Annotated in this window: 48 protein-coding genes and 5 tRNA genes (2 of these 53 running past the window's edge); 12 read left to right on the top strand and 41 right to left on the bottom strand. The window is 43.8% G+C overall.

Annotated elements, in window-relative coordinates:
- The 7 genes from JKP82_RS04640 to murJ form a co-directional block, all read right to left on the bottom strand.
- Nucleotides 1–65: the 5' portion of a prepilin-type N-terminal cleavage/methylation domain-containing protein gene (locus JKP82_RS04640; protein WP_159532125.1), read on the bottom strand. Its footprint begins 568 nt before the window's first position; only the first 65 of its 633 coding nucleotides appear in the window; the start codon lies at nucleotides 63–65; the stop codon falls past the left edge of the window.
- 205 nt (nucleotides 66–270) lie between these two features.
- Nucleotides 271–1,215, bottom strand: a complete 945-nt coding sequence (ispH, locus tag JKP82_RS04635) for a 4-hydroxy-3-methylbut-2-enyl diphosphate reductase (RefSeq protein WP_159532127.1) — start codon at nucleotides 1,213–1,215, stop codon at nucleotides 271–273.
- Nucleotides 1,216–1,217: 2 nt separating this feature from the next.
- Nucleotides 1,218–1,685 (bottom strand): FKBP-type peptidyl-prolyl cis-trans isomerase, encoded by a 468-nt coding sequence (fkpB, locus tag JKP82_RS04630; protein ID WP_218396040.1) that lies wholly within the window; start codon nucleotides 1,683–1,685, stop codon nucleotides 1,218–1,220.
- 11 nt (nucleotides 1,686–1,696) lie between these two features.
- A complete protein-coding gene (gene lspA / locus JKP82_RS04625; protein ID WP_159532131.1) occupies nucleotides 1,697–2,242 on the bottom strand; it encodes a signal peptidase II in 546 nt (181 codons plus the stop codon).
- Nucleotides 2,235–5,054, bottom strand: coding sequence for an isoleucine--tRNA ligase (gene ileS, locus JKP82_RS04620; protein ID WP_218396038.1), 2,820 nt, complete (start codon nucleotides 5,052–5,054; stop codon nucleotides 2,235–2,237). The genes lspA and ileS overlap by 8 nt, the downstream gene beginning before the upstream one ends.
- A 109-nt stretch (nucleotides 5,055–5,163) precedes the next feature.
- Complete coding sequence (gene ribF / locus JKP82_RS04615; protein WP_013783318.1) at nucleotides 5,164–6,084, bottom strand: bifunctional riboflavin kinase/FAD synthetase; 921 nt, start codon at nucleotides 6,082–6,084, stop codon at nucleotides 5,164–5,166.
- A 76-nt stretch (nucleotides 6,085–6,160) separates the two neighbouring features.
- On the bottom strand, nucleotides 6,161–7,717 hold the full coding sequence (murJ, locus tag JKP82_RS04610) for a murein biosynthesis integral membrane protein MurJ (RefSeq protein WP_218396036.1): 1,557 nt from the start codon (nucleotides 7,715–7,717) through the stop codon (nucleotides 6,161–6,163).
- Between the two features lie 409 nt (nucleotides 7,718–8,126).
- Here murJ and rpsT point away from each other — a divergent pair, with 409 nt between their 5' ends.
- Nucleotides 8,127–8,390, top strand: a complete 264-nt coding sequence (gene rpsT, locus JKP82_RS04605; RefSeq protein ID WP_013783316.1) for a 30S ribosomal protein S20 — start codon at nucleotides 8,127–8,129, stop codon at nucleotides 8,388–8,390.
- Between the two features lie 91 nt (nucleotides 8,391–8,481).
- Here rpsT and JKP82_RS04600 read toward each other — a convergent pair whose 3' ends face one another.
- The 5 genes from JKP82_RS04600 to JKP82_RS04580 form a co-directional block, all read right to left on the bottom strand.
- The gene (locus JKP82_RS04600; protein WP_159532137.1) at nucleotides 8,482–9,234 is read right to left on the bottom strand and encodes an SDR family oxidoreductase; all 753 of its coding nucleotides are present in this window, start codon (nucleotides 9,232–9,234) and stop codon (nucleotides 8,482–8,484) included.
- Nucleotides 9,231–10,307: a phosphotransferase family protein gene (locus tag JKP82_RS04595; RefSeq protein ID WP_218396034.1), complete on the bottom strand. Its 1,077-nt coding sequence runs from the start codon at nucleotides 10,305–10,307 to the stop codon at nucleotides 9,231–9,233. Before JKP82_RS04595 ends, JKP82_RS04600 begins: the two co-directional genes overlap by 4 nt.
- Before the next feature lie 3 nt (nucleotides 10,308–10,310).
- The gene (locus JKP82_RS04590) at nucleotides 10,311–11,195 is read right to left on the bottom strand and encodes an SDR family oxidoreductase (protein WP_218396032.1); all 885 of its coding nucleotides are present in this window, start codon (nucleotides 11,193–11,195) and stop codon (nucleotides 10,311–10,313) included.
- Between the two features lie 42 nt (nucleotides 11,196–11,237).
- Nucleotides 11,238–12,143, bottom strand: coding sequence for a bile acid:sodium symporter family protein (locus JKP82_RS04585; protein ID WP_218396030.1), 906 nt, complete (start codon nucleotides 12,141–12,143; stop codon nucleotides 11,238–11,240).
- Between the two features lie 159 nt (nucleotides 12,144–12,302).
- On the bottom strand, nucleotides 12,303–13,100 hold the full coding sequence (locus JKP82_RS04580; RefSeq protein WP_218396073.1) for a class II aldolase/adducin family protein: 798 nt from the start codon (nucleotides 13,098–13,100) through the stop codon (nucleotides 12,303–12,305).
- A 119-nt stretch (nucleotides 13,101–13,219) separates the two neighbouring features.
- Between JKP82_RS04580 and JKP82_RS04575 the strand changes: the two genes are divergently transcribed.
- From JKP82_RS04575 to olsF, 3 genes are all read left to right on the top strand, one after another.
- The gene (locus JKP82_RS04575; RefSeq protein ID WP_218396028.1) at nucleotides 13,220–14,125 is read left to right on the top strand and encodes a LysR family transcriptional regulator; all 906 of its coding nucleotides are present in this window, start codon (nucleotides 13,220–13,222) and stop codon (nucleotides 14,123–14,125) included.
- Between the two features lie 113 nt (nucleotides 14,126–14,238).
- Nucleotides 14,239–15,039 carry a UDP-2,3-diacylglucosamine diphosphatase gene (locus JKP82_RS04570; RefSeq protein WP_218396026.1) on the top strand — a complete coding sequence of 267 codons (801 nt, stop codon included), beginning with the start codon at nucleotides 14,239–14,241 and terminating at the stop codon, nucleotides 15,037–15,039.
- A 129-nt stretch (nucleotides 15,040–15,168) separates the two neighbouring features.
- Nucleotides 15,169–16,905 (top strand): bifunctional ornithine lipid synthase OlsF, encoded by a 1,737-nt coding sequence (gene olsF / locus JKP82_RS04565; RefSeq protein ID WP_218396024.1) that lies wholly within the window; start codon nucleotides 15,169–15,171, stop codon nucleotides 16,903–16,905.
- Between the two features lie 139 nt (nucleotides 16,906–17,044).
- Here the strand turns inward: olsF and dapE are convergent, their stop codons facing one another.
- The 12 genes from dapE to JKP82_RS04505 form a co-directional block, all read right to left on the bottom strand.
- Entirely contained in the window at nucleotides 17,045–18,208 is a 1,164-nt protein-coding gene (gene dapE, locus JKP82_RS04560; RefSeq protein ID WP_218396022.1) for a succinyl-diaminopimelate desuccinylase, read from the bottom strand.
- Between the two features lie 609 nt (nucleotides 18,209–18,817).
- Nucleotides 18,818–20,710: a SurA N-terminal domain-containing protein gene (locus JKP82_RS04555; RefSeq protein WP_218396020.1), complete on the bottom strand. Its 1,893-nt coding sequence runs from the start codon at nucleotides 20,708–20,710 to the stop codon at nucleotides 18,818–18,820.
- Between the two features lie 285 nt (nucleotides 20,711–20,995).
- Nucleotides 20,996–21,268, bottom strand: coding sequence for a nucleoid-associated protein HU-beta (gene hupB / locus JKP82_RS04550; RefSeq protein ID WP_012518978.1), 273 nt, complete (start codon nucleotides 21,266–21,268; stop codon nucleotides 20,996–20,998).
- Nucleotides 21,269–21,571: 303 nt separating this feature from the next.
- The gene (lon, locus tag JKP82_RS04545; protein ID WP_159532157.1) at nucleotides 21,572–23,926 is read right to left on the bottom strand and encodes an endopeptidase La; all 2,355 of its coding nucleotides are present in this window, start codon (nucleotides 23,924–23,926) and stop codon (nucleotides 21,572–21,574) included.
- A 430-nt stretch (nucleotides 23,927–24,356) separates the two neighbouring features.
- Nucleotides 24,357–25,634, bottom strand: a complete 1,278-nt coding sequence (clpX, locus tag JKP82_RS04540) for an ATP-dependent protease ATP-binding subunit ClpX (protein WP_057790625.1) — start codon at nucleotides 25,632–25,634, stop codon at nucleotides 24,357–24,359.
- A 78-nt stretch (nucleotides 25,635–25,712) separates the two neighbouring features.
- Complete coding sequence (clpP, locus tag JKP82_RS04535; protein ID WP_159532159.1) at nucleotides 25,713–26,342, bottom strand: ATP-dependent Clp endopeptidase proteolytic subunit ClpP; 630 nt, start codon at nucleotides 26,340–26,342, stop codon at nucleotides 25,713–25,715.
- A gap of 98 nt (nucleotides 26,343–26,440) precedes the next feature.
- Complete coding sequence (gene tig, locus JKP82_RS04530; RefSeq protein ID WP_013783303.1) at nucleotides 26,441–27,745, bottom strand: trigger factor; 1,305 nt, start codon at nucleotides 27,743–27,745, stop codon at nucleotides 26,441–26,443.
- Between the two features lie 310 nt (nucleotides 27,746–28,055).
- Nucleotides 28,056–28,132: transfer RNA gene (locus JKP82_RS04525), tRNA-Pro, on the bottom strand.
- A gap of 78 nt (nucleotides 28,133–28,210) precedes the next feature.
- A tRNA-Leu gene (locus JKP82_RS04520) sits at nucleotides 28,211–28,295 on the bottom strand.
- A 7-nt stretch (nucleotides 28,296–28,302) separates the two neighbouring features.
- Nucleotides 28,303–28,378: transfer RNA gene (locus JKP82_RS04515), tRNA-His, on the bottom strand.
- Nucleotides 28,379–28,475: 97 nt separating this feature from the next.
- A tRNA-Arg gene (locus tag JKP82_RS04510) sits at nucleotides 28,476–28,552 on the bottom strand.
- Between the two features lie 25 nt (nucleotides 28,553–28,577).
- Nucleotides 28,578–28,654: transfer RNA gene (locus tag JKP82_RS04505), tRNA-Pro, on the bottom strand.
- A gap of 387 nt (nucleotides 28,655–29,041) precedes the next feature.
- Here JKP82_RS04505 and folD point away from each other — a divergent pair.
- The 6 genes from folD (at nucleotide 29,042) to JKP82_RS04475 (ending at nucleotide 35,082) form a co-directional block, all read left to right on the top strand.
- Nucleotides 29,042–29,896, top strand: a complete 855-nt coding sequence (folD, locus tag JKP82_RS04500; RefSeq protein WP_159532161.1) for a bifunctional methylenetetrahydrofolate dehydrogenase/methenyltetrahydrofolate cyclohydrolase FolD — start codon at nucleotides 29,042–29,044, stop codon at nucleotides 29,894–29,896.
- Nucleotides 29,897–29,905: 9 nt separating this feature from the next.
- The gene (locus JKP82_RS04495; protein WP_201299270.1) at nucleotides 29,906–30,493 is read left to right on the top strand and encodes a DUF1415 domain-containing protein; all 588 of its coding nucleotides are present in this window, start codon (nucleotides 29,906–29,908) and stop codon (nucleotides 30,491–30,493) included.
- Between the two features lie 166 nt (nucleotides 30,494–30,659).
- Complete coding sequence (gene tsaA / locus JKP82_RS04490; RefSeq protein ID WP_218396018.1) at nucleotides 30,660–31,382, top strand: tRNA (N6-threonylcarbamoyladenosine(37)-N6)-methyltransferase TrmO; 723 nt, start codon at nucleotides 30,660–30,662, stop codon at nucleotides 31,380–31,382.
- A gap of 85 nt (nucleotides 31,383–31,467) precedes the next feature.
- Nucleotides 31,468–33,132, top strand: a complete 1,665-nt coding sequence (locus JKP82_RS04485) for a proline--tRNA ligase (RefSeq protein WP_159532165.1) — start codon at nucleotides 31,468–31,470, stop codon at nucleotides 33,130–33,132.
- Nucleotides 33,133–33,241: 109 nt separating this feature from the next.
- Nucleotides 33,242–34,087 (top strand): MBL fold metallo-hydrolase, encoded by an 846-nt coding sequence (locus JKP82_RS04480; protein ID WP_218396017.1) that lies wholly within the window; start codon nucleotides 33,242–33,244, stop codon nucleotides 34,085–34,087.
- Nucleotides 34,088–34,137: 50 nt separating this feature from the next.
- The gene (locus JKP82_RS04475; protein WP_159532168.1) at nucleotides 34,138–35,082 is read left to right on the top strand and encodes a phospholipase A; all 945 of its coding nucleotides are present in this window, start codon (nucleotides 34,138–34,140) and stop codon (nucleotides 35,080–35,082) included.
- Between the two features lie 160 nt (nucleotides 35,083–35,242).
- On the opposite strand, the gene JKP82_RS04470 is transcribed toward JKP82_RS04475, so the two are convergent.
- The 5 genes from JKP82_RS04470 to guaB form a co-directional block, all read right to left on the bottom strand.
- The gene (locus JKP82_RS04470; RefSeq protein WP_218396015.1) at nucleotides 35,243–36,139 is read right to left on the bottom strand and encodes a histone deacetylase family protein; all 897 of its coding nucleotides are present in this window, start codon (nucleotides 36,137–36,139) and stop codon (nucleotides 35,243–35,245) included.
- A 102-nt stretch (nucleotides 36,140–36,241) separates the two neighbouring features.
- Nucleotides 36,242–37,864, bottom strand: coding sequence for a methyl-accepting chemotaxis protein (locus tag JKP82_RS04465; protein WP_218396014.1), 1,623 nt, complete (start codon nucleotides 37,862–37,864; stop codon nucleotides 36,242–36,244).
- A gap of 194 nt (nucleotides 37,865–38,058) precedes the next feature.
- The gene (locus JKP82_RS04460; protein WP_218396012.1) at nucleotides 38,059–39,981 is read right to left on the bottom strand and encodes an acyltransferase family protein; all 1,923 of its coding nucleotides are present in this window, start codon (nucleotides 39,979–39,981) and stop codon (nucleotides 38,059–38,061) included.
- Nucleotides 39,982–40,248: 267 nt separating this feature from the next.
- Nucleotides 40,249–41,826: a glutamine-hydrolyzing GMP synthase gene (gene guaA, locus JKP82_RS04455; protein WP_218396010.1), complete on the bottom strand. Its 1,578-nt coding sequence runs from the start codon at nucleotides 41,824–41,826 to the stop codon at nucleotides 40,249–40,251.
- Nucleotides 41,827–41,921: 95 nt separating this feature from the next.
- Entirely contained in the window at nucleotides 41,922–43,391 is a 1,470-nt protein-coding gene (guaB, locus tag JKP82_RS04450) for an IMP dehydrogenase (protein ID WP_013783293.1), read from the bottom strand.
- A gap of 100 nt (nucleotides 43,392–43,491) precedes the next feature.
- On the opposite strand from guaB, the gene xseA reads away from it, so the two are divergent.
- Both xseA and JKP82_RS04440 read left to right on the top strand, forming a co-directional pair.
- Nucleotides 43,492–44,847, top strand: a complete 1,356-nt coding sequence (xseA, locus tag JKP82_RS04445; RefSeq protein WP_159532178.1) for an exodeoxyribonuclease VII large subunit — start codon at nucleotides 43,492–43,494, stop codon at nucleotides 44,845–44,847.
- Nucleotides 44,848–44,857: 10 nt separating this feature from the next.
- The gene (locus tag JKP82_RS04440) at nucleotides 44,858–46,036 is read left to right on the top strand and encodes a hypothetical protein (RefSeq protein ID WP_218396008.1); all 1,179 of its coding nucleotides are present in this window, start codon (nucleotides 44,858–44,860) and stop codon (nucleotides 46,034–46,036) included.
- Nucleotides 46,037–46,286: 250 nt separating this feature from the next.
- On the opposite strand, the gene der is transcribed toward JKP82_RS04440, so the two are convergent.
- From der to JKP82_RS04380, 12 genes are all read right to left on the bottom strand, one after another.
- Nucleotides 46,287–47,732, bottom strand: a complete 1,446-nt coding sequence (der, locus tag JKP82_RS04435; protein WP_159532182.1) for a ribosome biogenesis GTPase Der — start codon at nucleotides 47,730–47,732, stop codon at nucleotides 46,287–46,289.
- Nucleotides 47,733–47,895: 163 nt separating this feature from the next.
- The gene (bamB, locus tag JKP82_RS04430; RefSeq protein WP_159532184.1) at nucleotides 47,896–49,152 is read right to left on the bottom strand and encodes an outer membrane protein assembly factor BamB; all 1,257 of its coding nucleotides are present in this window, start codon (nucleotides 49,150–49,152) and stop codon (nucleotides 47,896–47,898) included.
- 31 nt (nucleotides 49,153–49,183) lie between these two features.
- Nucleotides 49,184–49,804, bottom strand: coding sequence for a YfgM family protein (locus JKP82_RS04425; protein WP_159532186.1), 621 nt, complete (start codon nucleotides 49,802–49,804; stop codon nucleotides 49,184–49,186).
- Between the two features lie 12 nt (nucleotides 49,805–49,816).
- The gene (gene hisS / locus JKP82_RS04420) at nucleotides 49,817–51,097 is read right to left on the bottom strand and encodes a histidine--tRNA ligase (protein WP_159532188.1); all 1,281 of its coding nucleotides are present in this window, start codon (nucleotides 51,095–51,097) and stop codon (nucleotides 49,817–49,819) included.
- 77 nt (nucleotides 51,098–51,174) lie between these two features.
- On the bottom strand, nucleotides 51,175–52,293 hold the full coding sequence (gene ispG / locus JKP82_RS04415; protein WP_013783286.1) for a flavodoxin-dependent (E)-4-hydroxy-3-methylbut-2-enyl-diphosphate synthase: 1,119 nt from the start codon (nucleotides 52,291–52,293) through the stop codon (nucleotides 51,175–51,177).
- Between the two features lie 8 nt (nucleotides 52,294–52,301).
- Complete coding sequence (locus tag JKP82_RS04410; protein ID WP_218396007.1) at nucleotides 52,302–53,357, bottom strand: RodZ domain-containing protein; 1,056 nt, start codon at nucleotides 53,355–53,357, stop codon at nucleotides 52,302–52,304.
- Nucleotides 53,358–53,365: 8 nt separating this feature from the next.
- Entirely contained in the window at nucleotides 53,366–54,394 is a 1,029-nt protein-coding gene (gene pilW / locus JKP82_RS04405; RefSeq protein ID WP_218396005.1) for a type IV pilus biogenesis/stability protein PilW, read from the bottom strand.
- 24 nt (nucleotides 54,395–54,418) lie between these two features.
- Entirely contained in the window at nucleotides 54,419–55,537 is a 1,119-nt protein-coding gene (rlmN, locus tag JKP82_RS04400) for a dual-specificity RNA methyltransferase RlmN (RefSeq protein WP_159532194.1), read from the bottom strand.
- A 481-nt stretch (nucleotides 55,538–56,018) separates the two neighbouring features.
- Nucleotides 56,019–56,450 (bottom strand): nucleoside-diphosphate kinase, encoded by a 432-nt coding sequence (ndk, locus tag JKP82_RS04395; RefSeq protein ID WP_013783282.1) that lies wholly within the window; start codon nucleotides 56,448–56,450, stop codon nucleotides 56,019–56,021.
- A 212-nt stretch (nucleotides 56,451–56,662) separates the two neighbouring features.
- Entirely contained in the window at nucleotides 56,663–57,073 is a 411-nt protein-coding gene (locus JKP82_RS04390) for a SufE family protein (RefSeq protein WP_126873141.1), read from the bottom strand.
- Between the two features lie 16 nt (nucleotides 57,074–57,089).
- Complete coding sequence (sufT, locus tag JKP82_RS04385) at nucleotides 57,090–57,623, bottom strand: putative Fe-S cluster assembly protein SufT (RefSeq protein ID WP_159532196.1); 534 nt, start codon at nucleotides 57,621–57,623, stop codon at nucleotides 57,090–57,092.
- A gap of 23 nt (nucleotides 57,624–57,646) precedes the next feature.
- A protein-coding gene (locus JKP82_RS04380) for a HesB/IscA family protein (protein ID WP_126873140.1) crosses the window boundary here: on the bottom strand, nucleotides 57,647–57,671 show its 3' portion. It continues 332 nt past the right edge of the window; only the last 25 of its 357 coding nucleotides appear in the window; the start codon falls outside the window, past its right edge; its stop codon occupies nucleotides 57,647–57,649.

Genomic DNA, 57,671 nt, shown 5'->3' with positions numbered 1-57,671 from the left:
AGCACTTCAATAAGGCCGACGCCCTGCTGTTTGTTCAATCCACTAGTGATTATCGTTCGATTCATAGTCCCTGCATTGCACGGTGGCATTCACGCTAAAATTTAGACACAACCTTATATTTAGCATTCTATGCTAAATATTTCTTGCTCAAGGTATAAGCAATCATAAAACGTATAAGTTTGTATTACCATCATGCGACAGCGTAAAAAAAAGCACTGCAAATCAATGCAGTGCCTTCAAATCAGAACCAATTTTCATACCTAAAAGGTGTTAGCTTACTTGTTTAACTCTAAGCTCTTTTGGAACCGCGAATTCCACATTTTCTTCTCGGCCTGCACGCTCAGAGGCGGAAACTGCGCCCCATGTTTTAAGCTTATCAACCACACCTTGAACCAACACCTCTGGCGCCGAAGCGCCAGCTGTCACACCAATATGCTCGATACCGTCAAGCCACTCCTTCTGAATGCAGTTAGCATCGGCAATTAAGTGCGCTTTCGCACCAATTTTTTCTGCTAGTTCACGCAAACGATTTGAGTTTGAGCTATTTTGAGCCCCCACCACTAGCAAGACTTGGCAATCTTGAGATAAATCGCGTACTGCATCTTGTCGATTTTGTGTGGCATAACAAATATCGTCTTTACGAGGACCTTGAATGTCAGGGAAACGTTCACGCAATGCATCAATAACATCTGCGGTATCATCAACAGATAAAGTCGTTTGACTACAGTAATAAAGATTCTTGGCGTCTTTTACTTCAAGGGTCGCTACATCAGCCTCAGATTCGACAAGGTAAATCCCACCCTTATCATTGCTATACTGCCCCATAGTACCTTCTACTTCTGGGTGCCCTGCGTGACCAATCAAAATACATTCTGTGCCTGTTTTACTTGCACGGGTCACTTCCATATGCACTTTAGTGACTAGCGGACATGTGGCATCAAACACTTTTAAGCCACGATTTTCAGCTTCTTTTCTTACCGCTTGAGAAACGCCGTGGGCAGAAAAAATAACAATGCAGTTATCTGGCACTTCATGCAATTCATCGACAAAAATAGCGCCACGCTCACGTAGCCCATCGACCACAAACTTATTGTGAACGACTTCATGGCGAACATAGATAGGCGGCTCAAATATCTCAAGTGCTCTTTCTACAATTGTGATGGCTCTGTCTACACCGGCACAAAAACCACGGGGGTTAGCGAGATGAATTTGCATAATTACTTTTCACCTTCTGGTGCAGGTGCGGCTTTTACATCAACAATTTCAACATCAAAAATAACCGTCTGCCCTGCAAGAGGGTGATTAAAATCAACAGTGATAGAGTCGCCAGCCACACTTCTGATGATACCGGGTATTTCTGAGCCATCTGGCTGAGAAAACGCAAGAATGGCACCTTCTTGTATTTCTAAGTCTGCGCCAAAACGGCTTCGATCCATGTAATGGATATTGTTTGGGTTAGGCTCACCAAAGGCATCGTTCGCGGCCAGCGTAAACGATTTCTTCTCACCTTTTTGAAGTCCTAATAAGCAGGCTTCAAAGTTAGGGGTAAGACTACCGTCACCCATTACCATTTTCGCGGGCTTATTATTTACGCGGGTGCTGTCAGCGGCTGAGCCATCTTCAAGTTTCAAATCAAAGTGAAGAATAACTTCGCTGTCAGAACCAATAATTAGGTTGTCGGTCATTGTGGCTCCGGTTACTGCTTTGACGTGTTGGTTGGATCGGCGCTTTTGTGCTTCTCGCCGTTCTTGAACATATCAATAATTAATAGGGCTGCACCAATAAATATAGCGCTATCGGCAATATTGAAGGCTGGCCAGTGCATGTTGTTTACATGAAAATCAAGAAAATCGATTACATATCCATGCACTAAACGATCGTAAACGTTACCTAGCGCGCCACCCAAAATAAAAGAAAAGGCGACAGGCAACAGGGTTTGGTTTTTAGGCGATTGTTTCAACCACCATAAAATAACCACACTGACGACAGTAGCGATGGCAGTAAAAAACCATCGCTGCCAACCACCGGCACTATCAAGAAAGCTAAATGCCGCGCCATAATTGTGTACGTAAGTTAAATTGAAAAATGGTAATACCTCTATCGATTGATAAAGTGACATACCACCTAACACCGCGTATTTGGTCACCTGATCTAGCACGAATGCAATCAAGGTTATCCAAAGAAACCGTAAACCAGTTTCACTGAATAGCTTAGGCTTAGTATCCGCCGTAGTATTAAGCATACTGACGCGTTTCCCCTTCGCCATCAATGTTGGTTACACAACGGCCACATAATTCTTCGTGCCCCTTATGGGTGCCAACATCTTCACGATGGTGCCAACAACGAACACATTTGTCGCCGCTTGCTTTGTTTACGCTTAACCATAAACCTTCAACATCGGTAGCCGCAGCATTGTCTGGTGCACTTTCTACTTTAGTCAAATTCACTGCCGATGTAATTAATACAAAGCGTAATTCATCTTCAAGTGAAGCCAAGGTGTTAAACAAAGACTCTGTAGCATACAAGTCAATTTTCGCTTCTAACGAACCGCCTAACTGACCGTCTTTACGGGCTTGTTCCATAGCTTGGTTTGCTGCGTCTTTTACGCTTAACACTTGGTGCCATAGTTCGTCGTTAAATACGTCACTTTGCGTGAAGCTGTTAAAGCCTTCGTACCAGGTTTCGGTAAATACAAATTCACTACGCTCGCCCGGTAAAGCTTCCCAAATCTCCTGCGCCGTAAAGCTTGTGATGGGTGCCATCCAACGAACTAACGCCTCCATAATATGGTACAGCGCAGTTTGACAAGAACGACGAGCATTGCCGTCAGATTTCGCTGTGTACTGTCTGTCTTTAATGACATCTAGGTAGAATGAACCTAACTCGATGGAACAGAAGTGCATAAGCTTTTGCGTAACGACTAATAAATCGTACTTTTCAAACGCTTCAACAAGTTCTTCTTGTAATGCTTTAGCACGCGCTACAATCCAGCGATCTAGTGCAACCATCTCGTCTTCTGGCAAAGCATCTTCTGGCTGAAAGCCATTAAGGTTTGCTAGTAAGAAACGTGAAGTGTTACGTAAACGACGATATGCATCAGCAGCACGTTTTAAAATTTCATCAGACACCGCAATTTCACCGCGGTAGTCAGTAGAAGCCACCCACAAACGAAGAATGTCTGCGCCAAGTTTGTTTGTTACTTCTTGCGGTGCAACTACATTACCTACCGACTTCGACATTTTTCTGCCGTGGGCATCTACGGTAAAGCCGTGAGTTAACACTTCTTTATAGGGTGCGTGGCCATGCATGGCGGTAGACGTCATTAGCGATGACATAAACCAACCACGATGTTGGTCTGACCCTTCAAGGTACAAATCGGCGCTAGCTGGAATGTCTTCACGTTGGTCAACAACGAAGTAGTGCGTAACGCCTGAGTCGAACCATACGTCTAGGGTATCGGTGACTTTGTCGTAGTTATCGGCTTCGCTACCTAGTAGTGCAGCATCGTCAATATCCCACCACGCTTGAATACCTTTAGTTTCCACCTCAGCGGCCACTTTTTCCACAAGTGCAACTGACTCAGGGTGAAGTTCACCGGTAAGTTTGTGCACGTATAAAGGAATAGGGACGCCCCATGTACGCTGGCGAGAAATACACCAGTCTGGACGACCTTCTACCATTTTCTGGATGCGGTTTTCGCCCCACTCTGGGATCCATTTAGTTTGTTTAATTTGTTCGATTGACTCAGCACGTAAGCCTTTTTTATCCATGCTGATAAACCACTGCGGCGTAGCACGGAAAATGATAGGCGTTTTATGGCGCCAGCAATGCGGGTAGCTGTGCTCATATTTCACGTTAAGCACTAGGTTACCGTTCTCTTTTACCGTTTCAACAATGGTATCATTGGCTTTAAATACGAACTGGCCGGCAAATAAAGGCGTGTTTTCTAAATACACACCGTTATTACCGACTGGGTTGTACACTTCAATGTCGTATTGTTTACCTACATTGAAATCGTCAACACCGTGAGCAGGCGCGGTGTGAACACAACCTGTACCAGATTCAGTGGTAACGTGCTCGCCCAAAATTAGCGGTACTTTTAAATCTAAGAACGGATGATTAACTAGCAGTTTATCTAAGCTTGAACCTACACAGGTCGCTACTTCACGATACTCTTCAATACCATAGCGCGTCATGCAGCTTTCCAGCAAATCTTGCGCAACCACTAACCATTCGTTGGTCGACGTGATTTCTACAATCGCGTAGGTTAATTCTGGGTGCAAGCTGATGGCGCGGTTGGCAGGCAGCGTCCACGGGGTCGTTGTCCAGATAACCACGCCCGCTTTGTGCGCGGTTAAGTCTTCACTCGTTACTCCAAACGCAGCCGCAATAGCGTCTGCATCAGCAACAGGGAATTTCACATCTATAGCAGGTGAGATTTTGTCTTGGTATTCTACTTCTGCTTCTGCCAATGCAGAACCACAATCTGTACACCAATGAACTGGCTTAAAGCCTTTTTCTAAATGGCCCGATTCAACCACTTTACCCAGTGCGCGAATAATGTCGGCTTCTGAGCGAAAATCCATAGTTTTATAGGGATTGTCCCACGTACCAAACACACCAAGGCGCTTAAAGTCAACCATTTGGCCGTCAATTTGACGTTGTGCGTATTCGCGGCACTTTTGGCGAAACTCAGCAGCCGTCACTTTTTTGCCCGGCTTACCCACTTTCTTCTCTACCATCAATTCAATAGGCAAACCGTGACAGTCCCAACCAGGCACATACGGCGAGTCGAAATCAGACAAGGTTTTAGACTTAACTATAATGTCTTTAAGAATTTTATTTACTGCGTGACCAATATGAATATCGCCGTTTGCGTACGGAGGGCCATCATGAAGAATGAAAGGCTTCTTACCTTTCTTCGCTTCTCTAATCTTTGTGTATACCCCTTTTTCCTGCCAGTCTTTAAGCATTTTAGGCTCACGCTGAGCAAGGTTACCGCGCATTGGAAAGGCGGTTTCGGGTAGGTTTAATGTGGCTTTATAATCACTCATATAATTGTATTATCCGGTTACCTTTAATAATACCCAACGCCTCGTTAGGCGCTGTATAGGCTTGCATTGGTCGACGCTATGTTAAGCGTGGTGACTTTATCACGTTTCACTATTCTAATAACAGGCGCGCCTTAGCGGCATCGGCCTGAATTTGTGCTTTTAGTATCTCAAACGAGTCAAATTTCTGTTCATCTCGTATTTTTGCAACAGGAAACACGGTCATTGGTTTCCCGTAAAGGTCGGCTGACATATCGAAGATGTGCACCTCTAACTGGTTTCGCACCCCGTTTAACGTGGGGCGAGTACCAATGTTTGCCACGCCATTGAATTTTTTTCCATCTACGGCAACATGTACCGCAAATACCCCGTGAATTGGTGCTCTGCAACGCTTCAGCATGACATTGGCGGTAGGAAACCCTATCGTGCGCCCTTTCTTTTCACCATGTACAACTCGACCATACACAGCAAACGGCCTACCTAACATTTCTTCACCAAGCGCAAAATCCGAATCAGCCAGTGCTTCTCGCACTGCAGTAGAGCTAATACGATGAGCATGCATCATAAAGCTTTGCGTGCTAACCACCTCAAAGCCGTACTTTTGCCCAGCGGCTTGCAGCATGGCAAAGTCGCCTTTACGACCTTGGCCAAAGCGAAAGTCATCGCCGACCACAAGAAATTTAACCCCTAGCTTATCCACCAGCAAATCATGCACGAAGGTATCGGCACTTTGACTGGCAAAAGCTCTGTTAAAACGTACAGCCAATAAACGGTCGACGCCTTGCTGTTTCAGCAATTCGTACTTTTCACGCAATGGACTGATGCGTGCAGGCGCTCTATCGGGTGTAAAGACTTCCTCGGGTTGAGGCTCGAATACCATCACCGTGGCCGGCAACCCCAGCGCTTTGGCTTTTTGAAGCACATTACTCAGTACTGCCTGATGGCCCAAGTGCACGCCATCAAACTTCCCGATAGTAAGTACACACCCGCTGTGTTGCGGTTTTACGTTGTTAAGCCCGCGGATAAATTCCACTATTAGCCACTGCCTTTAGTTACTACTGAAAATTCAAAGCTCGCGATTATAAACGACCCAGCACGGAATACCAATATTAGCCGCCCCCACTTTTGAAATGACGACGTCTTGCACCCAATACAATCATACATGAGAAGAAGGCGGCGGCAGATAATGTGATAGTAATGGCGACATCCACCACTTGCACTGTCCATTCAAGGTCGAAAAATGCCACGCCCTTATCGCGACAATAAATCACCGCCCCCATCACAGCGCTGGCAATCAGTACTCTAATTATAAACATCACTGAGGTACGACTTAATACAAAAACCCCTTGTTTGTGCAGCGTAATATAAAGCAATGTGGCATTAAGTGTGGCCGACATGCTTGTAGCAATCGCTAAGCCCACGTAGCCAAACCAAATTGCTAATAGGTTAAACACCATATTGGCGACCATGCACCAAATACCAAATTTAACCGGGGTTTTAGTGTCTTGGCGCGAGTAAAAACCAGGAGCGAGTACTTTTACTAACATAAAGCTCAATAAACCAAATGCGTAAGCGGTTAATGAATAAGAGGCCATGGTGGCCGTTTCAGCCGTAAAGGCCCCCCGCTGGAATATCACGGTTAAAATTGGTCGCGCCATGGTGGCTAAGCCTACGGCGGCTGGAATACCAAGCAAACACACCATACGAAATGCCCAATCTATATTGGCTGAAAAAGCTTTGGGATCTTTACTTACATGATTGCGCGACAGCGCCGGCAATATTACCGTGGCGATAGCGATACCAAACAGCCCTAACGGGAACTCCAGCAAACGGTCGGAGTAATATAGCCAGCTAATAGAGCCTGTCATCAGGAAACTGGCGATAAAGGTATCGAACAGCAAGTTAATTTGCCCTACCGACACCCCAAACAATGCAGGGATCATCAAGGTGCGCACCTTAACAACGTTTTCATCTCGCCAGCCCCATTTAGGTTTTACTAATAATCCCGCCCGATACAAAAATGGCAGTTGGAAGGCAAGTTGTACTATACCGCCTATAAACACCCCCCACGCTAATGCGAAAGCCGGCTGCTCCATATCGGGAGCTAAAAAGACCGCACAGGCTATAATGCATACGTTAAGTAGCACTGGCGTAAACGCTGCTACTGCAAATTTGTTTAGTGTATTTAAGATAGCCCCTGCCAAGCCTGTTAACGATACAAAGGCAAGATAGGGGAAGGTGATTTTCAGCATGGTTGATGCGAGTAAGAATTTATCTCCTGCCTCATCGCCCTGTACCCACGCAATGAACCACCCTGTGCCGAACAGCGCGGCTAAAACTGGCGACGCGATAACGCCTATAAGGGAAACCACGAACACAATGGCTCCAAGCGTGCCGGAAATTTTAGCAACAAATGCTTTAAGCTCTGCTTTCTCGTGATTTTGGTGTACTTCGGTTAATACCGGAATGAACGCTTGCGCAAATGCCCCCTCGGCAAATAATCGGCGCAGGAAGTTAGGAATTTTATTTGCAAAGAAAAACACGTCGGCGGCAGCGCCATCGCCCATTAGCCTTGCCACTACCACATCTCGCACTAACCCTAACACGCGGGATATCAACGTCATTACGCTGACAATAAGGCCTGATTTTAATAACTTCCGTGACACTAAGACTATTCCAATAGATACATTTCATTCACTTAAGCGCTCAATCATAACGAAACCCTGTTACCGGCGAAACGTATTATTCAAAATATAAGTGCATCTCATGAATTTTTTTTGCTATAATCCGCGCCCGTTGTGGGTATGGTTTCGTACTGTTTCATTTGTATCTGTGTGCTGTATCTGTGCACATGAGTACATATGTACAATAGCCATTTCGTTCTGTACTTTTTATTTGTCGCTTTATTAGCGCCTTTGTTAAGAACAGGCCGAAAAACCAAAGCATTCGATAAACATCTTATTTAATGTAGAAATTAACTTTCTACTTATTGGGTTAAATCGTTTGACTTTTGGCTGGATGATAGGCAAAATCCGCACCCTCGTTTTTGACATGAATTTATTTGGGAGTTACACCTTGGCTAACATCAAGTCTGCTAAGAAACGTGCAATCCAAGCCGAAAAGCGTCGCCAGCATAACGCTAGCCGTCGCTCCATGACTCGTACAAGCTTGAAGAAAGTAGTAGCTGCTATCGCTAGTGGTGATAAAGAAGGTGCACAAACTGCATTTGCTGCTGCAACTCCGATTCTTGACAGAATGGCTACTAAAGGTTTGATTCACAAGAATAAAGCTGCTCGTCACAAGAGCCGCCTAGCTGCACAAATTAAAGCTTTAGCTTAAGTTTTACAGTTAGTAAAAAAGCGCCTATTGGCGCTTTTTTTGTGTCCTTTGTTCGAGGCTTTTATCAGAAGCTTTTATTAGAGTTTTGGCACTAACTCATTTTGCGAATGGCGCTTGAAGGCGCAACACGTAGTACCCAATGTAATAATGCCCACGGCCAACTTGGCACATATGACACCGCTTTTTCCTTATTAATGGCTTTTACCAACGCCTTACAACCGGTTTCGGTATCGACAATAAACGGCACTTTTTCTACCGCTTCATTAATTTCGGTGCGAATAAACCCTGGATGTACACAGCTCACTTTAATTGGAGTATTCATCACATCTAAACGGATACCCTCTGTCATAGACGTAAGACCTGCTTTAGTGGCGGCATACACCGTCATAGCGCGTCTGAAGCCTCTTACCGCACTAATTGATGAAATCGTTACTAGGTGACCTTCATTTTGCGCTCTGAAAATAGTCATGGCCGCTTCGGCTTGCGCCAGTGCAGCCACAAAATTGGTTTCTGCGGTTTGCTTATTCGCATTAAAAAAGCCAGTACCAATAGAGGCGCCCTTGCCCATGCCCGCGTTAACAATAACTCTATCGAGTTGCCCCATCTCTTGTTTAAACGCATCAAACACTTCAAAGACCGCGTTATGGTCGTTCACGTCAAGCGACTTAATCAACACCTTGATGTTAGGATTTACCGCTAGCAGTTCGCTTCTAAGTTCTTCTAAGCGGTCTAAACGTCTTGCGCACAATGCTAAGTTGCTACCTTGCTTTGCGAACTCCGCCGCCATTCCTTTACCAAGGCCTGAGCTTGCGCCCGTGATCAGAATATTTTGTCTTGTTGTCATTTTCTTTTTCCTGATTTTCGAATGGCCTTTTTACAACGCCACATTAAGTAGTGAATGAATATCCAAAAGTGTTTAAACGCGGGGTTATTGGTTTGACCGTGGTGATAGCGATAGTAAATTTGTTGCGCGATACCCGCTAATCGAAACAAGCCGTACACTTCATAAAAAGTGAAATCATCAACGTCAACGCCCATTTGCTTGCAGTAATAAGCAACCACTTCATCTCGTGTCATCATGCCAGCGAGGTGGGTAGGCTGCCTGCGGCTAGATTGGGCCAGAAAATCATCGTCTGCATTCACCCAATAGGCTAGCGTATTACCTAAATCCATTAACGGATCGCCAAGGGTGGCCAATTCCCAATCAAGCACACCTAAAATATGGGTGTAGTCGTTAGGATCTAACACCACATTGTCGAATCTAAAATCGTTATGGGTAATGCAAATACGCTCTTTGCTTGGCATATTAGCCTCAAGCCACCGCATTACGCCTTTGCCCGAAGGGGCATTCCAGGTTTTTGCTTTCGTATAGCGCTCACTCCAGCCTGTAATTTGGCGCTCTATGTAACCACTACCTTTTCCAATCGAGTCTAAACCAGCCGCCTTATAGTCAACCTTATGAAGCTCTATTAAGCTATCGAGTACATTTTTACACAGCTGATGGGTCTGTTCTGGGGAGGTCTTTAAATCACGAGGGAGATTCTTACGTGGAATAACACCTGTCAGCTTTTCCATGACATAGAATTCTGTGCCAATTACGGCTTCATCATCGCAATATGCCAGCATATCGGGCACATAACTATACACTGGCTTCAGCGCTGCTTGAAGGCGATACTCTCGCCCCATATCATGGGCACCTTTTGCTTTAGTGCCCGCGGGCGCACGGCGTAATATTAACGACGTATTTTCGTATTCAAGACAATAAGTCCAGTTAGACGCACCGCCTGAATATTGGGTCACCGTAGGTGTGCCGATGAGGTCTTGAATATGATTTTTTAGCCACCCATCGACAACATTAACGTCTAGCTCTTCGCCTTCTCTTACTGATACTGCTTTATCTAATACTGTATTCGTCATGGGTTACCGTTTATCCATTGCACGTTTCATCGCTTTGGTTTGTTTTAGCATGTTGTTAATATACATCTGGGTAGGAAGTAGTTTCTTCATCAAAAATGCGCGCTTGCCCAATTTATGGGTAAGGATTAAAAATCGCTTTTGGGCAATCTGATCGCAGATACTTTGCGCAACCTCTTCTTTGGTCATATCTGCTTTTTTAAAAAACCGCGCCATCATTTTGTGCATGGCAGGGTTATCGCTACGCATCGACTCATCAAGATTAGTTTTAAAGAAGCTAGGGCAAACCACACTCACATCGATATTATCAGGCGCAAGCTCTAGCTTCATGGTCTCAGACAGTGATACCACCGCCGCTTTCACCGCGTTATAGCTGTTCATGTAAGGAATAGGCGTTAGCCCCGCTTGGGAGGCAATATTGACAAAATAGCCCGCTCCCTGCGCTTTAAACAAGGGCAGCATGGCCTTGCTGACGCGAACCATGCCTAATAGGTTGATATCGAAAATCCACTTCCACTGCGCAATACTTTCATCGCTTAAACTACCGCCTGACGCAACGCCTGCGTTATTAAACACAACATCAACACCGCCCCATCGTGCTTCTATCGCGGTAACCAAATTAGCGACATCATCATCTTGGGTAATGTCGCATGCTTGATAGAAAGCCTCTGTGCCTTTTTCCGTTAGTAGCGCTAGGGTTTCTTGCCCTCGCTGCTCATGGATATCAGCGATACAAACTTTCAATTTTTCGCCGTTTTTACCGTATTGTTCGCTTAACGCAAGGGCAATAGCTTGCCCTAATCCCGTGGCACCACCGGTGATAAGGATGCGCTTTTCTTTATTATCTGTTTTTAGGTTATTTATTTTTAGGTTATTGGTTTCTGTACCCATGTTTTGTACTCGTATGTTTTGCTCTTATTGTTAACGCGCAGCCTAGGCTTTTTGAGTAGCGAGTGGTTTGTCCTTACCGTCACTTTTAGTTTTATTTTTCAAACGCTTCGACCACACAGCTAAAAGCCCCGGGCCTGCATACATAGTTAATCCGTAAACCCCAGCCGCCACAGCAAATTCAGGCGAGTTCAAAAAGGTAATACAAATCAACATAGCTAGCGCAGCGTTTTGTACGCCCACTTCTATCGACAGTGTAATACCGTCAATTTTTGACAACTTAAAGGCAAAAGCCAAAATAAGCCCCAGCACTACTGCAAAAATATTCAGTGCTAAGCACACTAGCAAGGCTTCTTCCAATGACGCCATTAAATTCGCCCGTTCACTGATTAATATGCCAATGATCATGGCAATCATGAACCATAATGAAAAGGTTCTAAAAAACCCTTCTACCTTAATAGAAAAGCTAGGTTTGAAGTGTCGTATTGCCATACCAATGATGACTGGCACTATCGACACGCACACCAAGCCGACTACGGTAGTGACGATGGAAAATGAAGGCGCATTCTCTTTGGCGAAATAATCCATTGAATAATGAATAATAAAGGGAGTAGAAAATACGCAAATAAAAGTCGATAGCGCGGTTAAACTTACAGATAACGCTAGATTTGCCCGCCCTATATGACTGATTAAGTTACTCATGGTGCCACCAGGACACGCTGATAAAATCATAATGCCAATCGCCATAGCTGGATGAAGGGAAAATGCCATACACAAGCCAAACGCCAATAAGGGGAGCAATACGGTTTGCCCCACCAGCCCCACCACAATGGCTTTAGGCGCCTTAAGTAATCTAGTAAAATCGGCTACCGTTAACGTAAGACCCATACCAAACATCACGAAAGCCAAAGCCAGTGGAAGCAGTATTTCGGTAAAAATCGAGGCCTGCATATATGCCCTTTTTTATTGTTAATAATGGACGATGATTCACACTTATCGTCTGCGGCTTGTTGTTCAGAGTAACTCTGAATTAATAGAACCTAGATGAACTGGCTTCACGCTTTAGCCCGTTCTACCTAGTATATCTACCTTGCTTTATCAAGGACTAGGCTAATTCTTAAAGCTCAGATCCTGTGATTCAATCACTTGGTATAGAGGCTGATAATTGCCCCACGTGACTAACTCGTTTCCATTTGCTTTGCGTGTCTTTACTGCCGTCTCGTGGTCAATTAGCTTGGGGCCGCCAGCCGCTTGTGCAAGTAACTGGCTATGGCAACAACTATCCATCATAATAAAATTAGCAGTAGCGGCATCTACGGAAGACCCAACGGTTAGTAAACCATGGTTCTTTAATATTACGCCAATGCCTCCACCTAATGCTTCGGCAATTAAATCGCCCTCTTCCCCCTCGGCCACTACACCGTTGAAGGTATCAAACAAACCATGGTTTTCATAAAATACACAAGCATCTTGTGAAATAGGCAACAATTTCTCCCCTAAAGACGCAAACGCTCTGCCGTAAGTGGTATGTGCATGGGCAACAGCATTGATATCTTCTCGCGCTGCATGAATGCGAGAATGAATGGCAAACGCGGCTAAGTTGATTACGGCTTTACCTTCTACGATGTTGCCATGGTGATCTACCCTGACTAAATCCGACGCTTTAATTTTAGAAAAATGCACGGCCAATGGGTTAACCCAAAACGTTTCAGGGTCGATACAATCCCGTAAAGTAATATGCCCAGCAAGCCCTTCATCAAATCCATGCATAGCGAATGCGCGAAATGCCGACGCCAAACGCTGTTTTTCATACGCCTGTTGTTCGCTTTTATCAACGAACGAAGGCGGCATAGGAATAGCAAATTTATCACCTCCCAATGTCATTTTTTGGGCTTGTTCTCTTAACATATCGCTCGAGGCCGATTTTAACGTTTCACTCACAACTGCATCCTTCCATTAACATTTAAACCAGTGTAACCTCAATAAAAATAAATAAAAATGATACTTCTTTATGGAATTTCATAAATATGATGCATGGAAAGATCGACCTAAATTTGTTTTTTGTGCTCAAAGCCGTATACGAAGAAGAGAGTATTACTGCGGCCGCTAAAGCATTGCATTTAACTCAGCCTGCCGTTAGTCATGCAATGTCACGATTAAGAGAAAAGTTTGATGATGAGTTATTTGTGCGCCACAGCAGGCGGATGGTACCAACCCCATTATGCCAATCTATTATTCAGCCTGTAAAAGAAGCCCTCTCGCATTTAGAATCTACGCTGTCGGATCCCATCGAATTCGATATCAGCCGCTATAAAAGGGAATTAAGATTAGGACTAAGAGACATTCTTGAGTCAACGTTCTTACCGGCACTTGTTCCCGAGCTGTTGCAAAATGCAGCGAATATTACGGTGACTAGCAGGCGAGTTACCCGCCCTGAACTTGAAAATGCACTTGCCAATAAAGAACTCGATATCGTCATCGACGCTTTAGTGCCTACAGGTCCAGATATTCGTTCAACACTGGTGTGCGACGAGCATTTCGTACTTATCTGTGCGAAAGAACACCCCATTTTAAAAGATAAAACGCTAGCGAATTATGTAGCAGCGTCCCATGTACTGGTGACCTTGAAAGACTCTCGATTAGATACGGTAGATTTAGCGCTTGCGAAAGAAAACGCCACGCGACAGTTTGCGCTACAGTGCGAACATTACTTCGCTGCCGCTAGTGTTGTCAGTAAATCAGATTTATTACTTACTGTACCAAGTCGTTATGCACAACAGATTACCAGCAGCCTACCGGTTGCGGTTACCACACTGCCCTTCGACGTGCCACTTATGCCCATTCACATGTATTGGCACAAGCAAGCTGATGAGGATTTAGTAAATAAGTGGATGCGAGAGGAGTTATTAGCCCTAGCTAACGAGCTTCTGTAAAACAGATTTTGTTGAAATAGACACCTGTAACACTATCGTCAAACAAGCGTCACCATTTTGTCAATTAACCTCCATATAGTGGCGTTCCAAGGCAATCGCTTTGGGACCTTGCTATGAAAAAAACACATTACCGCACACTTTGGCTTTCTGATATTCACCTTGGCAATCGTGATTGCAAAGCTGAATACCTACTTTCGTTTTTAAACAGCGTCACCGTCGACACCCTTTATTTGGTTGGCGACATTGTCGATATGTGGCAAATGACAAAACAATTTCGTTGGCCACAAGCGCACAATCAAGTTATGCATAAACTAATGGCGATGAGCCAAGATGGCACCCGCGTTGTTTATCTCCCAGGTAACCACGACGAACCCATTCAGTCTTATTCCGGCATGGCATTTGGCGATATCGAGATTGAGCGCCAACTTGTTCATACCACGGCCCAAGGCAAACGTTACCTTGTGTTACATGGCGATCAATTTGATGGCGATGTCACCATGGGTAAATTCCATGCGTGGATTGGCGATAAAGGTTACGACTTACTGCTGTTTTTAAACCGCGAGTTCAATCGTTTTCGTAGCTGGCGTAAACGTGAGTACTGGTCGCTTGCCGGTTACATTAAAAAGCATATCAAAGGGGCAAACGAAGCGATAGCTCGCTACCGCCAGGCATGCTGTTCACGCGCAGAAGAAATGGGGCTTGATGGGGTTATTTGCGGTCATATTCATCACCCTGAAAGCACAATGGAAAACGGTATTCATTACATCAACGATGGCGATTGGATGGAAAACTGCAGTGCTTTGGGTGAAGACGAAAATGGAAACCTAACGCTAATCTATTCCCTTGAGACCATGAACAACGCAGATAATGTTACACCACTGAAAGTGAAAAGTTCACCATCGAAAGCAGCATAAGCATACCACTTAAACCCCGCGTTTCTAGATATACGAAACGCGGGCGTCTGCATTGTCAGATAACTGACATCAAACTGTGTGAAAACCGTCATATTCCCCTGCTATTGTTCGCAAAAACCGAGAAAGACTATGTTTACTGTTGATGAAGTACTAAATAAACACTATCCCCAAGTGGCTAACAACCCCTTGTTGTTTAGGTCTTTATCGTTTGTGCTGCGCCACCTTTTGCATGAACGAGAAATAATAGAGTTCGGCGAAACCTATCCCCACTACGAAGATATCGACTTTGTAGAGCAAGTGCTCGAATACTTTAACATTAGCTACTCTACCCGAGACGTAGAGAAAGAGCGTATTCCCTCACAAGGTCGTGTGGTGATTATTGCCAACCACCCTATCGGCTCACTAGACGCCCTTGCGCTAATTAAACTGGTTAGTGAAGTGCGTCACGACTTAAAAGTAGTGGCGAACCAAATGCTCATGGCCATTGAGCCTCTGCATGACATGTTGCTGCCAGTCAATAATATGCAAGGCGGTACGCCGAAACAGCATTTAGGGGCTATTCAAAAGCACCTACAATCAGATGGGGCCATTTTAATATTTCCCGCCGGAGAAGTGTCCCGATTACGGCCTCAAGGTGTCCGTGACACCCTATGGCATTCTGGTTTTTTACGTATCGCCCGACAAGCCAAATCCCCTATTCTTCCGGTTTATATTGATGCCAAAAATAGCCCGCTATTTTATGGGGTATCCATGGTGTACAAACCTTTAGCCACCGCGCTGCTGGTAAAAGAAATGTTTAAGCAACGCAAAAAACACCTTCCTATGCGTATAGGCGAGCTTATTCCCTTTGAGTCTTATCAACAAAACAGCATAGCGCTAAAAGATCAGGTAAAACTATTTAAGCGCCACTTATATCGAATTGGCAGTAACAAGAAAGGTATTTTTGATACCCAAGCGCCTGTTGCCATGCCGGAAGATAGAAAAGAGCTTTCCCGCGCAATGAAGCAATGCGAACACTTAGGCCACACTAGCGATGGTCAGTCGATATATTTGTACCAACATAAAAATTGCTCACCGATTATGCGTGAAATTGGCCGCTTAAGGGAAGTGGCCTTTCGTGCGGTAGGTGAAGGTACTAACAAACGCCGCGATATAGACCAATACGATACTTACTACTATCACTTAATTCTTTGGGATGAGAGTAATTTAGAGATTGTGGGGGCATATCGTTTTGGCGATGCTGAGTTACTGAGTCATAAAGACCACCCTACCGGTCTATATTCGGCAACGTTGTTCGACTATGGAAGTGAGGAAAGTAACAGCACCTTGTTCAAAGAGGGGCTCGAACTTGGTCGTAGCTTTGTTCAACCCTGTTACTGGGGTAAACGTAGTTTAGATTATTTATGGGTGGGCATAGGTGCATTTTTAAATCGCTACCCGAAATATCGATACATGTTTGGCGCGGTGTCTTTAAGCAATGCTTACCCTCAACCAGCTAAAGACTTAATTGTACAGTTCTACTCTACTTACTTTCCGGCTAAGTTTGGGCAAGCCACTTCTAAGCGGCCTTATCAAATGTCGCAAGATCCCTTGTATACTTTTACCGGTAACGACTATAAATCTGAGTTTACTCAATTAAAGCATTTACTCGCCAATATGGGCGTGAACGTACCTACCTTATACAAGCAATACAGCGAACTATCGAAAACCGGTGGCGTGGCGTTCTTAGATTTTAATGTAGACCCTGACTTTAACGACTGCATAGACGGCCTAGTGGTGGTCGATTTAGAAGCGTTAACCCAAAAGAAAAAGGAACGCTATTTAGGCGCAACACAATTAAAACCTGAGCTTAAACAGTCAGCGTAGAGGTTTACATATGGCTAATTTAGACGGTTTGATTACCTGATTTACGTCAACCACCCTATAGAAGACACTACACTAAAATAAGAAAAGCGCCCGTTGGCGCTTTTCTTATTTTAGTTGGCATATGAATCTAATACGGGCTTTACAGACTCAATAAAACATCTGTGAAAATGTCTTCCAGGGTCACAATATCTGATAGGTGAACGTGTTCATTAACTTGGTGGATGGTGGCATTTGGCACACCCACTTCTACCACTTGGGTTGTGTCTGATGCAAAAAACCGCCCGTCTGAGGTACCGCCAGACGTGCTGACCACAGGGTAACGTCCAGTGGCTTGTCGAATGGCTTTTTCTGTAATATTAATTAAGCAGCGCTTTTCAGTATTGCTTCTACTCAAATAGGATTCACAGGGTCGAGACCAGCTGATCGACGCGCTGGCATCTACCTCACCGATAATACGTGTTAATAACTTAACTAAGCTGTCACGGTTAAATTGCCATGCGTAACGCACATTAAATTCAATACGGGTACTACCCGACACTAAATTATCTGTAAACGCGCCCGTATCTACGTGAGTGACTTGCAAAGACGTACCTGGAAAGTCGAGGCTACCTTGTTCAAACTCGTAGGAGGATAACGCCTGTATGATACGGCTTGCTTTGTGAATTGCGTTATCGCACGTATGCGGGTAAGCAACATGCCCTTGTTTTCCTGATACCAAAATTGTGCCCGACAATGAACCTCTGCGGCCTACTTTAATGGTGTCGCCGGTAGTATGCGTAGCAGTAGGCTCGCCTACTAAGCACATATCAAGTGTAATTTGTTTGGCATCTAAATAGGCCTTTATCCATTTAGAGCCATATTCAGCCTCGCCTTCTTCATCACTGGTAATCAACCACCAATACGTATATTGGTTTGAATCCAGTGATGGTAGCGCTCTTTCTGTTGCTGCTAGCATGGCAGCAACACCCGTTTTCATATCGGCAGCGCCGCGACCATAAAGTTTATTTTGACTTATCACTGGGCAAAAGGGATTAGATTTCCATTTTTCTAATGGGCCTGGTGGCACTACATCGGTGTGGCCAGAAAAAGCAAAATGGATAGGCCCATCCCCCCATTTAGCGATTAAATTAGTCACCCCTTCCACTTTGTGCTTTTCACATGCAAAGCCTAGCTTTTCTAATCGGTGCATTAGATAGCTTTGGCACCCAGCGTCAACGGGGGTAATGGATTCCCGTGCCATAAGTACTTCTGCAAAATGAATGCTTCTAGCGTGGTGGACCAACGAAAGCGCAGTATTGTTCATAAGAATAAATGAAGTCTAAGTTTGCTTACCTGTTATTACACAAAGTAAAGATGACACACAGATAACAAAATTAAGACAAGGAAATGACAAGGCTAAACTGATTTCCCCTTATATACTGTAGTCATATATAGTTAGGGTTATAGATGATTCTATCGATAAACTTGTATTTAGGCAGCGAGCTAAAGTTATTACTAGAAGCGGTTACCCTACATAAAATTTAATCCCCCTTTACCGATACAACGCGAGGTCGAGTTTTGCTAAAGATTATTGTACTAATACCACTTATCTTGTCGTTATTGTGGTTTGGCTACTTGAGGGTGAATAGCTATTCCCTAGCACAAGGCAAACAAGGTTTTACTTACATACTGGTGCTGTCGAGTGTTATTGCGGCATTTTACGCTGTTATGCTATTTCTCACTCATTAGCTCTTTTGCTTACCGATAAGACGCCCACAAAAAAGCCAGTGTTGAACAAGCGATTGTTATTATCGCTGCTCCAACTCTGGCTTTTTTACGTATTCTACGCTTACCGCTAAGACTAAAATATCACGACTTTACGTATTAACTACGTTATATGCTCGCGAAAACCTATGTAGTAAGCTAAACAATACTAAAGGCTTTCAGACACCGTAACATCGGCATCAGCACGTAACGCTTCGATGAACTGTTGGTAAACACGCTGGCCTTGCATCTGTGCTAAACGAGGTTTCAGACTTTCTGACATCTCAGCACTTAGCGCAGGCGCACTGTTCACTTTAACAAGCTCAACAATGGCCACGTCACCGTTCACGGTTGCTACCACATCTACACGCTTTTCAGCTTCAGTAGATAAGGTAAATAGTTTATCAACGATACTGCGGTTTAAAGTACTACCACTTCTCGCCACTGCTTCAGCACTTTCCCAGTTAAGAGACTTTTCTGCTAATGTTGCATCTACACTTTCGCCTTGCTGAAGCGATTCAACAACACTTGTAGCCCAGCTTTCAGCAGCTTCTTGTGCTTTCTGTGCTTTCACTGTTGATACAATTCCATCACGAACTTCGTCTAGGGCTTGAGTACGCTGTGGCAAGTGCTCTACAACACGCACAACAACTACCGTTTCATCATCTAGTTCGATAATATCACTGTTCACGCCTTCATCGATAAGTTCAGAAGAAAACGCGACTTCAGTCAGTGCTGGTGAGCTCATATTTACTGGCACAGTGTTACGGCTAAACAAACCTGTTTCTTGTACCGGTAAGTCAACGGCGTTAGCAACATCTTCTAGTGTATCAGGCACTTCAAATGCAATTTCAGCCATGGTGTTTTGCAGCTCGAAGAATTCTTCTAATGCTTTATCGGTAAGCAATGTCTCGCGGATTTCTGCTTCTACGTCTTCAAATGCTTGAACTTGCGCTTCTTTAAGTTCAGTCAATTTAATGATGTGAAAACCGAATTCAGTTTCAACAACGTCGGTATAGTCACCCACATTCGCTAAACTAAATACCGCTTCATCAAACGCATCGTCCATCATTCCAGGAGTAATAAAATCTAGATCACCACCATTTTCAGCTGAAAAGGTGTCATCTGAATTACTTTCAGCTAACTCAGCAAAATCAGCACCGTCGTTCAGTTGGTCTAATAGTGCTTGAGTTTTCGCTTTTGCTGCATCAGCGTCATCACCTGACTCGATAAGAATATGTGAAACTCGACGCTCTTCTTCTTTGCCATAACCGCTAAGGTTATTGTCATAGTAAGTGCGAACGGCTTCGTCATCGACGCTTACGCGGCTTTTAACGTCTTCTACTGTCAGTGATACATAGGCAAGCTTAATTTGCTCTTCGGTATCAAATGCAGTGATGTTAGCGTTGTAATATTCGCCAATATCATCTTCTGTTACTTCCACCGAGTCGGCGAATGAAGCAGAATCAATCATCACGTATTTAGCGTCACGAGTTTGAAGCTGTAATGCATTCGCACGTTCAGCTTCTCCAGGCAATGCAAACTCAGAATTGGTTAACGCTGCAGCCAATTGATTTTGTGTCATTTGAATGCGTAAATAATCACGGAAGTCAGCAACCTGAAAGCCGTTTTGACGCAAAATAGTTTGGAAACGGTCGTTGTCGAATTGACCACCGAACTGAAACTCTGGCATTTGTACGATAGTTTCACGAATTTGAGCATCGCTAACGCGTAAGCCCATTTCCTGTGCTTGTTGCTGAATAAGTTTTTCAGCAATAAGTCTATCTAGTACGTTACGACGAAAGTCACTTAAATACTGTTCGCTTGAAAACAACTGGGCAATGCTCTCGCCAAATTGTGATTCCATTTGTGCCCGTTGGTTCTGATAACCGCGTTCTAATTCCTGAGCAGAAATTTCTTCGCCATTAACTGTTGCTACTGCCGTAGTACCTGAAGACGTCAGGTAGCTTCCTACACCAGCAAACACGAAACTCAATACGATTAGGGCAATAATTGCCATTGCCCATGGGCCTTGAGAACCTTCTCTGATTCTTTCTAGCATGATTGTTCTTCAACTCCGTTGCTTACTACACTTGCCCTTTAGCGTTGGATAATGCCTACGCTAACATCATGGCAAAAAATAAGCGGTGATTATAACCTAATACCTGTGAAGATAAACGGCTTAACAAAAACTAATCCTTCTATTGTCCAATAAAACCGCAGCGTGATGCGCAATGCACTGTCGCGCTATAGGTGAGATAAAGAAAATAGTGGGAAATGATAAATTCGGCGTTACAAATAAAAAAGGCGATGGCATAAGCCATCGCCTTTTTCTTGCAAGTTTTGCTTAGTTACAAGCGTCTTTCAGAGCTTTACCAGCTTTGAAAGATGGAACTTTCGCCGCTGAAATCTGAATAGTCTCACCAGTTTGTGGATTACGACCACTACGAGCAGAGCGCTCACGTACTGAGAAAGTACCGAAACCGACTAGTGCCACTTGGTCACCGTCTTTAAGTGCTGCAGTTACTGAGTCAGTGAATGCATCTAGAGCGCGGCCGGCAGCTGCTTTTGAAATATCTGCGCCAGCAGCAATTTGGTCGATAAGTTGAGACTTGTTCACTATTATGATCCCCTTCGATTGTTATTATACTGTTTGTCCAAAACGATTTGATTGAACGTTATAGCAAGCTTGATTCTGAACATCAAGCATCTGTCACAATTAATTAACTTTTATTGAATCGCTGCAATCCCTTTTGTGGCAAGGCTTCAAGCGAATACAAATTAAAGGTAACACAACTCTTGCGACAAGAAAGCCCTATTTTGAAAAAAATAGGCGAATTGGCGAAGGTATGCACACTTTTTAATCAATTATTGCAAATTTAAGGCTGCAAGCCTTTAAAATTAGGACATGCAGCCAACCATTTTAGCTTTTAGTTGCAACCTCAAAAGACTCTACTGGCTCTTGAAGTGCAATATCAAGCACATCATCAATCCACTTTACAGGGTGAATTGATAAATCTTTTTTCACGTTTTCTGGAATTTCTTCCAAATCACGTTCATTTTCTGCTGGAATAACCACCGTTTTAATTCCACCACGGTGTGCGGCTAGTAGCTTTTCTTTCAAACCACCAATGGCCAACACTTCACCACGCAGTGTTATTTCACCGGTCATGGCCACATCACATTTAACAGGGTTACCTGTTAACGATGACACTAAAGCTGTACACATTGCGATACCCGCACTTGGGCCATCTTTAGGTGTAGCACCTTCAGGCACATGCACGTGAATATCGCGTTTTTCATAAAAATCTTCGTTAATACGAAGCTTTTCAGCGCGACTACGCACAACCGTCATTGCAGCTTTGATAGATTCCTGCATAACATCACCAAGCGAACCGGTTGATGTCATCTTGCCTTTACCTGGCACTGAGGTGGTTTCAATAGTAAGTAAATCACCGCCTACCTGTGTCCACGCTAATCCGGTAACTTGGCCAATTTGGTTATCTTTATCTGCTTTACCGTAATCGAAGCGTTGTACACCTAAGTAATCTTTAAGATTGTCTTGAGTCACTGACACTTTATCTTTGCTCTTAGTCAGCAAGATATCTTTAACGGCTTTACGACATACCTTAGAAATTTCACGTTCTAAGCTACGAACGCCTGCTTCACGGGTGTAGTAACGAATCATGCCGATAATGGCAGATTCGGTAATCTCAAGCTCTTTAGACTTAAGTCCGTTACGTTCCATTTGCTTACTGATTAAGTGACGTGTTGCGATGTTTAGCTTCTCGTCTTCGGTATAACCAGAAAGACGAATAACTTCCATACGATCAAGTAGCGGGCCTGGAATATTCATGCTATTTGAGGTTGCTACAAACATCACATCAGATAAATCGTAATCCACTTCTAAATAGTGGTCACTGAAACTGTTGTTCTGTTCTGGGTCAAGCACTTCTAGTAACGCAGATGCTGGGTCGCCCCGCATATCAGAAGACATCTTATCAATTTCATCTAATAAGAAGAGTGGGTTTTTCACCCCTACTTTTGCCATTTTTTGCACTAGTTTACCGGGTAGCGAACCGATGTAGGTACGTCTGTGCCCACGAATCTCAGCTTCATCACGCACGCCGCCCAATGCCATACGTACATACTTTCGCCCTGTCGCTTTCGCAACCGATTGGCCCAAAGAGGTTTTACCTACACCAGGAGGCCCTACAAGGCACAAGATGGGTCCTTTCAGCTTTTTAACACGCTGTTGCACCGCGAGGTATTCTAAGATGCGCTCTTTGACTTTCTCTAAACCGTAATGGTCTTCATTTAAAACCACTTCAGCGCGAGATAAATCTTTTTTCACCGGTGACCGCTTATTCCACGGTACATTGGTTAGCCACTCAATGTAGCTGCGCAATACGGTAGCTTCCGCCGACATGGGCGACATCATCTTAAGCTTTTGCAGCTCAGACTTAGCTTTATCTAACGCTTCTTGTGGCATTTTGGCGTCTTCGATTTTCTTCGCTAACGCCTCAAATTCATCTGGTGCATCATCAAGCTCGCCGAGCTCTTTTTGAATCGCTTTCATTTGCTCATTCAAATAGTACTCACGCTGGCTTTTTTCCATTTGCTTTTTAACACGGGTGCGAATTTTCTTCTCAACCTGTAGCAAATCGATTTCACCTTCCATCAAGGCCATTAAATACTCAAGGCGTTCATTCACCCCTTTCATTTCTAGCACTTTTTGTTTTTCGGTGAGTTTAAGCGGCATGTGCGCAGCCATGGTATCTGCTAAGCGTGCAGCATCTTCAATACCATTTAGCGAAGTAAGTACCTCAGGCGGTATTTTCTTGTTTAGCTTAACGTAACCTTCAAACTGTGAAACCGCAGAGCGTATAAGCACTTCTTGCTCGCTCTCATCAATAGCACCGTCTTCAATTTTACTTACGTTAGCAACAAAGAAAGGTTCTGATTGCTCGTAACCTTCAACTTCACCACGCACACTCCCTTCAACTAACACTTTTACCGTGCCGTCAGGAAGTTTTAAAAGTTGAAGAATAGTGGCAATAGTACCAACGGTATAAATGTCATCGGCATCAGGTTCATCCACACCGGCGTCTTTCTGGGCTACTAAGAAAATCTGTTTCTCGTTTTCCATTGCCGCTTCAAGACAACGGATCGATTTTTCTCGCCCTACGAATAAGGGTATGACCATATGCGGATAAACAACCACGTCCCTTAAGGCAAGCACAGGAATTTCAATGCGATTTTCTCGCTCAACTGTCATACGTGTTCTCTATTAGTTAGCATTGTCGATTGATATGGGGATGCTAGCGCAAAGTTCAAATAAAACATTCTTAATGTACGTAAATTCGCTGCTTTCCCTGCTTTTCTTTACCATTATCGATTTTAGACCGTATGGCAATAGTTTGTTGCCGAATCTATCAGAAAGGATAGGTTAAACGGGTTTGTTTGCTTAAATAACCAGCAAGTTGTTTTTTGAAAGGCGAAAAACGCTAATTTTAGCCATACAGAAAAGCGTAATATTTGAGTATTATTTTTATGGCTTTGAAGTGAATGATCTCGAATACTGAGGTTAAGGGTGGGTTAGGGGTGAAAGTAAGCTCGAGGTTAACAAAACCTAACGCAGAAAATATTTATGTGCTGCTAGAAAACAAAAAAGGCCCCGAAGGACCTTTTTTAGAAAGTAAAACGGCCTACTCAGAAGCTGCTTTTTTATCTGTGTTGTCGTAAATTAAAATAGGTTTTGATTCGCCGCGAATGACGGTTTCATCAATAACTACTTTGCTTACGTCTACCGCAGACGGTAATTCGTACATGGTATCAAGCAGAACTGCTTCAACAATTGAACGAAGACCACGGGCACCAGTTTTACGATCCATCGCCTTTTTAGCGATAGCATGCAGTGCGTCGTCACGGAACTCAAGTTCCACATCTTCCATATCAAATAATGCTGAGTACTGCTTCGTAATCGCATTCTTAGGCTCTTTAAGAATTTGAATCAAGGCTTCTTCATTCAATTCTTCAAGGCTAGTCACCACAGGTAGACGACCGATAAATTCAGGAATTAATCCGTATTTAACCAAGTCTTGTGGCTCTACTTGCTTGAACAACTCGCTTATTTGCGCGGTGTTTTCAGATTTAGACTTAACAGCCGCACCGAATCCAATACCCGTGCCCTTTTGTGCACGTTGTTCAATAACCTTATCAAGTCCTGCGAACGCACCACCACAGATAAAGAGAATCTTAGAGGTATCTACCTGCAAAAATTCTTGCTGTGGATGCTTACGGCCACCTTGCGGAGGAACGGAAGCAACAGTACCTTCAATAAGCTTAAGCAATGCTTGCTGTACACCTTCACCCGATACATCACGGGTAATAGATGGGTTATCTGATTTACGCGAAATTTTATCAATTTCATCAATGTAAACAATACCGCGTTGGGCTTTTTCTACATCGTAATCACATTTTTGCAGAAGCTTTTGAATGATGTTTTCAACATCCTCACCCACATAACCAGCTTCGGTTAATGTGGTTGCATCTGCCATTGTGAACGGAACGTCTAGCAAACGTGCAAGGGTTTCCGCTAGTAATGTTTTACCACTACCCGTTGGCCCGATAAGTAGGATGTTACTTTTACCAAGTTCCACACCATCGTGCACATCACCATTACGTAAACGTTTGTAGTGGTTATATACCGCTACAGACAATACTTTTTTGGCATGCTCTTGACCAATAACGTAGTCATCTAAGTGTGCATGGATTTCATTTGGCTTTGGTAAAGCATCCTGCTTTTGCTTAGGCGCGATTTCCTTGATTTCTTCGCGAATGATATCGTTACATAACTCAACACACTCGTCGCAAATAAACACCGACGGGCCTGCTATTAACTTTCTTACTTCGTGTTGGCTTTTGCCACAAAACGAGCAGTACAGTAACTTGTTATCACCGTCACCGCTTTGTTTATCACTCATTACAATTGCCTCTGCCTTGCCTGAACCGAAAACCAAATCGTGCCTAGCACTAGTTCAGGTCTACTATATATAACTATACTACTTAGTTACAGCCGCGTCAGATCGATTTGTCATAACTTGGTCGATCAAGCCGTATTCTTTGGCTTCAGTTGCACTAAGGAAGTTGTCACGATCAGTATCGTGGGCAACTTTCTCGTAATCTTGTCCCGTGTGTTGCGCCATTAGGCGGTTCAACTTCTCTTTAATAGACAGGATTTCTTTCGCATGAATTTCAAAATCTGATGCTTGACCTTGGAAACCACCTAAAGGTTGGTGAATCATCACACGAGAGTTTGGTAAACAGTAACGCTTACCTTTAGCACCACCAGACAACAAAAATGCACCCATGCTAGCCGCTTGACCTACACATACCGTGCTTACGTCTGGCTTGATGAAATTCATGGTGTCATAAATTGCCATACCCGCAGTTACAGAACCACCAGGTGAATTGATATAAAGAAAAATGTCTTTTTCTGGATTTTCAGCTTCCAAAAATAGCATTTGAGCCACAATCAGGTTGGCCATGTGGTCTTCTACCTGCCCTACTAAGAAAATAACATTTTCTTTTAGTAGACGAGAATAGATGTCGTACGAACGTTCACCTTTGGAAGTTTGTTCAACTACCATTGGAACAAGTGCATTCATTGGATCAAATGGGGTATTAGTCATAGCTACCTTGATTATCTAGCGTTAAAAACAAAAATGCTCGGAAGGCTCCGAGCATTTAAGCAGTTGCTGACAGGTGAAGTCAATCAGACAGTAAAAAATTACGCCTGTTTGTTCATAACCTCGTCAAAAGCTTTAGTTACTTCGGTAACTTTAGCTTGCTCAAGTACCCACTCAACCGCCTGCTCTTCTAATGCAACATTTTGCATTTGCTGCATAAGCTCTTGGTTGTTGTTGTAGTATTCTACAACTTCTTGAGGGTCTTCATACGCTGAAGCAGCAGTTTCGATCATCTCGTTTACTTTTGCTTCGTCAGCTTTAAGTTCGTTTTGCTTAATTACTTCACCTAATAATAGCCCAATTGAAACACGACGCTTGGCATTATCAGTAAATAATTCAGCAGGCAACTCAGGAAGGTTTTGACCACCGCCCTGTTGGCTGAAACGCTGTTTAGCTTGTTCACGTAAAGCATTAACTTCTTGGTCGATAAGTGCTTGAGGAATATCAAGCTCATTAGCGTCAACCAATTTAGCAATAACGTCTTCTTTAACCTGAGTTTTAAGTGTTTGATCTAGCTCGCGCTGCATGTTCTTACGAACTTCAGCTTTAAGCGCGTCAACACCACCTTCCTGAACACCGAACAAAGTAGCAAACTCTTCGTCAACTTTAGGAAGTGACTGGCCTTCTACTTTTTTCACTGTTACTTGGAATACCGCGTCTTTACCTTTAAGGTTTTCTGCGTGGTAATCCTCAGGGAAAGCAACTTCTACTGTTACTTCTTCGCCCGCTTTCGCGCCAACTAGTGGCTTTTCGAAACCTGGGATCATGCGATCTTGACCTAGTTCAAGTTCGAAATCTTCAGCTTTTCCGCCTTCAAATTCTTCACCGTCGATAGAGCCAACGAAATCGATAACAACTTTATCGTCTTTCTTCGCTTTACGTTTAACTTCTTTCCAAGAAGCGTGCTGCTTCTGTAGCGTTACCATCATGTTATCAAGATCTTCGTCAGTAATTTCTACTACTGGCTTTTCGATTTCAATATCGTTGATGCCTTTAACTTCTACTTCTGGATACACTTCAAAAGAAGCAACAAATTCCAAATCCTGACCATCTTCATCTTTAGTCAATTCGAAATTAGGCATACCAGCTGGTTGAATTTTTTCTTGAACGATAGCCTGATAGAAGTTTTGCTGCATTACATCACCAGCAATTTCTTGACGCACTGCTTGGCCGAAACGCTTTTTGATTACGCTTACTGGTACCTTGCCTGGGCGGAAACCGTTGATTCGTTGCGTTTTCGCCAATTGCTGTAGGCGAGATTTAACAGCTGAATCAATAGCGTCAGCTGGAACGGTGATAGTAAGACGGCGTTCTAAACCCTGGGTCGTCTCGACTGAAACTTGCATTATATTACCTCAACTTTACGCCTATTTAAGCGCTTTGTTCTCAATCCCCTCTCCCGTCGTGCCTAAATGGCATATCACACCGGGGTAGAGGTCGTTTCCGACGTTTGCACTAACAAAACACCACACAATACTGTGTTAATCGCGTATTTGTTACAAACATACGAGTTAAAAAAAGACGCCGTAGTATACAGTCGCAGAGAACGAGAGTCGAGAGGGAAACACAAGTTTGTAACACGCTTTTGAATGATAAGTGTGCAAACGGATAGAAATAAGGAAATTAATAAGGAAAATATAACGAGGATAGAGTAAATGGTCGGTGAGATAGGATTTGAACCTACGACCCCTTGTACCCAAAACAAGTGCGCTACCAAGCTGCGCCACTCACCGACAATAATACTTAACAAAACACTTAAAAAGCACTTACAACAGCGCTTTAAACAGCTTTTGTGAAAAAAGCCTAAAACATGGTGCGGAAGGAGAGACTTGAACTCTCACGCCGTGAAGCACTGGAACCTAAATCCAGCGTGTCTACCAATTCCACCACTCCCGCGAAAAAGTGGGGTGGACGATGGGGCTCGAACCCACGACAACCGGAATCACAATCCGGGGCTCTACCAACTGAGCTACGCCCACCACTGAGGTGCTTGCAATAAATAAACATGTTGAATTGATAGTACATGTTTACCTTTAAAGATTCGACTAATCCGAATCAGGTCCTACCTGACTCGCATGGCGCGTCCGGCAGGATTCGAACCTGCGACCCACGGCTTAGAAGGCCGTTGCTCTATCCAGCTGAGCTACGGACGCTCGGCGAATCTTCGCTTGCAAAAAATGGTCGGTGAGATAGGATTTGAACCTACGACCCCTTGTACCCAAAACAAGTGCGCTACCAAGCTGCGCCACTCACCGACTGTGTAACGATACGTTTGAAGCAATTTGCGTCTGTGCCGTTACGGGGTGCGAATATTACTGACAAGACCCCACCTCGTCAAACACTTTTTTAAATAAAATATTCAACCGCTCACAAACCGCGCATAAATGTGCTTTTTTGAGCACTTTGGGTATTTTTCAAACTGATTCTATCCAATAGACCGACCATTAAATACAAACCTAGAGGTAGAACACTTATGTCCCTACGATAAACAATTTCATTATTTATCGAAATTTACCTTATGTAGTTGCCATTTATTCAAAATTTTTTGCGATTTACACTATTTGTGTGTTTCTACTGGTCGCCACATGCTGTTTTATGAAACAATAATTAGCACTTAATGACCACACATTATAATCACTTCTATGACAGCTCATTTAATTGACGGCAAATTAATTGCCAAACAAGTACGCCAGCATGTTGCTTCCTATGTCGATTCACTTATTGATGCAAAGAAACGTCAACCTGGATTAGCCGTTGTGTTAGTCGGTAGCGATGCTGCCTCTCAAGTCTATGTTTCTAACAAGCGTAAAGCGTGTGATGAAGTTGGCTTTGTATCTCGTTCCTTTGATTTACCCGCTGATACAACAGAAAGCGAACTGTTAGCACTTGTTGATCAATTAAATGACGACAAAGAAATAGACGGTATCTTAGTACAGCTGCCCCTACCCGCCGGTTTAAATGCAGAAAAAGTGTTAGAGCGCATTCACCCGCATAAAGATGTAGATGGCTTTCATCCTTATAACATAGGAAGATTGGCACAACGTATCCCCGCGCTTCGCCCGTGTACTCCGAAAGGTATCATGACCATGATTGAGGCCACTAAGCGCCCCGTTAAAGGGTTAGATGCAGTTATCGTGGGTGCATCAAACATCGTAGGCCGACCAATGAGCTTAGAGCTTTTACTTGCCGGTTGCACTGTTACTACCTGTCATAAATTCACACAAGATTTAAAAGCTCATGTAAGTCGTGCAGACCTTCTTGTGGTCGCGGTAGGTAAACCAAACTTTATTCCTGGTGACTGGATTAAGCATGGTGCTATTGTTATTGATGTAGGTATTAACCGTGTGAGTGACGGTTCGTTAGTTGGCGACGTAGATTTTGAGCCTGCTAAACAACGTGCTGGATGGATTACCCCTGTGCCTGGCGGTGTGGGCCCAATGACAGTGGCCAGCTTAATAGAAAACACCCTAGAAGCTTACGTAAAATACCACTCTTAAGTTGAAATCGTGAACGATACACATCTTATAGAAGCCACTATGCGTTGGGTTGATGACATTGTCATCAACCACAACTTTTGCCCCTTTGCGGGTTTTGTACGCCAACCGGGCCAAATTCACTGCGTCGTGGTTAATGGGAATTCAGGCGATGTTATTGCCTCGCTTTTCGATGAGTGTAAACGATTAGACGAGAAAGACGATATTGCCACTACCCTTATCATCGCACCTTCATCATCTACAGCTTCCTTTGACGACTACCTAGATGTATTAGCGATATGTGATCGTATGCTATCTGATTGGGGGTACAGTGGCGTTTATCAACTCGCCAGTTTTCACCCAGACTATCAATTTGATGGTGAAGCTAAAGACAGCGTAGCGAATTATACCAACCGCTCTCCCTACCCTCTACTGCATTTAATTCGCGAGCGAGATATTGCCCGCTATATGAAAAACGAAGATGATGCAGAGAAAATTTACACTCACAATATTGCCAAAGCCAATGAATTGGGGTGCCCTTACTTTGAAAAAGCACTAAATGAAATGCGAGATGAAGCGTCGAAGAAAACACACTCACTGAATTCTAAAACGCCAAAATAAAAACGGCCTGTAAAAACAGGCCAAAAATATATTGGGTCCAGGGAAACCAAATACGGCTGCCCCAAGTGTCCGCAATTGGTACAAGCGTTTAAACTTGCAACCGAACTCTACCTTAACTATGTGAGAATTTTATGACAGTTCACTTTACAAATAGCGCGTTGCACAAATGAACCAGTGTCAGTTTCTCCTTTCTCCCATCGGCCATATAAAGACACCGTTTAAACAAAAGTTTGCAATTCCCCGACAGCCCAACTTAGCAAAGGCAAAAGGCCAAGTCGTTTTAGCGCCTGAATTTAATGACCCTCGAGTTTTTAAAGGGTTGGAAGTATTCAGCCATGTGTGGCTGCTATTCGTTTTCCACGAAAATATAGATAAGGGGTGGAAACCAACTGTTAAAGCCCCTCGCTTGGGCGGCAATGCAACACTTGGGGTATTTGCTTCAAGAAGTACACACCGCCCCAATGGCATAGGCATGTCTGCAGTAAAGAATTTAGGTTACGAAGCCATTAATGACGAACTCATTTTGCATGTCGAAGGAGTAGATTTGTTAGATGGCACCCCAATTATCGATATTAAGCCTTATTTACCCTACGCAGATGCGCCCCCCCATGCATCGGATAGCATGGCAGAACTGAATCACGCAGCCCCCATACCCAACTTAGAGGTAACCATTAACCCTCTCGTGCAAAACATGTTGAACGAAGCCGCATCGCAGCACCCGGATCTACCCACACTACTAACAGCCGTGCTGGCTCAAGACCCCCGCCCCGCTTATCGTCATAAACTATTAAGTGATGAAAAGACCTACCATACTGCACTGTATAATTATGACTTTGCCTTCACAGTGAAAAATAGTGTGGTTGAAGTCATAGGGATTAACACGCTTTAGTCGCACGTGGTTGTAGCACTATTGCTCACAGTTAATTAGAATACGCTCAATTGTATTTTTCATAGTTATAGGAAGACCGCTTCGAATGCGCACTAGTCAATATTTACTTGCCACGCAGAAAGAAACTCCGGCCGATGCAGAGGTTATCAGCCACCAGTTAATGTTACGTGCTGGTATGATAAGAAAACTGGCTTCAGGCCTTTATACGTGGTTGCCAACTGGGCTTCGCGTACTGAATAAAGTGGCAAACATCGTTCGTGAAGAAATGAACAAAGCGGGCGGTGTAGAAGTGTTAATGCCAGTAGTCCAACCTGCTGATTTGTGGGAAGAGTCTGGCCGTTGGGAAGAATATGGCCCAGAGTTACTGCGCATTAAAGACCGCCACCAGCGAGACTTTGTGCTAGGTCCTACACATGAAGAAGTAATCACATCATTAGTTAGAAACGAAATCAGTAGTTACAAACAACTGCCAATTAATCTTTATCAAATTCAAACTAAATTCCGTGATGAAGTACGTCCTCGTTTTGGCATTATGCGTGGTCGTGAATTCACCATGAAAGATGCTTACAGCTTTCATTTAGACGATACGTGTTTAGATAAAACTTACCAAACAATGTATGAAGCCTATGGAAATATCTTTAATCGCATGGGCTTAGATTTCCGAGCAGTTATTGCCGACTCAGGCTCAATTGGTGGAAACCATTCTCATGAGTTCCACGTACTTGCCGAGTCTGGTGAAGATGCCATTGCCTTTGCAAGCGACAGCGACTACGCCGCAAACGTTGAAATGGCGGCTACGGCAATGCCAGAAAAACAACAAGCTTCAGGCGCAGCAGCAGAAGTCGTAAGTGGTAAAGCTTCAGATAGCGCACTTAGCATTTATGTTGTTAAAGGCGAAACGGAAGAAGAGAGCACAACTGAACAGTGGGTTGTATTAGTAGTGCGCGCAGAACATGAGCTTAACGATGTTAAAGCGGAAAAAGTCACTGGCGTAGCTAGTCCGCTTGTTATAGCAAGTGAAGAAAAAGCCACTGAAATCTTAGGCGCTCATCCTGCTTTCGTTAACCCTAATGATATTACGTTGCCAATGCATGTCGACTTTAGTGCCGCAGCACTTGCTGATTTTGCTTGTGGTGCAGGCGAAAATGGCCAAATCACGAAAAATGCAAATTGGACTGTCGATTTAAAAACAGCAGATTTACGTAACATTGTGGCTGGTGATGCTTCGCCAGACGGCAATGGTACCATTGAAATAAAGCGCGGAATTGAAGTGGGCCATATTTTCCAACTGGGTAGCAAATACTCAGAAGCGATGAATTGTGGTGTACTAAGCGAAACGGGTAAACATCAAACACTTACCATGGGGTGTTATGGAATTGGTGTTTCACGTATTGTTGCGGCGGCTATTGAACAAAACCATGATAAATACGGCATCATGTGGCCTGATCCTATCGCGCCATTTAAAATTGCACTTATTCCAATGAACATGCATAAATCTCACCGTATTAAAGAAGCGGCTGAGGCACTATACGAACAACTGATTGCGTTGGGTATAGACGTATTATTTGACGACCGCAAAGAACGCCCTGGTGTAATGTTTAATGACATGGAATTAATTGGCATACCTCACAGTATTGTTATTGGCGAAAGAAACCTCGACAATCAACAAATTGAGTATAAAAACCGCCGCACAGGTGAAAAGCAATTATTAGATTTAGATTCGGCTAAAGACTTTGTTGTTAGTCTTTAACATTGTCTATTATTGAAAGATAAATATTAGTAATTTTGCATTTGACCTTGTATAGCGCTTTGCAATAACAGCAATTGTGGTTAGCTAAAAGAATAAAAACGGTGAACATATGCGGTTAACATTTTACGGCGTGAGGGGCTCTATTCCTACTCCTGGAGAGGCCTATGCACGCTATGGTGGCAATACCGCATGCGTTCATATCGAATTAACCGATGGCACAGATATTGTGCTTGATTCGGGAACGGGTATCAGACTGTTGGGGAACAATCTTCGCAGAAAAGATACCCCTATTCACTTATTGCTCAGCCATAACCACTGGGATCACATACAAGGTTTTCCATTCTTTAGCCCTATCTTTCAAAAAGACAGGGAAATTTATATTTATCCTGGGCAAACGACCTTGCCCGAGTACGATCAAATCTTAAAACAAATGGAAGGCTCATCGTTCCCTGTCCCTATCAGTGCGTTACCGTCTAAGCTTCATTTAACCATTATCCCGCCCGAGCAAGATATTTGGGAAATCGGTTCTGCCATCATTCGCAGAATACCTATTAATCACCCTGGCAAGGGTAGCGCTTATAGTATTGAAGAAAGAGGCATTAAAATCGCCTACATTACTGACAACGAACTCTACCCACCCTATAAAAAAGAAACGGACTTTTTAACATTTGTTGATTTTGCTAGAAACGCGGACGTTGTTATTCATGATGCACAATATATGATGTCCGATATGCCGGCTAAAACTGGGTGGGGTCATTCGATTGCTGAAGAAGCTGTAAAGCTCGCCATCGCATGCAATGCAAAACAATTAGCGCTATATAGCCATGATCCAGATCGCACAGATGAGGATATTGATAAGGTGGTTGAACACTGCATGGATTACATCACTATTGCAGAGTCGAACCTGAAAATATTTGCATCAACGGAAGGCCAGTCACTGGAATTCACTAATTAAAATAATGTAGCAAAAAACAACAACGACTTACCCAACGGAGAACACCACCAGTGTCAGTGTTTAAGCCATTTTTAATATTGGCTGCAGTCAGTCTGTGCAGCATAAATGCCCTTGCCCAAGAAAATGCGCAAGACGAGCAAGAGAGTGATATTGAAGTCATTGATATCATTAAACGAGATACCACTTCTGAAAGTGCGCTCGATAATCGTATGGAAGGTGATAAGGAAGCAATTGATAACGTTTTTGCAATTACTCAGCATAGACAAAACTATTTTCTTCCTATGACTTACATTACCAATCCGAACTCAAACGGTAATCAAGAGCTCACAGAAGACAATGTCGATAAAAAAGAAGCCAAGTTTCAGGTTAGTGTAAAGCTGCCTCTTTATTTGGAAGACACTGGGTTTGATGGCATTTACCTCGGTTTTACCCTTACCTCATTTTGGCAGCTATATAATAGCGAAGTGTCTAAACCCTTTAGAGAAACCAATTATGAGCCAGAGATATTTTGGCAAGAAACGGCAGACTACTCGGTTTTAGGGTATAAATTTAATACCTTTCAATTAGGGTTTAACCATATGTCTAATGGACAGAGTGGCCTTAGCTCTAGAAGTTGGAACCGTATTTTCGCCTCTGTTGTGTTTAGTGACCAAGACGATATTTATTATTTAAAAACTTGGTATCGTATTCCTGAAGACGACAAAGCAGACCCGCTTGATCCTACCGGAGATGATAACCCAGATATCGAAAACTATTATGGCCGTATGGAATTCGGTTATGGGCGCAAGCTTGGTAATTTCAAAGTGATGGCATTGCTTCGCAATAACCTTAACTTAGGGAATAACCGAGGTAGCATTCAGCTTGATTTAACCTATCCGCTCACCGACCGTTATGAGTTACTGTTTCAATATTTTAACGGCTACGGCGACTCACTCATTGATTACAACCGCTCTCAAGAACGAGTAGGACTAGGCTTTCAGCTACTTTTCCTATAAGCATTTAATTAATAAGAGGCCTTGTCTTATAGGCCTCTTATTTAGTAACACCGTACGTTAATGCATTTTCCAGCTTACCTGATTACCTTTCTTATATGGCTCTCACCACTATAGCTTTTTTGCTAAACGGCTATTTAACTTATCCTTAATTTCTGCTTTTTCACATGACTCCAGCCGCTTTGTACAATTGAAGATGAACATCTACTAACGCATCTATGTCACGCTGATACCCGCCACCGATGACCGCTGCGATGGGTATACCCATACGTTCAGCGAACGCAAAAACCATATCATCTCGGGCGCTAACGCCTTCGGTTGTGATGTTTAATAAGCCCAAGTCGTCATTAACATGAATATCTACGCCAGCATCATAAATAATGGCGTCTGCTTGAAATTGCATGGCAACCATGGCGAGTGTTTCTTGCACTGTGTTTAAATATTCGTCGTCTTCACAGCCCTTCGCCATGCCTATATCGATGTTTGAATGTTGCTTTCGATAAGGGAAGTTTTTCTCACCATGAACTGACACGGTGAAAATACTATTGTCGTATTGAGCTAGCTTAGCCGTACCATCCCCTTGATGGACGTCGAAGTCGATAATTAATACATTGTCTATACCGCTAGATTTTTGCATGGTTTTTGCGGCAAGAAATAAATCGTTAAATAAGCAAAATCCTGACCCAAAATCTGAGAATGCGTGATGGTAGCCACCGGTTAAATTTAACGCTTTCCCGTGTTTTATCGCCAATTCAGCAGTTAAACATGTACCTGACACTGCCGTAAGGGTGCGTTCGATTAGTTGATCCGACCAAGGAAAGCCAATACGACGCATGGCTTTTTTATCTAGTGTGCCGCCGGTTAACTGCTGAACATAGACTTTATCAAAGTGAGACTCCAATTCCGTTATCGCTAACGGTGAAGGTGTGTGAAATACACTATCAGCAACACCGTGAGACGATAATGCATTTCGAATACCTTGGTATTTATCGATAGGGAAGCGATGGCGTTCAGGTAAGCTGAGTTGGCTATAAATAGGGTGAAATACCAGTGGGATCATAACGTCTCAGTCGCTACCTTGTATTATTTGTAGTGGATATTACCTTGGGTTCATAAAAAAACGGAGCATTGAGCTCCGTTTCATTATACGCACTATCATGTATTAGCGGGTTAAACTGTTCACCACTTTTTCCACATTGACAGACATACTCTTCATCGACTCTGCCATGTCATCACGTTGTGCCAATTTATGATACCGGTCGGACGATGCCACTACGTTCGCAATAATACTTTCCACCTGAGACAACACTGCCTCTTGCTCGTCTGCGGCTTCATTAAGGGCAACCACTACACTCGCCGTTTCTTTAATATCCTCAACCACATTATTTAAGGTTTGCAATGCAGTAGCAGCTTCAGTCGCATTGCTGTCTGAAAGCTGTTTACCTTCTTCCATGGCCAGAACGGCTCCACGGGCTTCTGCTTCAAAACTGCTAAGAATATTGTTTATTTCTTTCGTTGATTGCTGTGTTTTAGCTGCTAACGCCCGAACTTCATCTGCCACCACCGCGAAGCCTCTACCATGTTCTCCTGCCCTAGCAGCTTCAATTGCAGCATTGAGCGCCAATAAATTGGTTTGGTCGGCAATTTCATTGATAACGTTAACCACTTTAAGAATGTTTTTGCTGCGGCTTTGCAGGTCGCTTACAATATCACTCGATTCTGTTACCGTTTTTGCCAGTTGCTTAAACCCAGTATTAGCGCGCTCAAAAGTCGAATAGCAAGTCGCAATGTTCTCTTCTGAGTTTTTGGTTGCCACTGCTACTTGGTCGGTAATCGCGACCAAGTTCTGAACTATACCTTTTAATTTATCAGTGGTGGCATCTAGCGATAGTGATGCATCGCGCTGCTCTACTGCGCCATCCATTATTGATTGCCCTACATCGCCAAGGGTTACGAAAGCACGCTCCATTTCTAATTCGGTTTGATGTAACTGAGTGACTGAATCTTTTAGCTTACTTTGTAATGCTCTGGCTGAGTCAGCTAAAATGCCAAGCTCGTGCCCACTTGAATAAGTCAGCGGGTAATCGTATTGACTGGTTGCTAAATTAGAAATGCACGCAGCCACTTCACGAGTAGGGTTAATTACCTGGGTGCGAAGACGACTAATTACATAAATTACAGATAGCAGTGACAGCACGATAGCAGCCAGTAAAATTAGCCATAACATCCTGCGTGTGCCGTCCTTTAGATCAGTAATGGCTAGCTCAGATTGATGTGCTATTTCATCGGCAATACTTTCAAGTAGTTTTGCTGGCTCTCGGTCGATGCCACGAACGAAGCTATCTCCAACTTTTGGGTCTAAACCCGATGCTATAAAGGCCGCATAACCTTCTCGATACTTTTCAGCCATATAGGCGTGCGATGTTTGGAACTTTCGAATATCCGCTTTGGCTTTATCACTCACTACAGGGTTTGACAGCATTTGGCTAAATTGCTGCTTTATCTCAGCTTCTCGCTTTTGAAAGCGAGACCAGTACTTTTCCCGGTCGTCGTCGTTGTGCCCCCTCAGCAGCGTATTTTTCCATTCCTGAACCTGTGTTTTAAAGGTGTTTAAGGTAGCATTAACATCACGCTCTGCCTGAACAAGTGTATGCTCTAGGGATTCGAAACTGCTTAACAACGAGAAAGATTTATAGATGGATGCGGCGTTTAAAAAAACCAATAAACATAAGCTCGCAAGTACAGGGGTAATTACCAATCGACTGATACTGGTATAATTGAACACAGCGCTTAACCTTTAGTCTAATAAAAATTCGAAAATCGTGAAACTCCGTCATTAGATGATAATTTAATGACAGAAACGTTACAAACTAGGTATTACGCTGCATACCTTTGCATATCCATTGATACGCAAGAATTATAGAACTAAAAGCAGATTTTGAAACTTTCTTCTATGACAATAAAAAATTGCACTAGCAACTAGGGTTCCAACCAATTTATACGGCTAACCTCTTCACCAAAGTATTTTGCTCCCGCTAACGTGTGATGTCCATAATCGTAAAATAGCTTTTCTAAAGATTGATTGACGCCAGAACACTGTTTTAAAGCAGGCTTGCAAACATAATCCATCCTATCTAGCTGCGTAACATCAGGGAATTTTTTTACTATAAGGTCGAGAGCTTCGTTAATCTCTCTCACTCTTCCTGTGAAGTCCACTCTTGTCGTTGTTTTATTAGTACTGTAAGCGTTGAAATACTCTGAATTAATATGGTTAGCGAGAACCTCATCACCGGCATACGATTTATCATCTCTTACTACATAGGCAACAAAGTCTGCAAGTGTCCAACTGCGTGTTCTGTATTCAGGGAATTCGTGGATATTGTTGACTACAATAATGCCTTTCCCAGCTTCTATAAATTTTTCAATAACCTGATTTAAGGCGGCTATATCCTCTAGGTCATATCTAGAAGCTATAATTATAGTATCAGCATGTTTAAAATTTGGAACATCCGAAAGCTCAGAAAAATTCTTATAGATTTCACTAATTTCACTCCCATAACGTGCAAAAGAAAATATCGAGCCGTTGTATTTTGAATGTACCAGTACGTTATACAAATCTTTGGAGTGAGAGTTACCTATAATCAATGCATTTTCATAGTTTTTTTCTAAATCGAACCACAGCTCATTTTCGTTATGTTGACGTACTAAACGCCAAGACTCTTCTCTTAATACGGTATTGCTTCGAGATGCCTCTGAAATTTGAAAGCTATTTAGCGTATTAAAATTACCTGGGTTTAGTTTTGTGGAAAAAATTGCACTACTAGCGCCAATTACAATAAAACCGATTAATGATAAGCAAGAGTACGTGAATATTGACTTACGACTTATCTTATCTTTGAATCTAAAAGGTGTTTCTACATACTTCCAACTTCCATAGGCTAGCAACATAGTCAATAAACTAAGGGATAACATTAAACCATGGGAAGGCTCTTCCACTGAAAGTATTCTGGTAAAGGCGAAGATAGGTTGATGCCATAGGTAGGCAGAATAGCTGATTAAGCCCACGCCTACGCACAACTTAACGCTAAGCAAACGTCCAACTAGAGTTTGCGTATCAGCAAATAAAACGATTAACACCACACCAACTACGGGTACCAGTGTATAAAAACTAGGAAATGGCACAAAGCTGTTGAAGAAGAAAGTAGCGTAAAGCACCATTAAAAGGCCGATGGAGGCCGCGACATTGTTAGATCTCACACCATGCTTTTGCACTAAAAAAGCAGCTAGAGAGCCAGCTAACAGTTCCCAACCACGAAATGGCGCGAGATAAAAATTTGCACTTGGACTGTTTCGATAGCCCCACTCGCATGCCAGTAAACTCATCGTAGCAATAAATGCTATCAACAAAAAAAGCTGTTCTCTTTTAAAACCTTGTCGCCATGCAAACATAAGTAGTAAAGGAAATATCAGGTAATACTGCTCTTCTACCGCCAAACTCCACGTGTGAAGCAAAGGCTTCTCTTCAGCAGCGGCTTCAAAGTAGCCGCTCTCTCGCCAAAAAAGAATATTAGATGCGAAAAGGCTCACGGCAACAATACTATGAGAAAACTCTTTAAAACTGTCAACTGTCATGGTCGACCATGCAATCGGCATACATACCACTATGACAAATACCAGTGCGGGTAATATTCTTCTAGCACGCCGTTCGTAAAAATTCACTAAGCTAAATTTTTCACGCTCAATTTCCACGATAAGAATAGAGGTAATTAAATAACCGCTGATAACAAAGAAAACATCGACACCGACGAAACCACCAGCAAAGAATTTAAATCCGGCATGAAACAGAATGACAGGTAGTACGGCCAATGCTCTTAAGCCGTCAATCTCGGAGCGATATTTCAAAATAAAGTCCTTTTAGAAAGTATCTGTTATCCCCCCTGCTCAGTTAACATCTATACCGTTGCAGTAATAGAGATGACGTATTTAGAGGGGTTATATAGTTATACTTTATTTTCACGTAACGTAAGAAAAATTAACACTGGTATTTTCGAAGTACCCTCAAAAATTGTGCGCTTTTGAGCTTAGCAAAGCGTCATAAGCTTTCAATGCAATTAAAGTAAATCACATTAGATACGCCTTTAAGCGCACAATAATGAGGTTATTGCTTTTTTATTCCCACTCAATTGTAGCTGGCGGCTTACCCGAAATGTCATAAACAACGCGGGAAATACCATCGATTTCGTTAATAATACGATTCGAAACTTTACCTAAGAAGTCATAAGGTAAATGCGCCCAGTGAGCCGTCATAAAATCGATTGTTTCTACCGCGCGTAGTGATACTACCCAATCGTATTTACGGGCATCACCCATTACGCCCACGGAGCGTACAGGCAAGAAAACGGTGAAGGCTTGACTCACTTTCTGGTATAAATCAGCGTTGTACAATTCTTCAATGAAAATAGCGTCTGCACGGCGTAGTAAGTCGCAATACTCTTTTTTCACTTCACCAAGCACGCGTACACCTAAGCCAGGTCCTGGGAATGGGTGACGGTAGAGCATGTCATACGGTAAACCTAGTTCAAGACCAATTTTACGTACTTCATCTTTGAATAGCTCACGCAAGGGTTCAACTAAACCTAGCGCCATGTCTTCTGGCAAGCCACCAACATTATGGTGAGACTTAATCACGTGGGCTTTACCTGTTGCGGAACCAGCTGATTCAATAACATCGGGGTAGATAGTGCCCTGAGCTAGCCATTTCGCATTGGCAAGCTTTCCAGCTTCTTCGTCGAATACTCGGACAAATTCATTACCAATCGCTTTACGCTTAAGCTCTGGATCCTCAATATCCTTTAGACGCCCTAAAAAACGGTCCTCAGCGTCAACACGGATAATATTGAGACCAAAATGGTCACCAAACATCTCCATTACTTGATCAGCTTCGTTTAAACGAAGCAAACCATTGTCTACAAACACACAGGTGAGGTTTTCACCAATAGCACGATGCAGCAGCATAGCAGTAACCGATGAATCGACGCCCCCCGACAAACCTAGAATGACGCGATCGTCGCCAACTTTTTGTTGAATGCGCGCAATAGCATCTTCAATAATGGCATCGGCAGTCCATAACTTTTCGCATTTACACACATCCATGACGAAATGGCTTAACAAACGCATACCTTGCTTAGTGTGGGTCACTTCAGGGTGAAACTGAACACCGTAAAACTGCTTTTCTTCGTTATACATAGCCGCGTGCGGGCAAGAGGCTGTTTGCGCAATAGTCTCGAACCCAGCAGGTACAGAGGCAACTTTATCGCCGTGACTCATCCATACATCAAGTAACGCATTGCCATTCTCGCCAATGCTATCTTCAATATGACTAAGTAAAGACGTAGGTTTAATAACTTCTACCTGCGCATAACCAAATTCCCGTTTGTCAGAGCCTAAAACACCGCCACCCAGTTGGGCTGCCATGGTTTGCATGCCGTAACAAATACCAAAAACAGGCACACCAGCTTCGAATACGTATTCAGGGGCGCGAGGAGAGTTCTCTTCTGTTACTGACTCAGGGCCGCCCGATAAAATAATGCCTTGTGGATTAAATTCTCGAATTTGCTCTTCGGTCACATCCCAAGCCCAAAGCTCACAATAAACGCCTATTTCACGAACGCGACGCGCAATAAGCTGCGTGTACTGTGAACCAAAATCTAAAATCAGAATGCGTTGGTCATGGATATTTGTGGTCATGTTTTTACCCGTTTTATAATAGAACGAAGGCGGCGATGAGGCGGAAAGATACCCGCCTCACGATGCGCTGTATATGGTTATATCTTGTCGCGAATCTAGCCTAGACGGTAGTTCGGTGCTTCTTTAGTAATGCTAACATCATGAACGTGTGACTCGCCCATACCTGCCGATGTAACACGAACAAACTGCGCTTTTGTGCGAAGTTCATCAATACTGCCACAGCCAGTAAGCCCCATGGCTGAGCGTAACCCACCCATTTGCTGATGGATGATGTTCGCAATAGGCCCTTTATAGGCTACGCGGCCTTCAATACCTTCAGGAACAAGCTTTTCCGCATTGTTTGATTCTTGGAAGTAACGGTCAGATGAACCGTGGTTTTGGTTCATTGCGCCTAGTGAGCCCATACCGCGGTAAGATTTAAAGTAGCGACCTTGATAAAGCTCAACTTCGCCTGGCGCTTCTTCTGTGCCCGCTAACATGCTGCCTACCATTACGCAACTTGCACCAGCAGCTAACGCTTTCGCAATGTCACCAGAGAAACGAATACCGCCATCTGCAATCACTGGAATGTCGGTACCTGCAAGCGCGTCTACGGCATCAGATACCGCAGTAATTTGTGGTACCCCACAACCGGTAACAATACGGGTAGTACAAATTGAACCAGGGCCTATACCTACTTTAACGGCATCAACGCCTGCATCAGCCAGTGCTTTTGCACCATCACCTGTTGCTACGTTACCTGCAATAATCTGGACATCAGGATAATCACTGCGCACTTTCTTGACGCGATCGATAACGCCTTGTGAGTGACCATGAGAAGTGTCGATAAGTAAAACATCCACACCGGCTTCAACTAAAAGTTGAATGCGCTCATCAGTACCTGGCCCAACGCTAACGGCTGCACCAACCCGTAATCGACCTAATGAATCTTTACAAGCATTCGGTTTATTTTCGGCTTTTTGAAAATCTTTAACCGTAATAAGGCCGGTAAGCTTGAAAGCATCGTCTACTACAAGAATTTTTTCGATGCGGTGTTCATGCATAAGATCGAGTACTTGATCTGAACTTGCACCTTCTTTTACCGTAACTAAGTCATCTTTGCCCGTCATCACATTACTGATAGGCAGTTCTAGACGTTTTTCGAAACGTAAATCACGACCAGTAACAATACCAATTAAATTATTTTGATGATCGGTTACCGGAAAACCAGAATAACCTAGGCGCTTAGAAAGGGTAATGACTTCGCCGATAGTGGCGTCTTTAGCAACCGTAACGGGGTCTGAAACCACGCCACTTTCGTACTTTTTGACTTCACGAACATGCTTTGCCTGCTGCGCAGGTTCCATATTTTTGTGAATAAAGCCGATACCGCCCTCTTGAGCAAGTGCAATCGCTAGGCGTGCTTCAGAGACGGTGTCCATCGCCGCAGATACCATAGGGATATTTAACGTGACACCACGAGTTAGACGAGTTTGAAGTTTGGCAGTATGTGGAAGAACTGTCGAGTGGCCGGGAACCAGCAACACATCGTCGAACGTCAGGGCTTCTTGGATGATTCGTAGCATGCAACAACACCTATTCAGTTGAGGGTTAATTGCGGCGCAATTGTAGTGTTTTTTAGATTTCAGGTAAACTCTATTTTATTAAACCAGACGATTTTTTCTTATGTTTACATCTTCACCCTCTACATCGCGACAAATTTTAACAGTTACTAAGCTAAATCGGCTCGCTCGAACCGTGCTTGAAAGCGAAGTGGGACTTATATGGTTATCCGCTGAAATATCTAATTTTGTGAGTGCCGCTTCCGGTCATTGGTATTTCACGTTAAAAGATAACAAGGCACAAGTGCGCGCTGCCATGTTTAAAAATACAAACCGCGCTGTGAAACAGCGCCCTAAAGAAGGCGATAAGGTGCTTGTAAGGGCATCGGTAGGTATTTACGAAGCACGTGGCGACTACCAGCTTGTAATAGAGCATATGGAGAGCGATGGCGAAGGTGCCCTGCAGCAAGCCTATGAAGCGTTAAAAGCAAAACTCAACGCTGATGGTTTGTTCAGTATCGAACGTAAGCGCCCAATGCCTGAGGTTATCAATCGTATTGGTGTTATTACCTCTTCAACAGGCGCAGCACTGCATGACGTACTTAGTGTATTGAAACGCCGTAGCCCACAAACTGAAGTCATTGTTTACCCTTCTATGGTGCAAGGTGAAACCGCGCCTAATCAGCTTATTAACGCCCTTCGCACTGCGAATAAACGAAATGAAGTAGATGCACTTTTGCTAACCCGTGGTGGTGGCTCGTTAGAAGATTTATGGTGTTTTAACAATGAAAACCTTGCTAGAGAAATTGCCGAGTCGCAACTACCGTTAATCAGCGCCGTTGGGCATGAAGTTGATTTTACTATTGCTGATTTTGTTGCCGATTTACGCGCCCCTACCCCTTCGGCGGCCGCGGAAATATTGAGCCAAGACACGAACGCGCTCAGTGAGGGCTTTGTTCAATATAAGCAACGCTTAACCCGTGCTATGCTGCAAAAACTTAGTCATTTAGCTCAGCAACATAAACTTCAGCACCAACGTTTACAGTCAGTACATCCGCAAAGCAAAATACAAAATCAGTGGCAAGCCCTCGACAGACTACAATTGCGTTTAAGCCATGCTATTAACAATAAACTCGCTATCGAAAATAAACGGTTTGAGTATGTCGATAATCGCTTTGCGCGACAAAACCCAACGGAGCGAGTGAATCAAGCTAAAGCGCACATGATACAAACCCATAAAGCGCTATGTAACAACATGAAGCAGTTAGTAAATAGTAAACAACAGGCATTTGCTGCAAAAGTGGGTTTATTGCAGTCGGTTAGCCCGCTTTCTACATTGTCGCGAGGCTACAGTATTACTATGTCAAGTGGAGAGGCAGTTACCTCTGTAAATACCGTCAAAGAAAACGATATACTTATGTCTCGAGTGACTGATGGTGAAATAACCAGTAAAATAGTGGAAATTCGTCGTCATCAATAAAGGTTGGCCTTTGTTTCCTATTTCTTCGCGTTCAGGCTGGTTGCTACTTGCTCTAGCCTCTTTATGCGCACCGGCAGTTTATGGTCAGCAACAGGCGGGATTGCCTGAGTTACCGGTGTTGCCCGAAACGTCATCTTTATCGGCACCTGTACCTGAAGCTCCTACAATAGTAATTTCTCTGGCGGTGTTTTCTACTTACCCCAGTGAAACCCTTTTGGATACCTGTGGCGATACAGAGGCCACACAGGGGTGTATTGAAGATACCATTACCCCAGAAGCATTTATCTCTTCACTGATAGCAACATCTTGGTTCACTGAGATTAAACCTTTCGGTAATGACTCAGACTATGAACTGCTGATTGCTAACGTGGCTAAACAAGATGAAACTTCCAGTATAAGTGAAGCGCTAAGTGAAAAACCTAGCGAAGAAAGGCACTTCACTGAATTAACGCTGCAATGGCGAGGAATAGAGATTGATTCTTTGGTTATTACCAGTCAAGTGAATAGCAATGAAACGCCAACAGAGAAAGCCATAGAACCGCTACTATCGTGGTATAAGCATGTTATCGAAAGCGAACTGTTCACCCCAAAGTTTTTATATCATGCGTTAAACGCGAGCGATTACGGCAACCATCTAAGTGTGCCGGAGTCTTTGGGTGATTTCACCAGACTTGATACTCAGCTGTACCCAGACCCCTTCAAAGGCTCAATTACAAGGTATACCCATCCTTCTTTTGAAGATGCGTTAGTTGATGTAACGGTTTATCCCATTTTGGCGAAACTAGACACGAACGCGCAAAGTAATAAAGCGAATACGGTGAACACTATCAATACTGAAAACTCAGCCCGCACAGACGCTTTACTTCATCAACAATTAGATGAAGACTGGAATAAAGCTGACCACGTTGCCAGCGCGCGCAATTTAACCTTATCTCAACCCCAACCAATATCGCCTTTTAATGTGAAGGGGCTTGCTAATGGATGGCGACTAGCCCTTAAAGCTGACTCGCCAGTAGACGATCCTATCTTCGCGACCACCTATGTGTTTACGCGCAATGATAAAATAGTGAAAGTGGCTACCACCTTCCCTAGTGACTTCTCCGACGACTTAGCAAATGAACTCATTGCGCATATCTCAGTGCCAGAAGAATCTATGCTTATGCAGCAAGTTCGCGCCATGCTGAAGTAGAAAACACCAGCAATAGTGCAGCGTGAAGCCTTCATTATGCAAAGCACCTTATAGACAGACTGTTGTGATCAGCCCTTTAAAAGCGCTTAGCGAAACATAAATAAATGCACTCTACCTTCACTTAAAACAAAAAAGGTCGGTGCTAATAATAGCGCCGACCTTTTTTATATGTTTGGAATAGTAACGTTTCAAAACCCGCATGTCGCCATTATCCAAAACGCTTAGTTACCGAACTTGTATCAACGTTCGGCTACTTCTTCTTACTATGATAAGACAGTAAACGCTTACGTTTACGTTCTTGAGTAAGAGTGAGCTTATTCTTTTTGCCTTCAAACGGGTTCGCCCCTTCCCTAAATTCGATGCGTATAGGCGTGCCCATCACCTGAAGCGCTTTACGGAAGTAGTTCATCAAGAAGCGCTTGTACGACGTAGGTAAATCGTCAACTTGGTTACCGTGAATAACAATCACCGGCGGGTTATAACCTCCAGCATGGGCATATTTCATTTTGACCCGACGACCGCGCACTAGCGGCGGTTGATGGTCATCTTGAGCCATTTCCATAATCTGCGTAAGCATGGAGGTATTAATACGCTTAGTGGCGCTTAGGTAAGCTTCTTGTACTGACTCAAATAAATTACCTACACCGGTACCGTGCGTTGCAGATATAAAGTGTAAACGTGCAAAGTCAATAAAACCAAGACGGCGATCGAGTTCGCGTTTTATATCGTTTTTAATATCTGTGCTCAATCCGTCCCACTTATTCACAGCAATCACCAGTGAGCGGCCGGAATTTAACACAAAGCCCAGTAAGCTTAAGTCTTGATCGGTTATACCCTCACGAGCATCAATAACCATCAGCACGACGTTTGCTTCGTCAATCGCTTGCAAAGTTTTAACAATAGAGAACTTTTCAACCGCCTCATTCACTTTTCTGCGTTTACGAACTCCTGCGGTATCGATAAGAATATATTCACGCTCGTCACGTTCCATCGGAATGAAAACGCTATCGCGGGTCGTGCCTGGAAGGTCATAAACTACAACCCGTTCTTCACCCAAAATTCGATTAGTTAACGTAGATTTACCCACGTTAGGCTTTCCAACTATGGCCAGTTTAATAGGCTGGTCTTGAAGGCGCTTAAGTTGCGCTTCCGCATCAAGCTCTTCTTCTTGCGTTTCCTCAACAATGCGCATGTCAGGAAAAGAGGCTTCAAGTGGCACTAACGCATCTTGCAGTAATTGGCTTACGCCACGCCCGTGGGCCGCGGCGATTTGTTTAACGGTGCCTAAACCCAGCGCGTAAAAGTCTGCGCTTTCGCTATCGCCATCAATGCCGTCAACTTTATTCGCGACGACAAAAACTTGCTTGTTAAGGCGGCGAATGTGTTCAGCAATACCTTGGTCTGCCGGCAATAAACCTGCTCTGGCATCAACAAGTAGTAATACTACATCGGCTTCTTCAATGGCTAAAAGAGACTGCTGCGCCATTTCAGCATCAATACCTTCTTCGTCACCCGTGATACCACCGGTATCCACCACGATGAATTGGCGCTGCTCAAACTTAGCCTGACCGTACTTGCGGTCACGGGTAAGCCCTGGATAATCAGCGACCAGCGCATCACGTGTATTAGTTAAACGATTAAACAAGGTGGACTTACCCACATTAGGGCGGCCTACCAAAGCAACAACGGGCAACATGTATCAAATCCTAAAGGAAAAAAGCTAAAAAACACAAACCGCAAGTAAGCATAGCTTACTTGCGGTCAGAGTGTGATTGGGCATTATACCTGTTTAGGTATGATGCGTCAGCCTAACAGAAGATATTAGGCCAACAATCCAACAAATTATGTTGTTGAACAGGCTATAACGTAGAAATGGCTGCCACTACGCCGTTACGGGTCATGGTTACTACCACACCGTCAACGTTTAATGGTGCATCGTATATAGCATCGTCTTCATCATCGCCGCCTACATCGACGCGAGCCACTATTTGGCCAGTTTCTTGTTCAATCCAATGAACGAAGCCCCAGTTGTCACCCACAACAATATGTTCACCCACTGGCGTTGCCGCAGTAACAGAACGAGACTTCAAGCCACCTTGTGACCAAAGTTCTACACCGTTTCGTCTGTCTAGTGCGTAAATATTGGAGTTGTTATCTACAACAAAAATACTGTTACCTTCTATACTCAGGTTGCGATACGAGCCGTACTCACGCTTCCAAATAATACGACCACTGCGCAACTCTACTGCTGCCAGTGTGCCATTGTAGGAAACCGTGTAAATGGTGCCACCAAAAAGCACAGGTGTGGTATCAAGGTCAACAATACGTTCTAACTCTGTCGCGCCCGTTGGCGTGGCAATGACCGTTTCCCAAGCAAGAATACCTGAATCGAGTAGGTTAACTTGCAACTTACCGGTAGGCGTTCCAATTAAGGCGCCGCCGTTTGCCGCCACTGGGCCCGAAATACCACGAAGGGTTAATGGAGGTGTATCACCTTCATGTCTCCATAGTTGCTCGCCAGTACGAGTATCAAAACCAAACAAGGTGCCCGCACCCGTGTTAACAACTAAAATACCTTCGTCTGCAGAAGGCGCTGCTAAGACTTCGCCAGGAATAGACGCTTCCCACTTGGTTTCGCCTGTTTCGTAGTCAAGTGCCATTACAACGCCATTTTCTGTGCCTACAAACAACAATCTGTCGGCAACGGATATTCCGCCAATACGCGCACTTGCTCCACTACGCCAAAGGCGAGCAATGGAGTCCCACCAGCCGTCACCTTCAAATACGGCGAAGTCACGTTCCCATAAAACATCACCGTTCTCTGGGTTCATAGCGACAACGCTGCCATGGCGATCAGCGGCATAAAGGTTTTCGTAAGCATACACTGGGCGAAGGCGAGAGAAGTAATGATCGACACCGTCGCCGATGTCTCTGTCCCATTTTACTGACGGCGTAAACTTCGCTTCGATTGGTTTCAAACGGCGAATTTCTAGCTCTTCTTCATCTGCAAACCAATCAGAGACGGTAGAACAACCGGAAAGCGTTACAGAGATGGCCAATGCCATGCCCATCGCCCGAGCAAATCGGCCCTTACGGCCACACGTATTGTGAAACAAATTGCTTACCTCTTTATTTTTATGTACCAGCTTATTGGCCCGCAGCAACGGCTAAGTTGTCTAACTTCATTTGCAATAACGGGTTGTTGGCATTTTTTTCTAGCGCACCTGAGTAGGCTAAACGAGCATCATCAAATTTGCTTTGTTGCTGATATACATCACCTTTCAGTTCAGATACTTCAGCAGCAAATGCTTCGTTCGTAATATTGCCTAGCGTAGACAACGCTGCGTCTAGCTGGTTCATTTCAATTTGAACTCGAGTTAAACGAATAGCGGCTAGCGCTTTTAATTCTTCATTTTCAGCAAAGGTAACCACACGGTTTAGGTGTGATGCTGCAGCGTCAAACTCACCAGCATCTACTGCTTGTTTGGCTGCCAAGAGGCTAGCAATACTGGCGTAGCCTGAGTCTTCGTTTGCATTAATAAAGGCGGTAATTTTATCTGCGCTACCTTCTTCACCATAGGTTTCCACTGCATTTTGGTATTCTACTGATGCCGCTTCTTTGGTTGCCATCTGCGTATCAGAGTAGTAACGCCAGCCCCAAAGTCCACCTAACCCCAATGCTGCACCTACAATAATGGCGGTACCGTGCTCTTTCCAAAAGCGTTTAATCGCTTCTACTTGTTGGTCTTCTGTTGCGAATTGTTCCATGATTTCCTCTTATTATGCGTTCAGCAGGTCGGCAATGGTGCTCGACAACGCATCAAAAGCGATTGTCTGTTGCTCTTGACCATCACGTAACGGCTTTACTGCCACTTCACGTGATTGCATTTCTTGTGACCCTAACAACAAGGCAAAACTTGCCCCTGTTTTGTCAGCGCGTTTTAATTGTTTTTTAAAGTTTCCGCCGCCACAGTGCATCATCACCCGCACACTAGGCAATGTATCACGAAGGTGTTCTGATACTTCTAAGGCATAAGCCTGAGCATCATCGCCCATCGCGGTAACATACACATCAGCACTGCTAGAATCTAGTGCATCTTCACTTAACGTGGTAAGTAAAAGTACTAAACGTTCCATACCCATGGCAAAACCTACCGCAGGTGTAGCTTTTCCGCCTAGCTGTTCTACCAAACCATCATATCGGCCGCCCGCACAGACTGTACCTTGTGAACCTAAGCTTTCGGTTACCCACTCAAAAACGGTGCGATTATAATAATCTAGCCCGCGCACTAAGCGTGGGTTGATTTCAAATGCAATACCTGCTTGTGTTAAGCGTTCGCATAAGTTATCGAAATGGGTTTTAGATTCTTCATCTAAGTGATCTAGCAATGATGGCGCATCAGCAATGGCTGCTTGCACATTCGGGTTCTTGCTATCAAGTACACGAAGTGGATTTGACTCTAACCGGCGAAGCGATTCTTCATCAAGCTTATCTGCGCGTTCTTTCAAATAGCTAATTAAAGTTTCACGGTAGGCCTGACGGGCTTCGTTTGAACCTAATGAGTTAATTTGCAAGGTAACGTGCTTTTCAATACCAAACGCTTTCCATAGTCGAGCGCTTAATAAAATCACTTCCAAGTCGATATCAGGCCCATCTAGGCCGTAGGTTTCAACACCGAACTGGTGGAATTGGCGATAACGCCCTTTTTGCGGACGTTCGTGGCGGAACATTGGCCCCATATACCACAAGCGCTGCTGTTGGTTATACAACAAGCCATGCTCATTACCGGCACGCACCGTGCTGGCAGTACCTTCAGGGCGAAGTGTTAAACTGTCGCCGTTTCTGTCTTCAAAGGTATACATTTCCTTTTCGACAATGTCGGTCACTTCGCCAATAGAGCGTTTGAACAAGTCGGTACTCTCTACAATAGGCGTGCGAATTTCTTGATAGCCATAGCTGGCCACCACTTGACGGAGTACAGATTCTACTTTCTGCCATGTACCGGATACTTCCGGCAGGCAATCATTCATTCCGCGAATTGCCTGAATAGTCTTAGCCACGTGAAATTCTCATACTGCTAAATAGTGAAAAGCCCCGCATTATAGGGGCTTTGAAGATAAACAACAATCGTACAGGCTTAGTCTTTCACCGATACCTGTATTTTGTTAGCTTCGCTCATGCGGGTTGCCTTGGCACGAATTCTTGCTTCAAGCTTATCGATAAGGTCATCATTGGCCAATCGCTCTTTCACGCGTTTACCATCTTCGTATAACCCGCTCATGTTTCTGGCGCCCGTTAAGCCTAAGTCTGATACCTCAGCTTCTCCAGGACCATTCACGACACAGCCGATAATAGAGACATCCATAGGCGTAAGAATATCTTCAAGGCGTTGCTCTAACGCATTTACCGTACCGATAACATCGAACTCTTGTCTTGAACAACTTGGGCACGCGATGAAGTTAATGCCACGAGACCGGATTCGGAGCGACTTTAAAATGTCGAAACCCACTTTAATTTCTTCGACCGGATCGGCAGCCAGTGAAATACGAATAGTATCACCGATACCCTCTGCCAAAAGCATACCTAGACCAACAGAGCTTTTTACTGCACCGGCACGTTGACCGCCCGCTTCAGTAATACCCAAATGAAGTGGCTGATCGATTTGCTGAGCTAATAGTCGATAAGCCCCCACCGCCAGAAACACATCAGAGGCTTTAACACTCACTTTGAATTGGTCGAAGTTAAGCTTATCGAGTATATCTACATGTCGCATGGCCGACTCAACCAAGGCTTCAGGCGTAGGTTCGCCATACTTTTCTTGTAAGTCTTTTTCCAGCGACCCGCCATTTACGCCAATACGAATGGGGATATTCTTGTCTTTGGCACAATCAACCACAGAACGTACACGCTCCATATTGCCGATATTACCTGGGTTTATTCGCAAGCAATCAACACCGTACTCCGCCACTTTAAGCGCAATACGATAGTCGAAATGAATATCGGCCACTAAGGGCGTGCTAACTTGTTTACGAATCTCTTTGAATGCTTCAGCAGCGTCCATGGTAGGTACGGAAACACGAACAATCTCACCTCCTACAGCGACAATACGATTAATTTGATCGACCGTGGCAGCCACGTCAGTGGTACGCGTATTCGTCATAGATTGAACGGCAATGGGCGCACCATCGCCAATAGGAATATTACCTACATTAATACGCGTGGACTTTCTGCGTTTGATAGGACTTTCTGCAAACATCTAATTACCTACATAGGAAGCGAGAATCGCGCTATCTGGCCATTTTGAAAGGCCGTGATATCCACGGGGTCGCCATTAACTGATATACGTACATTATCCGGTTTGCCGAGTGTAACTGCAACAGGAGGCACACCTTGAATTTCCATAACACGGCCAGATTGCTTAACACCGTAAGCAATTGCCTCACCGGTTGCGTCTTTTATGTTCACCCAACAATCATCATCGAAGGTAAATGTCATCGATATGGGCACTGCCCCACTTTGACTGCCGGTGTCCGAAGAATTGTTAGTAACTTGGCTACCTAAACGGATTTCGCCGGAATCTGAATTGCTCACCAATGCGGTCAGGTTATTACTTTCGTTAATACCTGCTGACGACGGCAAGCTTTCATCATCTGTATTACCGCTATTAGGTTGGCTATTGGTTGGTGAAGGTTCAAAGCTGCTGTTTCCGTTACTGGTGAAGTTACCATTACCAGATTGAGGAAGCGCAGCACTACCAGTATCAGTAGCTGTATTAGTATTTGCGCTGTTTAACGCACCTGAACTGGTGTGGTTAGTTGCTTCGGGGATGGGGGTGTTAGCAGCTTCTTCTTTAATTTCGTCAAGATTAGGCGCTTCAACGATAGCTTCATCACTTGGTTGCTGAACCCACCACACAACAATGCCACCGATTATCAGTAACAAAATAATATAGGTAACCATCATCCAGCGATCGTCGTGTGTCTGTTTTGCGACACGACGAGAGAAACTTTGTAGTTTTGCCGGTGGTTCAACACTTGTATGATATTGCTCAAAGGCAGCAACAACGTGTTCGGCATTTAATCCTAGTTGTTTCGCGTAGTTTCTTACGTAGCCTTTTGTAAAAGTAATAGAGGTGGTTTTATCCACAGCATCTTCTTCCAAGGCATTGATTTGAGAGACTTTCAAGAAAAGCTTATCAGCGATTTGTTGCTGCGTTAGCCCTAGCGATTCCCGTCGCTCCTGAAGCATTTTACCTGGGCTTGGCACGGTAGACTCTTGTGCTAAACCTGCTTCCTCAGTCGTTTGTTGTTCTGACACCATTCGACTTCCTATTCCCCTTGCATGTTGTGTGGTACTAACCAAATCTTCATACCGGCAAAAATCGCGCCAGCATTTTCAATGTTGTTCCACTCCTTCAGCGAGGTAATTTTAATGTTATGCTTTAGAGAAATACGATAAAGGTTTTCGTTAGCCTTTACTATGTGGAATTGCGCTTGCTGAGAAGGCAACCCTGATTTTGTTTCTGTTTCTGCGTGTGCTGAGTGAGATACTTTGTCAGCGTTAGTATCTTCCCCTTTTACTTTTCGTTCAACCTGTGGGGCATGCTGCGCAAGAATATTCTTATATTCCGCTGTATACGGGCTGTCAGGAAATAAGGTTGATAAGTTATACCCCACTTCTTTTGCCCCTTCCCAATCGCCTGTCCCTTGGTGTATTTCAAATGACAGCCATAAGGAATCGGGAGAAGGTTTAGCAACCCGTTGGTATTTGTCTAACGTGTACTTCGCTGATGTCCACTGCTCGGTGGCAACATAAAGCTCTGTCAGTAAATATAAACTTTTAGCACGCAACGGCTGGTGTTTGAGTGCACTTTGAAAATAGGTAATAGCATCATCAGTATTACCTTGGCTTTGTGCACATAGGGCGAGATTTTCGTAGGTTTCTGCTGAATTAGCGTATTGTTGATTACTCACGGCCTTAAGAAAGTACTCTTTAGCGCCGTCGTAATCACCGTCTTGGCACTTGAATGCACCGTAGCTGTTTGCGATATCACCGTTGTTTGGTGCTAAGGACATTGCTTTTTGATATAGATCATCGGCTCGCTTTGCGTCCCCCACCAGTTGGTAATAATACGCGATAGCATAGTTGACCTCAGCTGAGCGCGGATCGTATTCAAGCGCTTGATCTAAATTCACTTTGGCTTGTTTATAATTATTGTTTTTAAGGTAGGTTAACCCTAAAGACATACGAGTTTTAGCAGCTTCCTGGCGATCAAAGTTACTATTGTAACTGCCTGGTTGCGAGTTGCTTACGCATCCCGCTAAAAAGACGACAGCTGCTATCAATCCTATTCGCATGTTATTACCCTAATATCTTAATGATTATTGGGCCATTTTTACCGAAATCGCTTCGCCCTTCACCTGTTTTTTTAACAATCGTTTGGTTCTGTCTACAACATCACCCACTAATTGCCCACAAGCAGCATCTATATCATCACCACGAGTTTTGCGTACAACGGTGGTAAACCCATAATCCATAAGAACTTTTGAGAATCTATCGATACGCGAATTGCTTGAACAAAGGTACGGTGAACCCGGATAAGGGTTAAACGGAATTAAGTTAATTTTACTCGGTGTATCTTTCAATACTTTCGCTAATTCATGCGCTTGGTCGGTACTGTCGTTAATGTGTGAAAGCATAACGTATTCAACCGTCACTCGGCCTTGGTTAGCTTTCGATTTTTCAAGGTAACGGCGCACACCAGCCAAAAAGGCTTCAATATTGTATTTTTTATTCACCGGCACAATTTCATTACGTAGCTCATCGTTTGGCGCATGCAATGAAATCGCTAAAGCCACGTCGATTTGATCACCAAGCATATCAAGTGCAGGCACAACACCTGAGGTACTCAAGGTCACGCGGCGCTTCGATAAACCAAATCCGAAGTCATCTAACATGATGTTCATAGCTGGCACCACGTTTTTAAGGTTAAGCAAAGGCTCACCCATGCCCATCATGACTACGTTAGTAATAGGACGTTTACTGGTATCTTTCGATAAACCAAGGAAAGTCGCTACTCGCCATACTTGACCAATAATTTCACTGACGCTCAAATTACGGTTAAAACCTTGTTGAGCGGTAGAGCAGAACGTACATTCAAGGGCGCAGCCTACTTGTGACGATACACAAAGCGTTGCACGGTCAGCTTCTGGGATCCATACCGTCTCCACTTCCTGACCGCCCTCAAGCGCTAACGCAAACTTAATGGTGCCATCGCTAGCTTCTTGGAAATAGGCAATCTCTGGTGCTTTCACTTCACAGTGTTCTATCAACATTGCACGCAGGTTTTTATTCAGGTTGCTCATTTTCTCAAAATCGCTTTCGCCCTGCTGATAAATCCATTTCATTACCTGATCGGCACGAAATGGTTTTTCTCCTTTGTCTTTGAAGAAATTACGCAAGCCTTCGCGATTAAGATTTAACAAATTTGTCTTTGCCATAAAATGATGACCCTTTTACCTATTCAAAGCTATTGCCTTGTACTGCTAATATGATGACGCGAACGGACGTTAGGAAGTTCGAATCCACGTTGCTCTAAATCTACTTGAGTTATTAAGATGAAGCCTCGGGAGCCTCTATCGGAAGCCTCTAAATAACGAGTTACTCTTAAAGCATAAGTAGTGAAAAGCCGTTCACTTGTAGGACGTAAGCAGAAGAAATGCTGCTAAGAAAAACCTTACGCCCAAAACGGACAAAAGTCATAGACCAAAGCCGTTCAAAATTTGCGCGGATTTTACCATACTTGTTCAAGTAGAAAAAGCGTAACCCACAGACTAAATATAGGGTGTAACTTGCAATATTGTTGCCCCATCTTGACGGAATAAATCAAAGCCAGTAGCTGAACAATAAAGCTAAAAAAACAGACTTGCAGAAACAAAAAACGAGGCCGAAGCCTCGTTTTTTAGATTCGGTCGTTTGCGATTAACGCGTACGAGGACAAATCTCTTCTTCAGAGAAGAAGTAAGCAATTTCACGTGCAGCTGATTCAGGTGCATCAGAACCGTGACATGCGTTTTCATCAATTGAAGCAGCGTAGTCAGAACGAAGTGTTCCAGCAGCGGCATCAGCTGGGTTAGTAGCACCCATGATTTCACGGTTTTTAACAACAGCGTTTTCGCCTTCAAGAACCTGAACCATTACTGGGCCAGATGTCATGAAATCAACTAGAGCGCCGAAAAAAGGACGTTCTTTATGTTCTGCGTAGAAACCTTCAGCTTGTTCTTTGCTCATGTGGATCATCTTAGATGCCACGATGCGAAGACCAGCAGATTCGAAACGGTTGTAAATTGCACCGATAACGTTTTTAGCTACCGCATCAGGCTTGATAATCGAAAAAGTACGCTCTAGAGCCATTGTTTTCTCCAAACAAATTTAAGTCTTATGAATTTTTGGCCGCGAATTATAGGCAATTATTAACGGCTTGACCAGCGGCGATTTCAACACCCCATGGCGCTCTACTACACGTGATAAAAGTGACACTATTATGACAGCGTTTATGACGCACTCGGCTTTGGACGCATATTACACTTAATTTTACCTAACGCCCGGCACCAAAATTTATATAACTAACTGTTTTCTTTAGCAAGATGTTGAATTTTCGCCACGATTGCACGAAGGCCATTTCCCCGAGTCGGCGTAATATGGCGCTCCAAATCTAGCGCTTCGAAATAGCCATCAATGTCAAATTCAAGAATATCTTTCGGCGATTTATTATTATAAGCCGCTAAAACTAACGCCAATAAGCCTTGAACAATCACTGCGTCACTGTCTACTTCGAAGGTAATTTGGTTATTGTCGTAAGACTCAACCAGCCACACACTGCTTTGGCAACCTTTTACCAGCCTGTCTGCCGTGCGCTTGTCTTCTGGCAAGCCTGGCACAGATTTACCTAAATCGATAATATATTGATAGCGTTGTTCCCAATCATCGAAAAACGCTAAATCATCAATTATTTCTTCAGTAGAGGGTAATGCCATGAATAATCCTGTGTTATTAAAAGAAAAGGCCCGCTTCTAGCTGCGCTTCTTCACTCATCATTTCTCGTGACCACGCTGGATCGAATACCAACTCAACGTTGACGGCAGTAACAAAGGGAACAAGTGCTACACGATATTCTACATCGCCTACCAATACTGGCCCCATGCCGCAACCTGGCGCGGTTAGCGTCATATCAATATCAACTTCGCCACTATCTTGATCAACGTTAACCTTATAGATAAGCCCTAGCGATACTAAGTTAATCGGTATTTCAGGGTCGAAGATAGTTTCAAGCGCATCCCAGACCTGCTGCTCACTCACTTTGCCATCTTCAGGCTCGGCGAAGTTAAGTACTTGGGCTTTACGGCCAATCGCATCGGCATCGGTGCCGTCAATACGGTACATATTGCCACGCCACGTAACCGTGTAATTGCCACCTAAATCTTGCGTGATCGTAACAAACTCACCCTCTGGTATGGTTGCAGGGTTTCCTGCCGGAACAAGACGTGCTTTACACTCTCGTTCTGTCACCACCATCTTCTGCTTCATGCTATAACTTCTTAATATTGCAGTTAGCCAACGTTGAAGCTTTCGCCA

It is taken from the genome of Alteromonas lipotrueae, from assembly GCF_019249215.1.
Taxonomy (GTDB): domain Bacteria; phylum Pseudomonadota; class Gammaproteobacteria; order Enterobacterales; family Alteromonadaceae; genus Alteromonas; species Alteromonas lipotrueae.
Note: the sequence above shows the minus strand (reverse complement) of the source record. Positions and strands in the feature narration are given on the sequence as shown.

Excerpts from the sequence above, each read along its gene's own strand:
- ispH (WP_159532127.1), bottom strand. The coding sequence starts at position 1,215 with ATGCAAATTCATCTCGCTAACCCCCGTGGTTTTTGTGCCGGTGTAGAC.
- fkpB (WP_218396040.1), bottom strand. The coding sequence starts at position 1,685 with ATGACCGACAACCTAATTATTGGTTCTGACAGCGAAGTTATTCTTCAC.
- lspA (WP_159532131.1), bottom strand. The coding sequence starts at position 2,242 with ATGCTTAATACTACGGCGGATACTAAGCCTAAGCTATTCAGTGAAACT.
- ileS (WP_218396038.1), bottom strand. The coding sequence starts at position 5,054 with ATGAGTGATTATAAAGCCACATTAAACCTACCCGAAACCGCCTTTCCA.
- JKP82_RS04600 (WP_159532137.1), bottom strand. The coding sequence starts at position 9,234 with ATGACAACAAGACAAAATATTCTGATCACGGGCGCAAGCTCAGGCCTT.
- JKP82_RS04595 (WP_218396034.1), bottom strand. The coding sequence starts at position 10,307 with ATGACGAATACAGTATTAGATAAAGCAGTATCAGTAAGAGAAGGCGAA.
- JKP82_RS04590 (WP_218396032.1), bottom strand. The coding sequence starts at position 11,195 with ATGGGTACAGAAACCAATAACCTAAAAATAAATAACCTAAAAACAGAT.
- JKP82_RS04585 (WP_218396030.1), bottom strand. The coding sequence starts at position 12,143 with ATGCAGGCCTCGATTTTTACCGAAATACTGCTTCCACTGGCTTTGGCT.
- JKP82_RS04580 (WP_218396073.1), bottom strand. The coding sequence starts at position 13,100 with ATGTTAAGAGAACAAGCCCAAAAAATGACATTGGGAGGTGATAAATTT.
- JKP82_RS04575 (WP_218396028.1), top strand. The coding sequence starts at position 13,220 with ATGATGCATGGAAAGATCGACCTAAATTTGTTTTTTGTGCTCAAAGCC.
- JKP82_RS04570 (WP_218396026.1), top strand. The coding sequence starts at position 14,239 with ATGAAAAAAACACATTACCGCACACTTTGGCTTTCTGATATTCACCTT.
- olsF (WP_218396024.1), top strand. The coding sequence starts at position 15,169 with ATGTTTACTGTTGATGAAGTACTAAATAAACACTATCCCCAAGTGGCT.
- dapE (WP_218396022.1), bottom strand. The coding sequence starts at position 18,208 with ATGAACAATACTGCGCTTTCGTTGGTCCACCACGCTAGAAGCATTCAT.
- JKP82_RS04555 (WP_218396020.1), bottom strand. The coding sequence starts at position 20,710 with ATGCTAGAAAGAATCAGAGAAGGTTCTCAAGGCCCATGGGCAATGGCA.
- lon (WP_159532157.1), bottom strand. The coding sequence starts at position 23,926 with ATGACAGTTGAGCGAGAAAATCGCATTGAAATTCCTGTGCTTGCCTTA.
- clpX (WP_057790625.1), bottom strand. The coding sequence starts at position 25,634 with ATGAGTGATAAACAAAGCGGTGACGGTGATAACAAGTTACTGTACTGC.
- clpP (WP_159532159.1), bottom strand. The coding sequence starts at position 26,342 with ATGACTAATACCCCATTTGATCCAATGAATGCACTTGTTCCAATGGTA.
- tig (WP_013783303.1), bottom strand. The coding sequence starts at position 27,745 with ATGCAAGTTTCAGTCGAGACGACCCAGGGTTTAGAACGCCGTCTTACT.
- folD (WP_159532161.1), top strand. The coding sequence starts at position 29,042 with ATGACAGCTCATTTAATTGACGGCAAATTAATTGCCAAACAAGTACGC.
- tsaA (WP_218396018.1), top strand. The coding sequence starts at position 30,660 with ATGAACCAGTGTCAGTTTCTCCTTTCTCCCATCGGCCATATAAAGACA.
- JKP82_RS04485 (WP_159532165.1), top strand. The coding sequence starts at position 31,468 with ATGCGCACTAGTCAATATTTACTTGCCACGCAGAAAGAAACTCCGGCC.
- JKP82_RS04480 (WP_218396017.1), top strand. The coding sequence starts at position 33,242 with ATGCGGTTAACATTTTACGGCGTGAGGGGCTCTATTCCTACTCCTGGA.
- JKP82_RS04470 (WP_218396015.1), bottom strand. The coding sequence starts at position 36,139 with ATGATCCCACTGGTATTTCACCCTATTTATAGCCAACTCAGCTTACCT.
- guaA (WP_218396010.1), bottom strand. The coding sequence starts at position 41,826 with ATGACCACAAATATCCATGACCAACGCATTCTGATTTTAGATTTTGGT.
- guaB (WP_013783293.1), bottom strand. The coding sequence starts at position 43,391 with ATGCTACGAATCATCCAAGAAGCCCTGACGTTCGACGATGTGTTGCTG.
- xseA (WP_159532178.1), top strand. The coding sequence starts at position 43,492 with ATGTTTACATCTTCACCCTCTACATCGCGACAAATTTTAACAGTTACT.
- der (WP_159532182.1), bottom strand. The coding sequence starts at position 47,732 with ATGTTGCCCGTTGTTGCTTTGGTAGGCCGCCCTAATGTGGGTAAGTCC.
- JKP82_RS04425 (WP_159532186.1), bottom strand. The coding sequence starts at position 49,804 with ATGGAACAATTCGCAACAGAAGACCAACAAGTAGAAGCGATTAAACGC.
- ispG (WP_013783286.1), bottom strand. The coding sequence starts at position 52,293 with ATGTTTGCAGAAAGTCCTATCAAACGCAGAAAGTCCACGCGTATTAAT.
- JKP82_RS04410 (WP_218396007.1), bottom strand. The coding sequence starts at position 53,357 with ATGGTGTCAGAACAACAAACGACTGAGGAAGCAGGTTTAGCACAAGAG.
- pilW (WP_218396005.1), bottom strand. The coding sequence starts at position 54,394 with ATGCGAATAGGATTGATAGCAGCTGTCGTCTTTTTAGCGGGATGCGTA.
- rlmN (WP_159532194.1), bottom strand. The coding sequence starts at position 55,537 with ATGGCAAAGACAAATTTGTTAAATCTTAATCGCGAAGGCTTGCGTAAT.
- ndk (WP_013783282.1), bottom strand. The coding sequence starts at position 56,450 with ATGGCTCTAGAGCGTACTTTTTCGATTATCAAGCCTGATGCGGTAGCT.
- JKP82_RS04390 (WP_126873141.1), bottom strand. The coding sequence starts at position 57,073 with ATGGCATTACCCTCTACTGAAGAAATAATTGATGATTTAGCGTTTTTC.
- sufT (WP_159532196.1), bottom strand. The coding sequence starts at position 57,623 with ATGAAGCAGAAGATGGTGGTGACAGAACGAGAGTGTAAAGCACGTCTT.